Genomic DNA, 57,671 nt, shown 5'->3' with positions numbered 1-57,671 from the left:
ACGGGGCGGCGCTCGGTCCGCAAGGCCACCGGTGACCGGGAGCATCCGGCCAACCGCGGACGTCTATGCACGAAGGGCGCGACCACCGCGGACATGCTCGCGGCGCCCGGCCGGCTCACCACGGCCCTGCACCGGACGTCCCGGGGCAAAGAGCCCGCACCGCTCGGCGTGGACGCCGCGATCGAGCACACCGCCGCGCGGCTGCGCGCCGTCGTCGCGGAGCACGGGCCGGACGCGCTGGCGTTCTACGTGTCCGGGCAGATGACGCTGGAGGCCCAGTACCTCGCGAACAAGCTCGCGAAGGGCTTCGTCCGGACGCGGCACATCGAGTCGAACTCGCGGCTGTGCATGGCGAGCGCCGCGACGGGCTACAAGCTGTCGCTGGGCGCGGACGGCCCGCCCGGCTCCTACGACGACTTCGACGCCGCCGACCTGTTCCTGGTCACGGGCGCGAACATGGCCGACTGCCATCCGATCCTGTTCCTGCGCATGATGGAGCGGGTGAAGGCGGGCGCCAAGTTGGTCGTGGTCGATCCGCGCCGGACGGCGACGGCCGCCAAGGCCGACCTGCACCTGCCGCTGCGTCCCGGCACCGATCTCGCGCTGCTGAACGGCCTGCTGCACCTGCTGCACGCCGAGGGCGCGCTCGACGAGGCGTTCGTCGCCGCGCACACCGAGGGCTGGGACGAACTGCCCGCCTTCCTGGCCGATTACCCGCCCGCGAGGGTCGCCGAGATCACCGGCGTCCCCGAGGACGACCTGCGCACGGCGGCCCGGTGGATCGCCGCGTCCGGGAACTGGATGAGCTGCTGGACGATGGGCCTCAACCAGAGCACCCACGGCACCTGGAACACCAACGCGCTCGTCAACCTGCACCTGGCGACGGGCGCGATCGGCCGCCGCGGCAGCGGCCCGTTCTCGCTGACCGGCCAGCCGAACGCGATGGGCGGCCGGGAGATGGGCTACATGGGCCCGGGCCTGCCGGGCCAGCGGTCGGCGCTGGTCCCGGCGGACCGGGCCTTCACCGAGGACCTGTGGGGGCTGCCGCCCGGGACGCTGCGCGCCGAGCACAGCCGGGGCACGGTCGACATGTTCGAGCGGATGGCGGCCGGGGAGATCAGGGCGTGCTGGATCATCTGCACGAACCCGGTCGCGTCGGTGGGGAACCGGCGCACGGTCATCGACGGCCTGCAAGCCGCCGATCTCGTCATCACCCAGGACGTCTACGCCGAGACCGAGACGAACGCGTACGCCGACGTCGTGCTGCCCGCCGCGATGTGGGCGGAGGCCGACGGCGTCATGATCAACTCCGAGCGGAACCTGACCCTGGCCCGCCAGGCCGCGGACCCGCCCGGGGAGGCGCTGCCCGACTGGGAGATCATCGCCCGCGTCGCGCGGGCGATGGGCTTCGGCGACGCGTTCGCCTACACCTCCGCCGAGGAGATCTTCGAGGAGATCAAGCGGGCGTGGAATCCCGTGACCGGCTATGACCTGCGCGGCGTCAGCTACGCGCGGCTGCGCGAGACGCCCGTCCAGTGGCCCGCCGCGCCCGGTTCGCCCGACCGCAACCCGATCCGGTACCGGAGCGCCGACGGCCTGCGGTTCCCGACGCCGAGCGGACGCGCGGCGTTCTTCGCCCGCCCGCACCTGCCGCCCGCCGAGATGCCCGACGACGCGCACCCGTTCGTCCTGAACACCGGCCGCGTCCAGCACCAGTGGCACACGCTGACCAAGACCGGACGGGTCGCCCGGCTGAACCGGCTGGCGCCCGGCCCGTTCCTGGAGATCCACCCGGACGACGCGCGCGGCCTCGGCGTCGTGACCGGCGACCGCGTGGAGATCGTGTCGCGGCGCGGCCGGGCGGTGCTCCCGGCCGTCGTGACCGACCGGGTCCGGCCGGGCTGCTGCTTCGCGCCGTTCCACTGGAGCGACCTGGCCGGGGACGACCTCAGCGTCAACGAGGTGACCAGCGACGCCGTGGACCCCCTTTCGGCGCAGCCGGAGCTGAAGGTGTGCGCGGTGGCGTTGCGCAAGGTCGCGAGCGCCCCCGCGCCGGTTCTGGAGCCCGAGCCGGAGACGCTGGACGGGCGGCCGATCTCGGTGCTGTGGGCGTCGCAGACCGGGACCGCCGAGGCGTTCGCCGAACGCGCCGCCGCGCGGCTGCGGGAGGCGGGGTGGGCGCCGGTCCTGCGGGCGATGGACGACGCGGGCCGGATTCCCGGCAGAACCGCCCTGTTCGTCACCAGCACGTTCGGTGACGGCGACCCGCCCGACAACGGCACCGCGTTCTGGGCGGGGCTGGCGGGGGCCGGGCAGGTCGAGCTGGACTACGCCGTCTGCGCGTTCGGTGATCCGGGATACGCCGACTTCTGCGGACACGGACGGCGGCTGGACGAGCGGCTGGCCGCGCTCGGCGGCGTCCGGATCGTCCAGCGCGCCGACTGCCCGCCCGGCGACCCCGCCCGTCCCGAACGCTGGCTGGACGCCGTCCTCGCCGCGCTCGGCACGCCGCTGGAGAGCGAGGCGGTCGCGGACGAACAGGTGCTCACGGCCGAGCTGGTCGGCAACCGCGTCCTCGGCCTGCCCGGCTCAGGCCGCGAGGTCCGCGAGTTCACGTTCGCGGCCGACGGCCTGGCCTACGAGGTCGGTGACGCGCTCGCCGTGTGGCCCGTCAACGACCCCGCGCTCGTCGCGGACTGGCTCGCGGCGACCGGCCGCGACGCGGCGGAGCCGGTGACCGTGGACGGCGACCGGCTTTCCCTCGGCGACGCGCTCGCGACCCGCCGCGACATCGGCCGCGTGACACCCGAGCTGCTCCGGTTCGTCCTGGACCGCACGGACGACCGGACGCTCAAACAGCTCTTGCGCCCCGGCAACACCGGCGAACTGGCCAAATGGACCTGGGGGCGGCAGGTGCCCGACGTCGCCCGGAGCTTCGTCCCGGCCCTCACCGCGCAGGAGTGGGTGGACGCGCTGCGCCCGCTCGCGCCGCGCCGGTACTCGATCTCGTCCAGCTCGCGCGCCGATCCGGGCCGGGTCCGGCTGACGGTCTCGGTCGTCCGCTACGCGGGGGAGGACGGCCGGGAGCGCGGCGGCGTCTGCTCGACGTTCCTGGCCGACCGGGCCGCCGGAGCGCCGGTGCGGATCGCGGTGCGGCCGTCGCCGCACTTCCGGCCGCCGCCCGACCCCGACGCGTCGATGATCATGATCGGGCCGGGGACCGGCGTCGCGCCGTTCCTCGGCTTCCTGGAGGAACGCGCGGCGGCCTCGGCGGGCGGGGACGCGTGGCTGTTCTTCGGCGCGCAGCGGTCCGCGACCGACCACTACTACCGGGACGAACTGGCCGCGTACCGGCGATCGGGGCTGCTGACCAGGCTCGACACGGCGTTCTCCCGCGACCAGCGCGCCAAGGTCTACGTGCAGGACCGGATGCGCGAGCACGGCGCGCACGTGTGGTCGTGGCTGCGGGGCGGCGCGCACGTGTACGTGTGCGGGGACGCGGCGCGGATGGCGGCGGACGTGGACCTCGCGCTGCGCGAGATCGTCGCGCAGCACGGCGGGGTGGACGCGGGTGCGGCCGAAGCGTATGTGAAGCGGATGGCTACCGAGAAAAGGTATGTCCGGGACGTCTACTGATATTAACCTTGCAATCGCCCGCGCTTCAGGGTTGCAGAATGTCGATGAAGACGCGTTAGTGGCGAACATAAGATAAAAGCTGGGTCAAGGTCTCACGGAACCGCGCGGGATGCGGGCCTTCGGCGTGTCGGAGTGCTTCCGGGCTCGCGGATACTTGAGGTACGGCAGGGGTCGCCGCTGCCGTAGCTCCAGGTTCCGTCGTGAGAAAGGGCTGAGGCCATGGCTCCCACGCTGAGTGTCGTCGTCCCGATCTACAACGTCGAGGAATACCTGGCGGAATGCCTGGAATCGCTCGCGGCGCAGACGCTGACCGATCTGGAAATCCTCCTCATCGACGACGGCAGCCCCGATCGCAGCGCCGTCATCGCCAAGGATTTCGTCGACCGCGATCCCCGGTTCCGCCTGATCCACCAGGAGAACCAGGGCCTCGGCCCGGCCCGCAACACTGGCGCGCGTCACGCCACCGGCACCTACCTCGCCTTCGCCGACAGCGACGACGTCGTCCCCCTGCCCGCCTACGAACACATGGTCCGCACCCTCGAAGGCAGCGGGTCCGACCTGGTCACCGGCGCCGTCGACCGGTTCGACGAGCACGGCGGCGCCCGCGCCCGCTTCTACGGCGACGCCTTCCGCGCCACCCGCACGCGCACCCACGTCACCCGCGATCCCGAACTCCTGCACGACCGCACCGCCTGGAACAAGGTGTTCCGCCGCGCCTTCTGGGAGGCGCACCGGTTCGCGTTCCCGCCCGGCGCCTACGAGGACATCCCCGTCATCATCCCGGCGCACGTCCGCGCCGCCCGCGTCGACGTCCTCGCCGACGTCGTCTACCGCTACCGGACGCGGGCCTCCGGCGCCGACCTGTCCATCACCCAGCGCCGCACCGAGGCCGGCAACTTCGCCGCCCGCATCGCGTCCGTCGTGCGGGTGTCGGAGTTCCTGCGCGAGCACGCCCCCGGCCTCAAGGACGCCTACGACCTCACCACCCTCGCCGCCGACCTGATGATCTTCATCAACGTCGTCGAGGACGGCGACGACCGGTACCGCGAGGAGCTGTGCCGCGAGGTCGGCGGCTACGTCCGGCGCGTCAACCCCGAACTGCTCACCCGGCTCACCTCCGTGCAGCGCCTCAAGTACCACCTGGCCTGCGAGGGCCGCGTCGCCGACCTCGTCACCGTCCGCGAGTACGAGCGCACCGGCCTGCCCGCGCTGCCCCCGGTAGCGCGCGGCGCCCTGCGCCGCCGCTGGTACGCCGGGCACCCCTTCCGCGACGACGCCGAGCGGCCCGTCCCCGCGTCCGTCTACGACATGACCGACGAGCTGCGGCTCCAGTCCCGCGTCGACTCCGTCACCTGGGACGGCGACGTGCTGCGGCTCGGCGGGCACGCCTACGTCCGCGGCCTTCCCATGGCCCTCGACGACGAGCTGGAGATCTCCCTCGTCCACAAGGTCTCGGGGCGCCGGCTGCACCCGGAGGTGCGCCGCGTCGAGGCGCCCCACGTCACGGCGGCGACGCGGCAGGCCGCCGTCTCCTACGACGGCTCCGGGTTCGAGGCCGCCGTCGACGTCGCGTCGCTCCTCGACGGTTCCGGGACCATGACCGACTGGCGCGTGCACGCCGCCGTCCGCGTCGGGCGCGGCTTCACCCGGGTCCGCGAGCACGGCACGATCGAGGGGCTCGGCGCGCACGCCCGCTGGGCGCCGTTCCACGACCTCCCCGACGGCTCACGCCTGCACGTCACCCGCACCGGCGCGGGCGTCACCGTCCAGGTGCGGCGGCCCGAGGCGTTCGTCGAGGAGATCGTGCACGACGGCCCGACCGTCGTGCTGTCCGGGTGGCTCGGCGGCGGGGCCGTGCGCGGCGGCACCGCGCGGCTGCACTGCCCCGAGCGGTCGGTGCGGCCCAGCATGCCGATCGTCTACGGCGCCGAGTCCGGCGGGCGTGTCCCCTTCGCCGTCCACATCGACCTGGACGACCTGCTGGCCACCGGCGACGACGCCCCCTCCCGGCTCCGGCACGACCTGTCGCTGGCGTCGTCCGGCGGGCGCGTCCGCGTCTCGGTGCCCGCCGGCTTCCGCGACCGCACGATCCTGCACGGTCCCCGTGCGCTCCTGCTCACCCGCACCCGCTACGGCAACCTCACCCTGCTCGACACCGCGCCCCGCGTCCTCATCACCGCCCTCCGCCGGGACGGCGACGACCTCGTCGTGACCGGCACGCCGCTCGGCACGGCCCGTCCCGCCCACCTGGCCCTGCACTGGCGTGAACACGCCGAGAGCCGTCCCCTCACGCCCACCTGGCGGGACGGCGCCTTCACGCTCCGCCTCCGCCCCGGCGCCATGCCGATCCCCGGCCGTCCCGGCGGGGAGTCCGGCACGCTGCCGCTCGGGGCCGGACGGTGGGACCTGGTCGCCGAGGACGCGGACGGCGGGGCGCTCGGCGTCGTCGTCGCGCGCGACTGCTTGTCCGACCTGCCGACCCCGCACGAAGACGCGGGGTTCCGCTACGAGCCGCGGCCCGCGCGGGGCGACGAGGGGCTCTGCATCGTCTCCAGGGTCGCGTTCGCCCTCGACGAGGCCGGGCCGTACGCGCGGCGCGTCCTCCACGAGTCCGACTACGCGGCCTACCGCCACCGTCCCGTCCGCGACCTGGTGCTGTTCGAGAGCTACTTCGGCTGGCAGTACTCGTGCAACCCCAAGGCGATCTACGAGGAGTTCCTGCGCCGCGACACCGGCTGCGAACTCGTGTGGGTCACCTCCGAACGTCCCTACGCGCCGCCCGACGGCTGCCGCACGGTGCGGCGGATGACCCGCGAGTACTACGAGCTGACCGCCGCCGCCCGGTTCATCGTCAACAACGCCGCCCAGCCGCACACCTACCGTCCCCGGCCCGGCCAGCTCTACGTGCAGACCTGGCACGGCACCCCGATCAAGTCGGTCGGCTTCGACATGCTGTGGTCCTCGATGCCCCGCCGCGACCAGCGCCGCCGCGTCCTCGCCGAGGACGTCGCCCGCTGGGACCTGCTCATCAGCCCCAACCCGTTCACCACCGAGGTCATGCGCGCCTCGTTCCACTACGAAGGCGAAATTCTGGAGAGCGGCTATCCCCGCAACGACCGCGCTTTCCGCCCCGGCGCCGACGCGTTACGCGCCCAGGTCCGCCGCGCCCTCGGCATCCCCGACGGCAAGCGCGCCATCCTCTACGCCCCGACCTGGCGCGACAACCTGCGCACCTCCGGCCTGAGCACCGCCCGCAGCGACCTGCCCCTCGACCTCGAACAGGCGTCCCTGGCGCTGCGCGACGACGCCGTCCTCCTGCTCCGCCCGCACCACATGCTCCACGTGGACGTCCCGCCCGGCCTCGACGGCTTCGTCATCGACGTCGGCGCCCACCCCGACATCACCGAACTCTTCCTCGCCGCCGACGCCCTCGTCACCGACTACTCCTCGGCCATGTGCGACTTCGCGGGCCTCGGCAAACCCATCCTCCTCTTCACCCCCGACCTCGACGACTACCGCGACTCCATCCGCGGCTTCGCCCTCGACCTCCCCAAGAACCCGCCCGGCCCCCTCCTTCACACGTCCCACGACCTCATCGAAGCCCTGACGTCCCTGGACGACGTCGCCCGCGCCTCCGAACCCCTCCTCGCCACCTTCGCCACCCGTTTCGCCCCCCACGACGACGGCCACGCCGGCGCCCGCGTCGTGGACCACCTCCTCAACCTCTGACCCCTCTCGACGAACCACCCCACGGACCACCCCCACGGGCGTGGGGAGCACACCTTGCGCAGCACCTTGGCCTCGCAGCCCCACGGCCCACCCCCACGGACCACCCCCGCCACGAGCAACGCGGCCCACGAGCCTCCACTCCCCAGCCCGCCCCGTACCGCCACCGGCAACCGACCGGCGAGTCCGTCCCGCCTATCAACCCCCGGGCGGCTGCGAGTCCCCGTGTCCACGGCACTCGGCGCCGCTGCGACGTGGCGCACGTCTGTGAGCCCGCGTGGTGACGACCCCGGGCGCCTGGGACACCCGTGTCCACGGCGCAGGACGACGCGGCGTGAGCGCCGTGAACCCGTCTCTGGCGGCGACCTCAGGGCGCGGGGGGGCGCACGGCGTTGCCGGGCATCCGATGCGTCCGTCCCCGGTGAATATCGGTGGGTCAGGTCAGTTGAGCAGGTCCGTGTTCGTGCAGGTGGGCGCCTTGTCCGGCCCCTGGGTGCCTTCCGGCGCGGTCGGGAGTTCGGCATGGCGGACGGTGTAGCCGCGCCCCGAGACGTACGGGGCGAACGGCGCGGGTCCGCCGTCCATCTGGGTGCAGCGATGGTCCAGAACGCCCCAGGAGAAGCCGACGCGGTCGTGGCGGTCGCCGCGCGGGTCGTCGTAGACGGTGAAGGTCATGCGCGCGCCCTTGGGCCAGAGGTCCCCGGCACTGGTACCGGACACGACCGCCACGGGCCCGCCCGTCATCACGTAGTCGACGTTGACGGTTCCCCAGTTGTGCTTCCCTCCGGGCTCCGGATGGTCGAACCGGACCGTGCCTCGCGCGGCGCCGAACACGACCTTCCCACCGGCGACCTTGAACGGATGACCGTGCGCGTCGAAGACGAACCGCCGCAACGGATTCTGCGGATCGGCGCTGAACCGCACCCAAGCGTCCCCGGCGACGTGCCCCTCCTTGACCGGCGGCCGCCGGTCGGCAGCAGCGGACGCCCCACCCAGCGCAAGCACCCCGAAGGCCAACACCGAACCGACGAGCGCACCGCCCACGAACATGTTCTTCACAAGCCCTCCTCCATCTCGCTGAAGTGCCCAAATCCTCGCAACCGCCGAAACCCCCGACCTCCCCCACACGACCGAAAACGGCCCCACGCCCCCACCCGCACGGGGGAGAACGAGCCCTGCCGCGCGGCGGCGGGAGTCGGCGTCGCCCGGCTCTCAGCCGTCGAAGTCGCGGGCGGCAGGGCTCGTCGCGACCCAGGCTGCGCCGCGCTCGGTCCCACCTGCCGCCGATCGCCAGGCGGCGATCGCGCACCCGCGCCTGGACGTCGGGCGCCGGGCTGGGAGAACCGGGTCCGGTGGGGGTGGGGTTGCGCTTACGCTGGGCTCATGGTGACGGAGGCGGGGGTCCGGGGGCGGGCTCGGAAGTGGGCGGACGAGACGCGGCTCGGGATGGTGCGCCGGGCGCGCAAGATCGACCGGGTCCTCACCGCGACGTACCCCGACGCGCACTGCGAACTCGACTTCGCCGACGCGTTCCAGCTCCTGGTTGCGACCGTGCTGTCCGCGCAGACCACCGACGTCCGCGTCAACCTCACCACGCCCGCGCTGTTCGCCAAGTACCCGACGCCCGAGGCGATGGCGGCGGCTAACCCGGAGGACCTGGAGGAGATCCTGCGCCCCACCGGGTTCTTCCGCGCGAAGACCAAGTCGGTGATGGGCCTGTCGGCGGCCCTGGTGGAACGCTTCGACGGCGAGGTCCCGCCGCGTCTCGACGACCTCGTCACCCTCCCCGGCGTCGGCCGCAAGACCGCCAACGTCGTCCTCGGCAACGCGTTCGGCAAGCCCGGCATCACCGTCGACACCCACTTCGGGCGGCTCGTCCGCCGGTTCGGGTGGACCGACGAGACCGACCCCGACAAGGTCGAGCGCGCCATCGCCGAGATCTTCCCCCCGAAGGACTGGACGATGCTGTCCCAGCGCCTCATCTGGCACGGACGCCGCATCTGCCACGCCCGCCGTCCGGCATGCGGCGCCTGCCCCGTCGCCGACCTGTGCCCGTCGTACGGGGCGGGGCCGGTCGAGCGCGCGGCGGCGCTCAAGCTCGTCAAGGGCGGCCCCTACCCGACCGTCTGACCGCCGCGCCGGGAGAATGGGCGGGGAAGTTCCCCCGCCGAGCGGAGGTTGCAGAAGTCGTGACCGACCTTTCGTCCTGCCCCCCGTGGCTCGACCGGCTGCGCGCCGCCGCGCCCACGCTGGACGTCCCGCCGATGCTGCGCCCGCGTCCCGGCCGGGGCCGCGCCGCCGCCGTGCTGCTGCTGTTCGGCGAGGGCCCGGACGGTCCCGACGTGCTGCTCACCGAACGCGCCGCGACCCTCGCCAAGCACGCGGGCCAGCCCGCCTTCCCCGGCGGCCGCATCGACCCCGAGGACGACGGCCCGGTTCACGCGGCGCTGCGCGAGGCGTGGGAGGAGGCCGGTGTCGAACCCGGCGGCGTCGAGGTCCTCGCGACCATGCCCGAGCTGTACCTGGCGCGCAGCGAGCACCGGGTGACGCCCGTCGCCGCCTGGTGGCGCGACCCGTCCGAGATCGCCCCGGGGCATCCGGGCGAGGTCGCCACCGTCGCCCGCGTCCCCATCACCGATCTGACCGACCCCGCCAACCGCGTCACCGTCCGGCACCCCAACGGGCTCAAGCTCGGTCCCGCGTTCAAGGTCGGCGGGATGTTCGTCTGGGGCTTCACCGCGGGTCTGCTCACGCAGGTTCTGGACGCCGCCGGATGGGACCGTCCGTGGGACCACGATCACGTCGAGGAACTGCCCGGTCACATCCTCGACCTGGCCGCACGCCGCCCGTAGTCCCGCGCGGCGACCCCGCGCGACGCGATCTGGTCCGCCGAGGGGACGTGCGGACCACCGTGGGCGCTATACGGTGAAGCGGTGCTGGGCGACCACCTTCTCGACCTCATCCTGCTGATCCTCGTCGTGCTCTTCGCCGTCTCGGGGTACCGGCAGGGTTTCATCGTGAGCCTGCTGAGCTTCGGCGGCTTCGTCGGAGGCGGCGTCGTCGGCGTGCTGATCGCGCCACCGCTCGCCGAGAAGACCGTGGACGGCACCGCCCAGCAGGCGCTGCTCGCCATCGTCATCGCGTTCCTCGCGGCGACGCTCGGGCAGCTCATCGCCTCGTCGATCGGCGCGGTGCTGCGCAACCGCGTCACCGGCGTCAACGCGCGCGCCGTGGACGCGGCGGGCGGCGCCGTCGTCAGTTCGCTGTCGCTGCTGATCGTCGCGTGGTTCTTCGGGACGCTCGTCGCGAACTCGGAGTTCCGGCCCGTCCGCACGCAGGTCAAGTCGTCGGCGATCATCAACGGGGTCGACGACGTCATGCCGAACCAGGCGCAGACGTGGTTCACCTCGTTCCGAGGGTTCGTCGCCAGCAGCGAGTTCCCGCAGGTGTTCAACGGACTCGGCGGCGAGTCGGTCGCCGAGGTCCCGCCGCCCGACGACGCGATTCTCAACACGGCGGCGCTGCGGGCCGCGAAGCAGAGCATCGTCAAGGTCGTCAGCACCGCGCCGGAGTGCCAGCGGCGCATCGAGGGCACCGGGTTCGTCTTCGCGCCGAACCGGGTCATGACGAACGCGCACGTGGTCGCCGGGGCGCGCGGCTCGTCCACGGTCGCGACGCTCGACGGTGAACGCGAACGCGGACGGGTCGTCGTCTACGACCCCAAACGCGACATCGCTGTGCTGCACGTGCCGGGGCTCAAGGCGCCCGCACTGAAGTTCGCCGGTCCGGCCCGCGTCCGCGACGACGCGATCATCGCGGGCTTCCCGAAGAACCACCCGTTCACGGCCGGCGCCGCCCGCGTCCGCGCCCGGCAGACGGCCAAGGGCCCCGACATCTACCACACGGGCCAGGTCAGCCGGGAGATCTACGCGATCCGCGGCGTCGTCGAACCCGGCAACTCGGGCGGGCCGCTCCTCACCCCCGACGGCCGCGTCTACGGCGTCATCTTCGCCGCCGCCCTCGACACCGCCGCCACCGGCTACGCCCTCACCGCCGAAGAGGTCTCGTCCAACGCCCGCGAGGGCGCCCGCACCACGACCCCGGTCTCGACGGGCAACTGCTCGGACTGACGCCCAGCGCACGGCCTCGGGACGGCCGCACGCAGGGCGCGCGCCGCGCTGATGCCCGCAGGTGCGGTGCGCGGAGGTTCGCACGCGGCCGCGAGTGATCGCAGGCAGCGCGCGCGATGCGCGGAGGGTTGCACGCGGGAACGCTTCGCCGCGGGTGGTCGCAGGCGGGACGCGCGATGTCCGGAGGTTGCGCACGGGAACGCTTTGGCGCGGGTGGTCGCAGGCAGGACGCGCGATGTGCGGAGGGTCGCACGCGGGAACGCTTTGCCGCAGGTAGCCGCAGGCTGGACGCGCGATGTGCGGTGGGTCGCGCGTGGGAACGGTGCGCCGCGTGGATGAATCTTCTTGTCGGGCGTCAGGGTGTTCGGCGGGTCAGGCGCAGGGGCAGGGTCGTGTCGGGTGTCAGGGTCGTGTCGGGGCGGGCGCGGAGTTCGTCGGCGAAGGCGATGACGGCCGCGACGTCGAGGTCGTGGGGTGGATCGTCGCGGAAAGGCGCGAGTGCGGCGGACGCGCGTTCCAGCAGCGCACGCGCGCCCCGGGGATTCCCGCGCCGCACGTGCGTGATCCCCACGGCCACCTGCGCCAGGGACCGCCACAGTGCGCGCTCGGCGTCGGGCGCCGCCTTCCAGACGGCCTCCAGCACCTCGTGCGCGTGGAACGGCCGGTCGGCGTCGAGCAAGCGCTGCGCCTCGGCCAGCCCCTGCGCGGGCGTGACGTCCAGATCCTCCGGCATCGTCGGCACCCCGGCGCTGCCGTGCGCCAGCGGCCGCCCGTAGGCGTCGCGGGGCCGCGCGTTCCGCGCCCGGCCGTCCTCGTCCCGGTCTCGCACCGTCCCCACGCTACGCCCACCGGGGCCGGGTCAGAGGCCGGGGTCGCGGAGCCAGCCGAGCAGGTGGGCGTCGAACTGGTCCGGGCGCTCCTGGTGGGGGAAATGCCCTGCGTTCTCGATGAGCTTCCAGCGGTACGGCGCGGCGACGTAGCGGCCCGAGCCCTGCGCGGTCTCCGGGAGCGTGCACCGGTCGAGGGCGCCGTGGAGCTGGAGCGTGGGCACGTGGATCTGCCCGCGCATGCGGCGCGCGTACCGGATGCCGTCCGGGCGGGGCAGCGAGCGGATCAGCCAGCGGTGGTACTCCATCGCCGAGTGCGCCACGCCGGGGAGCCGCATGCCCTGCCGGGCCAGCCGCTCGGTGCGCTCGTCGGGGAAGCCGGGCCCGGACCACTCGTGCAGCAGCCGTCCGACGAGGGCGGCGTCGTCGGCGACGAGCCGTCGCTCGGGCACGACCGGCATCTGGAACCCGAACGTGTGCCGCACGGCCCACGCCTGGCCGCGCAGGTCACCGAGGACGGCCTGCCGCAGCCGCAGCGGATGCGGCGCGCCGACGACGGCGAGCCGGTGCACGACCTTCGGGTGCTGGACGGCCATCGTCCAGCCCAGCAGGCCGCCCCAGTCGTGCCCGACGACGACCGCGCCCGCCTCCCCGAGCGCGCGGACCAGCCCGGCGGCGTCGGCGGCGAGCGTGCCGAGGTCGTACCCGCGCGACGGCTTGTCGCTGCCGCCGTACCCCCGCAGATCGACGGCGACCGCCCGGTATCCGGCGGCGGCCAGCGACTCGATCTGGTGGTGCCACGACCACCAGAACTGCGGAAATCCGTGCAGCAGGAGGACGAGGGGGCCTTCACCGGCCTCCGCGACATGGAACCGGGTGCCGCCCGCGGTCACGGCCCGGTGCGTCCACGGCCCTTCGATCTCGACGACGGACGCGTCATGCCCTCCCACCGGTGCTACTCCGTCAGGGCGGGCTTGTCCGAGCCGCCCCCGCGCCGCAGCAGCGAGACGTCGTCGCGGAGCGTCTTGCGGGTGCGCTTCGCGCCGTCGATCTTCTTGATGCGCTGAATGCCGACCCAGACCATCCCACCGGCGAGGAGCGCGTAGAGGACGGCGACGATCAGGAACGCGGCCCAGTGCCAGATGCCGAGGGCGACCAGCCCGTACGCCAGCGCGATCGACAGCAGGATGACGATCAGGCCGCCGATGAGTCCGGCGACGGCGAACAGCGTGCCGCCGATGGCGGCCTTCTTCGCGTCGTTCTTCAGCTCGATCTTGGCCAGTTCCATCTCGGCCCTGATCAGGCCGGAGACGTTGCTGGACGCCAGCGCGACGAGGTCGCCGAGGGACTTGTCCTCGATGCGCTCGCCGGGCAGTGCCTCGGACATATCGCTCACTCCTTCTCACCGGCCCCGGCCTGGGGCCGCCCACAGCGTGGCAGCCGCACCGGCCCGGCGGCCACCCGGCACCCGTGCGGGCGTCACGGCATCCGTCCCCGCCCCGGCGGCCCTTCTCTCGGCCTGTCCGAGGTCACGACGGCCCAAACCGCCGATCACCGGGAATCGGATGATCCGGTCCCTACCTTCTCGCGCCCGGACGCCCTTCCGCCAACCGAATCGCACCCTGTGGACAACCGGAGCTTCAATCGTGCTCTGACCACGGGTGCCCGGGAAGAAGAACCTCCCGGGCACCCGCGACGCCTCAGTCCTCCGACTTGGCGCTCGGCAGCTTCGCCGAGATCAGGTCCATCACCGTGCTGTCCGCGAGCGTCGTCACGTCACCGACGCTCCGGTTCTCCGCGACGTCCCGCAGCAGCCGGCGCATGATCTTCCCCGACCGCGTCTTCGGCAGCTCCGGCACCACCATGATCTGCCGCGGCTTGGCGATCGGCCCGAGCGTCCGCGCGACGTGGTCGCGCAGCTCCGCCGCGAACTCCTCGCCCTCCACGTCGGCTCCGGCGCTGCCGCGCGGGATGACGAACGCGACGATCGCCTGCCCCGTCACCGGGTCGGTCGCGCCGACGACGGCCGCCTCGGCCACCTTCGGATGCGACACCAGCGCCGACTCGACCTCCGTCGTGGAGATGTTGTGCCCGGACACGAGCATGACGTCGTCCACGCGGCCGAGGAGCCACAGGTCGCCGTCCTCGTCGCGCTTGGCGCCGTCGCCCGCGAAGTACATGCCGTCGAACCGGGACCAGTACGTCTTGACGTACCGCTCGTCGTCGCCCCAGATCGTGCGGAGCATCGACGGCCACGGCTCGCGCAGCACGAGGAACCCGCCGCCGCCGTCGGGCACCGAGCGGCCCTCGTCGTCCACGACGTCGGCGACGATGCCGGGCAGCGGGCGCATCGCCGCGCCGGGCTTGCCCTCGGTCACGCCGGGGAGCGGGCTGATCATGACGGCGCCGGTCTCGGTCTGCCACCAGGTGTCGACGACGGGCGTCCGGTCGCCGCCGATGTGGTGCCGGTACCAGACGTACGCCTCGGGGTTGATCGGCTCGCCGACGGAGCCGAGCACGCGCAGCGACGTCAGGTCGTACTGGGCGGGGATGTCGTCGCCCCACTTCATGAACGTCCGGATCGCGGTCGGCGCCGTGTAGAAGAGCGTGACCTCGTACTTGGCGATGATCTCCCACCAGCGGCCCTGGTGCGGCGTGTCCGGAGTGCCCTCGTACATCACGCTCGTGGCGCCGTTGGCGAGCGGCCCGTACACGATGTAGGAGTGCCCGGTGACCCAGCCGATGTCGGCGGAGCACCAGTAGACGTCCTCGTCGCGCTTGAGGTCGAAGACGGCGTCGTGCGTGTAGGCGGTCTGCGTGAGGTAGCCGCCGCTGGTGTGCAGGATGCCCTTCGGCTTCCCCGTCGTCCCCGAGGTGTACAGGATGTACAGCGGGTGCTCGGCGTCGTGCGGCTCGGGCGCGTGCTCCCCGCTCTGCCGGTCCACCAGGTCGTGCCACCACACGTCGCGGTCGTGGACGGCGACGTCCTCCCCGGTGCGCCGCACGACCAGCACGTGCTCCACCGACGCCGCCGCGGCGGCGGCCTCGTCCACGGTCGGCTTCAGCGCGGACGGCTTGCCGCGCCGGTAGCCGCCGTCCGCCGTGATGACGACCTTGGCCCGCGCGTCGTCGAGCCGGGTCCGCAGGGCGTCGGCCGAGAAGCCGCCGAACACCACCGAGTGCGTCGCGCCGATCCGCGCGCACGCCAGCATCGAGATGGGCAGTTCGGGGATCATGGGGAGATAGACGGCGACCCGGTCGCCGTTGCGAACGCCCAGCTCCAGCAACGCGTTCGCGGCCTTGCTCACCTCGCGCTGGAGGTCGGCGTACGTCAGCGTCCGCGTGTCGCCGGGCTCGCCCTCCCAGTGGTAGGCGACCTTGTCGCCCCGCCCGGCCTCGACGTGCCGGTCGACGCAGTTGTACGCGACGTTGAGCTCACCGCCCACGTACCACTTGGCGAACGGGGGATCGCTCCAGTCCAGGACGTCGTCCCACGGCTTCGTCCACGACAGCCGCTCCGCCTGCCGCGCCCAGAACCCCAGCCGGTCGGCCGCGGCCTCGTCGTACGCCGCCGCCGTCACGTTCGCCGACGCGGCGAGCTCGGCCGGCGGGGGGAACCGCCGCTTCTCCCGGAGGAGGTTCGACAGTGTCTCTTGGCTCTCGCTCACGCACACTCCTTGCTGACGAAAGAGGACGGCGCCGGGACGACTCGGTCGGCGCGTAACGGCCGCTCGGACAAGGGGGCCCGGACGCCTCCTGACTTCGATGGGATGCTATGTGATTCCCGCCACAGCGGTTCGGTCGGACCCCTTCCCGCAGGTGCCACGACGGAACCGCTCCGGCCCGCCCGAGGACGGATCGGTCGGCCCGACCGCGTAAGGTCGGGGCCGTGACCGATGCCCTCGCCCCCGTCGGGGACCTGCCCGGAGTCGCCGACGCCGTCGCCGACGCGCGCAAGGCCGTGGACCGCCTGCTCGGCCACCGCATCCTGCGGCGCCGCAGCGCCGAGGTCTCCACCGAGTCCGCGCTGCGCGGCGCCCGCGCGTCCGCCGTCCTGGAGGGCGCGACGGTCACGCTGGACGAACTGCGCACCACCGAACACCCCGCCGACCCGGTTGTCCAGGGCTCGCTGCGCGTGTCCGCCGAACTGGGCGCGCTCGCCGACACGTGGCGGCAGGCGCCGCGCCAGGTCCTGGCCCGCCTGCACGTGCTCGCCGCCGCCGACGCCGTGGACGACGCCGCGCTCGGCCGTCCGCGCGACGACGACCCCGGCAAGCCCGTCACCGATCCGCTCGGCCTCGGCACGCCGCCGTCGCCGCAGGAGGTCGCGGCCCGTCTCGGCACGCTCAGCGACCTGCTCACCGCGCCGACCAAGGCCCCGGCGCTCGTCGTCGCGGCCGTCGTGCACGGCGAGCTGGCGACGCTGCGTCCGTTCGGCTGGGGCGACGGCATCGTCGCCCGCGCGGCGCAGCGGCTCACGCTGGTCGCCCGCGGCTTCGACCCCAAGTCCCTCACCGCACCCGAGACCGGCCACGCCGAACTCGCGGGGGAGTACGCCGCCGCGCTGCGCGGGTACGCGTCGGGCAGCGCGGAGGGCGTCGCGGCCTGGGTGGCGCACTGCGCCGCCGCGACGGCCGCCGCCGCCCGCGACTCGCAGGCCATCTGCGAGGCGTTCATGCGCGGCTGACCGTCGTACCCGCCCGCTACGGTTGCGTGCCGTGGCCGAACGACGCGATGGAACACCCGCCCCGACCGACACCACCGTGCGCGCGCCCGACTGGGACGCCGCCGACCTCTCCGGCGCCGCGCACGAACGCGTCCTGTTCACCGACGCCGACCTCACCGAGGCCACCGGCACCGACGCGGTGTTCAGCGAGTGCACGTTCCGGGGTGCACGGTTCAACGTCGCGTCCTTCACCGACTCGGCCTTTCTGAACTGCACGTTCGTGCGTTGCTCGTTCTTCGACGCCACGCTGACGGGCTGCAAGTTCGTCGGGTCGATGTTCGACGGCTGCTCGTTCGACCTGCTCAAGGTGCGCGGCGGCGACTGGTCGTTCACCGGCCTGCCCGGCGCCGACCTGCGCCGCGCGGAGTTCGCCGACGTCCGGCTGCGCGAGGCCGACCTGGCCGGGGCGCGGCTGGCGGGCGCCGTCCTGACCCGCTGCGATCTGTCCGGAACGTGGTGGCGCGAGGCCGACCTTCGCGGCTGCGACCTGCGCGGAAGCGAGATCTCCTCGCTCGATCCGACGGCGGTGTCGATGCGCGGCGCCGTCATCGACCCCGTGCAGGCGATCGTGCTGGCGGTGGCGATGGGACTGGAGGTGCGGGAGGAGCGAGCGGCGCCCCGGTAGGGACGCCGCCGGCGTGCACGTCGAACCCGGTTACCAAGCGTGTACCCGTGTTCGCCGGAGCGGGTCGAGCCCGTCTCGGCGCGCCTGCCGAGGCTGGTCGCACGTGGGTGCCTGGCCGCCGTGCCCGGACACTGGGTCCGTACCACCTGTCTACGCCCCGTCTTCGCAGATGGCAAGGCTCAGATAAGTAAAGGCGACTCCGCAAAGGACAAGTCGGAAACGCCGGACTGTAGCGACCGGGTGTCAGGCGGGTTCGGCCGGTTGTCGGGACGCTTCCCGAGTGCGTGACCACGGACGGTGATCGTTTGTTTTTGGCGTCGAGCATGCCAAAGATCAACGCTCTCTCGGTAGATTTGCCCCAAAGGTGCGAGATGTCCGGGCCGGTGGGGTACCGGAACAGCCGATCGAGAAGAAAAGTCACCGCCGAGCCCATATTGTGGCTCGACGGAAGTCGTAACCGTCGGGCAGCATATGTGGAATCTGCCTACACTGTAGGCGGTCACTTTGCGCGGCCCTGACGATCGCGTCGGCGGACGCGGTCGTTGATCGACGACCGTTGAGACTTTCTTGGAAACGGACCGGCTCTACCCCCCCGGAGTCGGACCGTACGGCGACCCCCGCTCTCCCCCCCGGCGGGGGTCGCCCTTTTCGGGGCCCGGGTGGGCGGCCCGGCGGCCGCCCACCCGGGTTATCCACAGGCTGCGGACTTGAGTTTCCTCCGTCGTCTCCGACCGTCAAGCTGGTCACTCCGAGCAACTGGAGGAACCATGACGGTAACCGCGCTCATCGCCAGCTCCGACGCGCGCCTGCGCGACGACCTGCTCCGCCTCGCCGCCGCGGCCGACGCCCCGGCCGAGATCGCCCGCCATCCCGACCACGTCCGCGCCCGCTGGCACCGCGCCGGGCTCGTTCTCGTCGGCGACGACCTCGCCGCCGACCTCGCGGGCGTTCCCCGGCGCGGCGGCGTCGCGCTCGTCACCCGCGCCGGCGACCCGGACGTCTATCGCCGCGCCCTCGCCATCGGCGCGCAGGATCTCGTCGTCCTCCCCGACGACGAGCCGTGGCTGCTCGACGCGCTGTCGTCCGCCGCCGAACCCGTCGACGGCGACGGCGTCACCGTGTGCGTCACCGGCGCGCGCGGCGGCGCGGGCACCAGCGTCCTCGCCGCGTCGCTCGCCCTCACCGCGGCCCGCGCCGGGCGGCGCACCCTGCTCGTCGACGCCGACCCGGCCGGCGGCGAGCTCGACGTCCTGCTCGGCCTGGAGGACGAGCCCGGCGCCCGCTGGCACGAGCTGGCCGCGCGGCGCGGACGGCTCAGCCCGTCCACGCTGCGCGAAGCGCTCCCGTCCGTCGGCGAGTTCGCCGTCCTCACCGGCGCGGCCGACACCGCCGTCTCCGGCGACGCCGCCGCCTCCGTCCTCGACGCGGCGGCCCGCGGCTTCGACCTCACGGTCGTCGACGTGCCCCGCGCGCCCGGCCCGGTCGGCACGCCCGCCCTGCGCGCGGCGAGCGTCACGTACGTCGTGCTCCCGGCCGAGGTCCGCCCCGCCCTCGCCGCCCGGCGCCATCTGCGCTCCCTGACGGACCTTTCCACCGACGTCCGCCTCATCGTGACCACGCCGTCGCCGGGCGGCCTCAGCCCGCAGGCCGTCGCCGACGGCCTGCCCGTCCCGCTCGCCGGAGCCCTGGAGCACGACAGCCGTCTGCGCACGTCCCTGGAGCACGGCGACCTCGTCCACTGCCTTCGCCGGGGCCCTCTCATGACCCTCTGCGAGTCCCTCCTCTCCACGCTCACGCCGACCACGGCGCTCCGGGAGGCGGCGTGACCACCCACCCGCAGGCGGGGCGGAACGTGACGCGCCGCAGCGCGTTCGAGCGGAGGCGACCGTGAGGAGGCTGTCCGACGCCGTCCGCGAACGGCTCGCCGACACGGGCGACCCGCCGACCGCCGGGCGGGTCGCGGCGGCGGTGCGGGCGGAGCAGCGGCTGTTCGGCACCAGCGAGGTGCTCGACGTCGCCGAAACGCTGAGCGCCGAGTTCGCCGGCGCCGGGCCGCTCGAACCGCTGCTGCGCTCGCCGGGCGTCACCGACGTGCTCGTCAACGGCCCCGACGACGTCTGGACCGACGGCGCCGACGGCCTTGCCCGCGCCCCCGTCCGCTTCCCCGACGAGGCGAGCGTCCGCAGACTCGCGCAGCGCCTCACCGCCGCGGCCGGGCGCCGGCTGGACGACGCCGCCCCCTACGCCGACGCGCGGTTGCCCGGTGGCGCCCGCCTGCACGCGGTCCTGCCGCCGGTCTCACCGGGAGGCACCTGCCTGTCGCTGCGGCTTCCGCGCCGCCGCGCGTTCACGCTCGACGAACTCGTCGCCGTACGGACCGTGCCGCCGGAGGGGGCGACGCTGCTGCGCGCCCTCATCGACACCCGCGCCGCCTTCCTGATCAGCGGAGGGACGGGCACGGGCAAGACGACGTTGTTGAGCAGCCTGCTCTCGCTCGTCGGCTCATCGGAACGGCTCCTCTTGGTCGAGGATTCCGCAGAATTACGCCCCGATCATCCGCATGTGGTCCGGCTGGAGGCCCGCCCGCCGAACATCGAGGGCGCGGGCGAGGTCACCCTGCGCGACCTGGTCCGGCAGGCGTTGCGCATGCGTCCCGACCGGATCGTCGTGGGAGAGGTCAGAAGCCGCGAGGTGGTCGACCTGCTCGCCGCCCTGAACACCGGCCACGAAGGAGGCTGCGGCACCCTCCACGCCAACGCCGCCGCCGACGTCCCCGCCCGCCTGGAGGCCCTGGCCTGCGCGGCGGGACTCTCCCGCGAAGCGGTGCACAGCCAGCTCGCGGCGGCCCTGGACGTCGTCGTCCACCTCACCCGCGACCCCACCGACGGCCACCGCCGCGTCGCGGAGATCCGCTCCCTGCACCGCCGCCCGGACGGCCTGGTCACCGCCGTCCCGGCCGTCGCCTTCCCAGCCACCGGTCCTCCGATCTACCACGAGGGCGCCGAAGCCCTCCTCCACCGCTTGGCCGGACGACCTCACGATCGAGCCCGCCCATGAACGCCCGCATCCGCACTGCTCCCACGTCACACCGCTCACGTTCAGGACGCGGCGTTATTTGGCTTACCAGGGCGTGCTGCGGCGTCGCCCGTCTCGGCGACGTCAATCGACGTCATCGCGAGCACCGGCATCTCCCATGTCCGCTCTCCGCGAGCCGCCGAGACGTGGTCGCCATCCCACGTCCGACGACAGAGAGGGTCCGGCAGCGATCCCGGCACGTCGTCTCCGTAAGGAGCGTCGCGCCGACGACGGAACCGCCTGGCCCGGCCGGATCGGCAACGAGACGGCGGCGGCACGGTCGTCGGCCTTGCAGCCCGCCCCCACCGACGAGGGGGCGGAACGGGCGCTTCGCCGCCGATCTCGACGGTCGCCGTATCGAAGGGGAGCCGTCATGACCACGTTGACGATTCTCGGCGCGGCGCTCGCCGCCTGGCTGATCACCGGTCCGTCGGTCGCGGCCCGGCGGCTCGCCCCGGACAGGTCCCGACCGGACGCGGTCGAGCGCTGTATCGCTCACGTGCGCGGACGGGTGCTCGTCTTCCGGGAACGGCGCGGGCTCGCGGCACGGTGGCGGACGGCGGCCATCGAGCTGTGCGACGGGATGGGCGCGGAACTCGTCGCCGGACGCACCCCGGAGGAGGCGTTCGAGCTGGCGGCCGCGTCCGGTCATCCTCAGCTGGCGGCTCGTCTACGAGATGCCGAAGTCCATCCCGACCCGATCGAACGCCTGGAGCGCCTCGCCGGAACACCCGGCGCCGAAGGACTCCGTCTCATCGCAGCGTGCTGGCGCATCGGCAGCGAGAAGGGCGGCACGCTCGGCACCGTCCTGGACGGACTCGCCGCCGCACTACGCGACGAGGAAGCACAACGCGCGGAGGTAGCGACCCAGCTCGCGGGCCCTCGCGCGACGGCTCGCCTCCTGGCGGGCCTCCCCCTGCTCGGCTTGGCGATGGCCGCCGCGATGGGCGCGAACCCCCTGTCCTTCCTCTTCGGCACACCCCCCGGCCTCCTCTGCCTCACCATCGGCCTGACCCTGAACGCCACCGGCCTCTGGTGGACAAACCGCCTAGCCCACAACGCCACCACCCCTCGTTGACAAGCAACAAACAACGACCACCCAAAAACGAACCCCACCCAACCCGCCACCCCACCAAACGCCACCCCCAAACCCACAGGCCCCCACCACCAAGCCACCACAACCAAGCCCCAACCACCGCACCACCAAGCACCACCACGCCGCCCGCACCGTCACGCCGCCCGCACCGTCACGCCACGCGCCGCCACACCGCCACGCGCCGCCACACCGCCACGCGCCGCCACACCGTGACCCCCCACGGCACGACGGCGACGGCACGACGGCGCCACGGCGCCACGGCGCCACGGCGCCACGGCGCCACGGTGCGACGGCGCGACGGCGCGACGCGGCCACGGCACCACGCGGCCACGGCACCACGCGGCCACGGCATCACGGCATCACGGCATCACGCCGCCACGGCACCACGTGCGACGGCACCACGGCGGGACGGCACCACGGCACCACGGCGGGACGGCGCCCAGCATCTCGGCGTCACCCGCCCAGCGGCCGGGAGGACATCTGCGCCGCCTGTGGCGAGCGGAGACGGAATGCGGGAATCAGAGAAGGGAAGCAGCGGAGATGTTGATGAGCCTGGTGGCGACCTCGTGCTTCGGGGTGTGCGCGGCGTTGCTCTGGTGGGTGCCGAGTCCGGCAGAGCTGAGGGTCGCGGCGGGGCGTCCGTCACGAGTACGCGCGGCGGCGCGTGGCCGGGACGTCCGGGTGCGGCGGGGCGTCGCGGTCCTCGCGGGGTTGAGTTCGGCGTTCGTCCTCGGCGGGCTGACGGGCGCGATCGTGGGCGTCGCCGCGGCGGCGGCGTTGATGACGGCGCTCGCGCGTCTGGGCGGGCAGGACGATCGGCGCCGCCGGTCGCGCGTGGTCGCCGACCTGCCGATCGCCGTCGACCTCCTGGCCGCCTGCCTGCGCGCGGGAACGCCTTGGCACGACGCGCTCTCGGCGGTGGCGACCGCCGTGGGCGGGCCGCTGGCCGACGACCTGGAGATGGTCGTGACCCAGCTCCGCCTCGGTGCCGACCCTGCCGACGCCTGGCGGACGCTCGCCGACCGCCCCGAGTCTGCGACGCTGGCGCGCACGGCCCTGCGCGTCACCACGTCCGGCGCCACCCTCGCCCCGGCTCTCGCCCGCCTCGCCGCCGACCGCCGCCGCCAGGCCCGCGCGGACGCCATGACCCGCGCCCGAACCGCCGGAATCCACGCCCTGGCACCGCTCGGGCTCTGCTTCCTGCCCGCCTTCGTCCTGCTGGGCATCGTCCCGGCGATCGCGGGCATCGCCTCGACCCTCCTCATCCCGTGGTGACCGCATCCCCACGCACGACCCCGTTGTGTTCCCTGCCAGCCCACGTGCGGCCGGACACCGCAGCACTGCGGGCCGTTCCCGATGGTCGGCTGACGTCCACCGCGAACGGCCGCCGACAGCAAGTCAGGGAGCGGGACACGGGGCGCTTGCGAAGCCGCGCGCAGACGACCGAAGCCCGTTCTGCCACGGTCCGGCACGGACGCTCAGAGGGAGCGAGGAGCCCGAGAAGCTAGCAGGGGAAGGGAGAAACGGACCCGATGCCGCCTGGCTCCGGCCTTCGGGTTATCCACAGGCGCAGATTCGGTTTTCCTCGTCTTCCGTGCGAGTCCAGGCTGGTGAACACACCCGCAAGGGGCGGGAACGACAGAGGGGGAGATCCGATGATGGAGATCGTGCGGAGCCGACGGCGCGCCGCGAACGACCGTGGCATGTCCACCGCCGAGTACGCGATCGGAACGGTCGCGGCGGCGGCACTGGCGGGCGTGCTCTACAAGCTCGTCACCGGGACGGAGGTGCGCACCGCCCTCCTGGGCATCGTGCGAAGAGCACTCCAGCTCGCGGGATGAACCGGCGCCGGGACCGGGGCATGGTCACGGCGGAGACGGCACTCGCGCTGCCCTCGCTGGTTCTCGTGACCGTGGTGCTGCTCTGGGCCGTCGCGGCGGCCTCGACGCATCTCGCCTGCACCGACGCGGCCCGCAGCGGAGCCCGCGCCGCCGCACGGGGAGAAGCCGTCTCGTCGGTCCGCGAGCACGTGGCCCGCGCCGTGCCCGGCGCCTCCGTCGAGGTGAGCAGGGACGGCGAGCAGGTCCACGTCGAGGTCTCGACCTCGATCCAGGCACCCCTGCCCGCCTTCCCCACCCTGACAGCCACCGCCCACGCCACCGCCGCCACAGAACCAGGCGTAACACCAGTCCCACCAACCGACCCATAACCGCACCGATCCCGAAACACCCGCCCGAATCGGCCGGGGTTCTCGTCGAGGCCCACGAGAACCCCGACCACCCACCAACGACGCCTACGACCCGAGCCAGAAGCGGCGACCCGCGTCCACCATCGAAGCAACAGAGCACGGATCGAAAGAGGAAGACAGCCATGAACGCGGCGAGAAAGCGTGAAGTCGGCGGACGAGGCGTGGCGGTAGCGCGGGGCGGCGAGACGAACGACAACAGAACTAACGACGGCAAGGCCAACGACGGTGGAATGAGGTGGTCGACGTGACGTGATGTAGGCGGCGCGGGGAGGCGACATGGCGGCGCGCGTGGCGGCGCGGAGTGGAGAGGCCGCGTGGAGAGGCCGCGTGGAGAGGCCGCGTGGAGAGGCCGCGTGGAGAGGCCGCGTGGAGAGGCCGCGTGGAGAGGCCGCGTGGAGAGGCCGCGTGGAGAGGCCGCGTGGAGAGGCCGCGTGGAGAGGCCGCGTGGAGAGGCCGCGTGGCGTGGCGGGTGTGGCGCGACGTGGTGTGGCGAGGAAAACGACGGAAGTGGCATGGACGGTCGGGTGAGGTGAGGCAGCTTGTGGGCGCGGTGGGCGCGGTGGGCGCGGTGGGCGTGCGGGGGCGACGGTGGGCGAGATGCGGCGGGGTGGGGTGTGGCCGGGAGGGGTGCGGTGGGGCGTGGTGGGGCTAAGCGGGGTGCGGCTAGGCAGGCGACGGGGGGTGAGATGCGGTGGGGTGAGCGGTGGTGGCGTGAGCGGTGGTGGCGTGAGGAGCGTGGGTCGGGGACTGTGTGGGTGCTTGCGTTCGTGGGAGTGATTTGGACGGCGGGGCTTGCGGCCGTGGTCCTCGGGGGGCTGCGCGTCGCGCGTATGAGGGTCGAGGCTGCGGCCGACCTCGCGGCGCTCGCGGCTGCGGGCCGGGCGGCCGAAGGGCAGGTCGCCTGTCGGCGGGCACGCGATGTCGTCGCGGCGTCGCGGGTCTGGCTGGCGGACTGCCGGATCAGGGACGGCACCGCCGAGGTCACGGTCACGGCACGCGTGCATCTTCCCCTCGGCCTGGGTGAGACCCGCGTCTGGGCCAAGTCACGCGCGGGCCCGTCCACCCCGATCCTCGACCCGGGCCCTGGCGACTGACGCGCGGGCGGCTCGAACGGGACGCGTGTCTGAGCAAGGGCATGCGTCGGTCCTGGGTGCGGGCCTTCGACCGGACCTGATGAGGAACGCGCATAGGCAGTCCTGAGTGGGACTCGTATCTGGGAGAGAGTCCGCGCGGGTTGGGCTTGCCATGTTGGTCTACGCCCGCGCACCCACGCCCGCGCACCCACGCCCGCGCACCCACGCCCGCGCGCCCCAGCCGATCAAAATGAGACGAGGTGATCGGCTGTGGCGCCCGCATCCGCACTCACGCGCCACAGCTCATGCCCGCGCCTCAACCCATGCCCGCGCTCGCGCCCTATGTCCGCGCTCGCGCCCTATGTCCGCGCTCACGCCCGTCCCCGTGCCCTGCTGGCAGCCCGCGCCCATGCCCGCGTTGGCGCCCATTCCCGCACCCACGCGCTCCTGCCCGCGCCCCAGCCCATGCCCGCGCCTTATGCCCACGCTCACGCCGTCCACCGCGCCCTGCTTGCGGCCGCGCCCATGCCCGCGCTCACACCCCGCCCGGCCCGTCCCGCCGCGCGCGCCCATGCCCCATGCCCGCGCTCACACCCCGCCCGGCCCGTCCCGCCGCGCGCGCCCATGCCCCATGCCCGCGCCCATGCCCGTGCTCGCGTCCCGCGCGCAGATCCCGCCCGGCCCGTCCCCGCCGCGCGCGCCCATGCCCGTGCTCGCGTCCGCGCTCATGCTCACGCCCGCGCTCACGTTCCGCGCCCGCGCTCTGATCGCGCCCTGCGGCCGCGCTTCACGTCTGGCTCTATGCCTCATGTCCCGCGCTTGTGCTCGTGGTTGGTGGGCGGTGAGTGCTGGTTTTCTGGGGCTGGGGCGTTGATGGGGTCTTTCGGTGGGGTTGGTGTTGGGGAAGTGGGCGGGCTGGTTTGGGGGTGGTGGAGGGCGGTGGGGGTGGGGTGGGGTGGGTGGGCGGTAGGCGGGGCGGGGGCGGAGTTGGGTGGGCGTTTTTGTCATGATCGGATGGTGTTGGGGGGCTGGTGGTGCGTTACGCTGCGGTAAGCCTAAAGTTATTCGTGCGCGGTGGTGTTGACCGCGCCCCGCCCCCCGCCCCCGGTTCCTGCCGGTTGGAGACGTCTGGGGCTGTCGGCGTATCCGTCCGGTGAAGGGATTGAGGCCGTGACCATGATTCGCAGGATCAGTGCCGTCATGCTCGCCGCACCCCTTGCGATGGGCCTTCCGGTCTTCATGGCGGCACCGGCGTCGGCGGACGAATCCAAGATCTCGTCGCCTGCGAACGGCACGGTTCTCACGAAGGGGGACCGGGTCGCGGTCCGGGCCTACACGTCGGAGCTGCTGACGCCGGTCCGGCTCTTCGCGAAGCTCCCCGACGGCACGGACAAGCACCTTGCCGACAGAGGCGTGCGAGGCGACATCGAAGCCACGCTCGAAATCCCGCGTAACGGCAGGTACACGCTCTCGCTGAAGACGTCGCTGCTCGGCCGCACGCTGGCGACGAGCACCTTCAACGCGCGCGTGCCTCCGTCGCCGCCGCTCGGGGTCACGGCCGTGCACTCGGGGTCCTCGTTGAAGGTGAGCTGGAAGCGCGGAGGCGAGGCCGACCTCACCGGGTACACGGTGGGTGCGGCCGGGTCGGGGTCCAAGAGCGGGTCGGTGGGGACGCTCTGTTCCGGTTCCGACTGCACGATGACGTTGCCGAGCAAGGCGCGCAGCGGTTCGGTGCAGGTGAACGTGCGGGCGCAGCGGTCCAACGGGGCCGGAGGGTCGGTGGCGTCGCTGACGTCGACCGCGCATGTGCCGGTCGGCGGCGGCTCCGGAGGCGGGGGCGGCGGGACGCCCGGGGGCTCGGTTCCCGGCGGGACGTTGCCGCCGTCGCTGGCCGGTGGGATGCCGCCCACGGGAACGACGCCGCTCTCGCCGCTCAACAACCAGTCGCCCCTGACGCTGCCGTCGGTGCAGCCGGACGGCGCCACGCCCCCGTACCCGGCGCCGCAGGTGGCCGCCGGGCCGTACGCGCCGCAGGCGCAGAGCCTTCCGATGAGCGATGAGTTGCAGTGGGCGAGGAGCATCGGCATCGCGCTCGTCCTGCTGGTCGTGGCCGCGCATCTGGGCCGGTGGACGCGGCATCTCCGGGTCACGCAGGCCGGCGTGAGCAGCATGGGGATGGCGGCGCGGACCGCCCGTGGCGGCACCGGCCGGGACCGGGTGTCGCACCTGCGGGACAGCATCGCGGAGGCGGAGGCCGTGGCCAAGAGCGGCGGCCTCCCGCCGGAGCTGGCCAAGCAGGTGAAGAAGTCCGCCAAGGAGATGAAGAAGGCGGAGAAGGCCGCCGCCAAGGCCGAGAAGTCCGGCGCGGGCACGGGTGCGCGCGGGCAGACCGAGGTGCTCGCCGTGCACACGGGGGACACGGTCGTCCTGCCGTCGGGCGCGGCGAAGCTCGGCGGGCGTGCGGAGCAGGACGCCAGGGAGAAGCCCGACGCCGACTCGTCCGCGACGCGTTCCCTGTCCGGTCCGGACGGCGCCGCGCTGGCCGCCGCCAAGACGAGGACGAAGCGCCGCCCGGCCAAACTCGGCAAGCCCGGCGGCGGCGTCAACGTGCGCATCGCCAAGCCCGCGGACATGCCCACCGCCGCCCAGCCGAAGTCCAAGCGGCGCCGCCGCGAGCCGTAGATTTCGACGGCGGGCGCGCTCAGTCCGAGCGGGCACCGGCCCGTGCCATTACCCGTTAGAGGCATGTGCCGGTCGCTTGAGCTGGACCCTGCTGCACCTGAGCCGGACCCTGTAGTGGACGCCTGTGCCTTGCGGGCGCCACGACCCCACGGCGTCGCTCCGGGCACGTCGTCGAGCCGCTGGGCGTGCCGCTGCCGGAGGTGGACGGCGCGCGGCGCGCTTCGTCGTCCGCGCTCTCGGCCCGCTTGGAGGTGCGTGCTGTGCGGGGCTGATGGGTGGATTGTGGTGGGGGTGGGGGTTGGGTTTAGGCTCCGGGTCGGCAGAGGTTCTTCCGGGTTGTCTGGAAACACGGAGGGGAAGCTCCGCATGGTGTTTCTCGGGCTGGTGCTTGTGGTGGTCGCTGTCGCCGTGGGTGTGTCGATCGTGCTCGACAACGGTGACACCGCGGGGATCACGGCCTTCGGTGAGGCGGTGCCCGGTGTCGAGAACGAGTGGCAGGTCTTTCTCGCCGGTGCTGTGGTCACGGTCGTCTTCGTGGCGGGGGTGATGGTCGCCGCGTTCGGGATTCGGCGGTCGTTGGACCTGCGGCGGGAACTGCGGGATCTGCGGGATGAGCACGAAGAGTCGATCACCACGCTGGAACTGGAGAAGCGTCGGCTTCAGCGGGAGCTCGCGCAGGCCCGGCAGGACGCCGGAGCCGTGCCCGCCCAGCGGTCCGCGCGGCCGCAGAGCTGAAGCACGCGTTGTTGGCGTTGAGCTGAAATCCACGCTGTCGGCGTTGTTCCTGGCCAGCGCATCATTCCGCCTCTGAGTCGAAGGGCCGCGTCGCCGCGCCCTATCCGGCCGGGCTTGCGCGCCGCTCGGTCGCTCCGCGTGCGCTCGCTCCCTGTGCTCGCTCCGCCCATGCGTCTAGCCCCGCTTGTTCGCTCCGCGTGTGCTCGCCCCCTGTGCTCGCTCCGCCTATGCGTCTAGCCCCGCTCGTTCGCGTGCGTGTCGGAGTCGCGTTGGGCATCGCTCCGCTTGTTCGCGTGCGCGTCGAGTGGCCTGTTCGCGTTGCGTTGCGCGTGCGCATTGCTCCGCCTGTGCGCTTCGGCCCGCCCACCCGCCGTGCGCGTTGAGTCGCCTGTGCACATTGCTCCGCCTGTTCGCGTGCGCGTCGGGGCGCCTGTGCGCATCGCTCCGCCTTCGCGTTGCGTCGCGTGCCGCGTATTCGGATCGCTTCTAGCGCGAGAGTGCGGGCGAAGGGCGACGGATGGGTGGTCAGGGGGCGTTGTTGAGGAGGGTGGTCAGGAGGGTGAGGGCGGCGTGTTTGTCGAGGGGGTCGTTGCCGTTGCCGCATTTGGGGGACTGGATGCAGGACGGGCAGCCGGAGCGGCATTCGCAGGACGCGATGGCGTCGCGGGTGGCCTGGAGCCAGGGGGCGGCGCCGGCGTAGCCGCGTTCGGCGAAGCCCGCGCCGCCCTCGTGGCCGTCGTAGACGAAGACGGTGAGCAGGCCGGTGTCGGGGTGCAGGGCGGTGGAGACGCCGCCGATGTCCCACCGGTCGCAGGTCGCGAAGAGGGGGAGCAGGCCGATGGACGCGTGTTCGGCGGCGTGCGCGGCGCCCGCGAGGTCGACGTCGCCGCAGGACTCGACCTGGTCGGCGGAGAGCGTCCACCAGACGGCCTTGGTGCGCAGCGTGCGGGGCGGCAGGTCCAGGGGCTTCTCGCCGAGTGACTCGCCGCTCGGATACCGCCGCATCTGGTACGCGACGACCTGCCGGGTGACCTCGACGGTGCCGTAGCAGAGCGTCGCGTCGCCCCACGCCGTCGACCGCAGCCGCTCGATGATCCGGATGTCGGTGACGTCCCGCGCGGTGGTCGAGTAGTCGGGTTCGGCGGCCTGCACGAGCGCGACCGAATCGTCCAGGTCGAGCGTCTGGACGATGAACGAGTCGCCCTGGTGCAGGTAGACGGCGCCCTCGTGCACGGTGGTGTGCGCGGACGCCTCGTCCACGGTGCCGAGCAGCCGCCCGGTGCCGCTCTCGACGACCTGGACGGGCGCGCCGCCCGCGCCGCGGATGTCGGCGAGGTCGGTGGCGCGGTCGCGGCGCGTCCAGTACCAGCCGGTCGGCCGGTGCCGGAGCAGGCCGCGCCGGACGAGGTCGGGCAGCAGGTCGGCGGTGCGGGGGCCGAAGAGGTCGGCGTCGGCGTCGGTGAGCGGCAGTTCGGACGCCGCCGCGCACAGGTGCGGTTCCAGGACGTAGGGGTTGTCCGGGTCGAGGACGGTCGTCTCGACCGGCGAACCGAAGATCGCCTCGGGGTGGTGGACGAGGAAGGTGTCGAGGGGGTCGTCGCGGGCGATGAGGACGGCGAGCGCGGCCTGTCCGGAGCGTCCGGCGCGGCCCGCCTGCTGCCACAGGGACGCGCGCGTGCCGGGCCAGCCGCAGATGAGGACGGCGTCGAGCCCGGAGACGTCGACGCCGAGTTCGAGGGCGTTGGTGCTGGCGAGCCCGACGAGGTCCCGCGCGCGCAGGGACTCTTCGAGGGCGCGCCGCTCTTCGGGGAGGTATCCGGCGCGGTAGGCGGCGACCTGCCCGGCGAGGTCGGGCGCGACGTCCGCGAGCGCCCGTTTCGCGCTGAGGGCGACGGATTCGGCGCCGCGCCGGGAGCGGACGAACGCGAGCGTCTGCACGTCCTCGACGACCAGGTCGGCGAGCAGGTCGGCGGCCTCGGCGGTCGCGGTGCGGCGGACGGGGGCGCCGCGCTCGCCGCGCAGCTCGGTCAGCGGCGGTTCCCAGAGCGCGAACGTGGCGGGGCCGCGCGGGGAGGCGTCGGCGTCGACGGCGACGACGGGCACGCCGGTGAGCCGGGCGGCGGTGGCGGCGGGGTCGGACGTGGTGGCGGACGCCAGGACGAACGTCGGCGTCGTCCCGTAGCGGGCGCAGACGCGGCGGAGCCGGCGCAGGATCTGCGCGACGTGGGAGCCGAACACGCCCCGGTAGCCGTGCGCCTCGTCGATGACTACGTAGCGGAGGCGGCGCAGGAAGCCGCCCCAGCGGGCGTGGCCGGGCAGGATCGACCGGTGCAGCATGTCGGGATTGGTCAGGACGTAGTTCGCGTGCTGCCGTACCCAGGTGCGTTCGTCGCGGGGGGTGTCGCCGTCGTAGGCGGCGGCGCGGACGCGGGTGAGCCGCAGTGCGCGGACGGCGCGGACCTGGTCGGCGGCGAGGGCCTTGGTGGGCGACAGGTAGAGGACGGTGCCCTCGTCGCGGGGTTCGTCGGCGTAGATCGCGGCGATCGACGGCAGCAGGTAGGCGAGCGACTTGCCGGACGCGGTGCCGGTGGCGAGGATCACCGACCGGCCCGCGTGCGCGTGCTCGGCGGCGTCGGCCTGGTGCTGCCAGGGCGCGTCGATGCCGGCCGCCGCCAGACGGCGCACGAGGAGCTCCGGAGCCCACGCGGGCCAGGCCGCGCGGCGGCCCGGACGTGCGGGAACGTCCTGCACGTGGGTGATGCGGTCGCGGCGGCCGGGGTCGGCAAGGAGCCGGTCAAGGGGAGTGGAAGATCTTTGGGCGGCCATCAGGTTTTCAGTCTGCCAGCATGGGCAAAACCCTGGGAACGCCCTGGCTCCGGTGGCCTCGTTCCCCCTGCCATGCCCCGTAGATCGCCAGGTCAGACGGGACGGCACGAACTTTCGCCCGACTGGACGGTAACGTGCTTCTACGGAGCCGGAGCGTGGTTGAATTCCGACGGAGTTCCGTCCGCCCCGGGCCGCCGCAGCGCAGTCCTGGGCGCGCGGGAACAGATGGCTTGTACGGCGCTGGAGGATCTGTGGACCTGAAGGTGAACGACTACACCACCGACGACGGTGTCACCGTCATCACGGTGGAGGGCGAGATCGACGTCTACACGGCGCCGAAGCTTCGCGAGAAGCTGATCGACCTGGTGAACAAGGGCAAGTTCCACCTCCTGGTGGACATGGAGAAGGTCGAGTTCCTCGACTCGACCGGCCTCGGCGTGCTGGTCGGCGGGCTGAAGCGCGTCCGCGCGCACGACGGTTCGCTGGAACTCGTCTGCACGCAGGAGCGCATCCTCAAGATCTTCCGGATCACGGGGCTGACCAAGGTCTTCGGCATTCACACCTCGATCGCCGAAGCCGAGGAGAAGCGCAAGAGCGCCGGCTAGGCGCCCGCAGCGATGGCGATCGTTGAACTCGAATTCAGTGCGCTGCCGGTGCACGTCCGCACGGCCCGTCTGATCGTCACGGCGGTGGCCCGCCGCGGTGGCGTGGACGAGACCCTGCTGGACGAGGTCCGGCTGGCGGTCGGCGAGGCATGCTCGCGAGCCGTGGAGGCGCACCGCACGACCTGCCCGGACGAGCCCGTCCGGCTGGAGTTGAAGGCCGCCGACGGACGTTTCGAGGTGACGGTGCACGATGCCGTCCCCGGTGATGACGCCGCCGTCACCGGGCCGGGCACGGCGGCGGATCTCGCCGTCGCCAACACTCCGGACGAGCTGAACACGCCAGAGGATCTCGACTTCGCCCTGGCGGACGGCACGGTCGATCTCGGCCTCGCCGTCATCGCGGGCCTGGCCGACGATGTGGACGTCTCCGCGACGCCGAAGGGCGTCCAGATCCGCATGAGCTGGCCGGCCGACACGGTCGCGGCCTCCTAGACCGCGCCCCTCCCGCAGCCACCCGAAGGCCCCGCCCCGGCGGGGCCTTCGCCCGTTCCCAGCCACCGGAGGAACTTGGCGGGGCCCTCGACTCCCTTCTCCCGCTGTTCAGAAACCGGGTGGGGCTCGGTCACGGCCCTTTGAGACGGCCACGACGACGCATGGTCACGACGGGTCCTCCCCGTTGGACATGAGGATGCGGACGTCGGTACGCCATGCGTGGTCCGAGAGCGCTTCGGTCAGCCGCCGCGCGATGTAGTGCAGCGAGTCGCACAGGGAAGCGCTCTGCGGCCCGCCGAGCGCGATCATGAGGTCCGGCAGGGAATCCCACTTGCGGATCTCCGCGTCGTAGTCCTTGGGGTAGGCGACCCACCCGCACCCGTCCGCCGCGTCGTCCACCTGGAAACGGTAGCCGGGCCACATCGCGTCGAGCACCTCCACGATCGGCGTGTACGGGTGCTCGTCCGAACGCAGCGGTTCCGGCTCGCCCGGCCCGCCATCCTCTCGCCCGGCGTCGTCCGGCTCGCTCTCGCGCCGGAACGGAATGATCCTCATCCCTCACCCGCCCCGTCGCGGAACAGTCGCAAGACCTCCGCACGGTCGAACCGCAGATGCCCGGCCGGAGTGCGCCCCGGCGACAGGAACCCCCGCCGCGTCCACCGCACCACCGTGTACGGGGTCACGCCGAACAGCCGCGCGACCTCACTCGTCTTCATGAACTCGCGATAACCGCTCACGTCGCCTTTCCTCTCTTGAAGTGATCGACCACCAGGCAGAACGGGACGGCTCACACCGCTCCCGTCATGTCGGCCGCGTCCAACACGACCCACACCGATTTCTCCGACACCCCCGAAGACCAGCCCAGATCAACGGCCACCGCCGCCAGCATCGCCAGACCCCGCCCGCTCTCGGCCAGCACGTCGTCCAGACGCCCCAGCACCGGCAACACCCCCGCCGCCCCGTCACAGACCTCGACCACCAGCCCCGCCGCCGCCGGGTAAACCCGGACAGCCGCCAGCCCCCCGCCGTGCCGCACCGCGTTACCCGCAAGCTCGCTCACCGCCCACGCCGCCCGCTCAGCCACCAACGAACCGCACCAGGCACCGACCCACCGACCCACCGCCCGCCGCAGAAACCGCAGATCACCCACCGGCTCCAGCAACCGAAGCGGCTCCACCCAGCCCAGCGGTTCGGGCGCCACCCCGAACGTCACCACCACCGGTCACCCCCCACCGGACGACCCGGAGCCAGCCCACCGGGGTACAGGTCCTCCAAGACGACGGAGGCCGCGCGCTCCACCGCGCCGACCGAGGCCAGCGCTGCCCCGTCCGACCACGTATAGACGGCGTTCCCCGCGCGGTGGAGGCACAGGACGGCGACCGTGCGCACCGGGGCGGTCAACCGCCGCACGAACAACTTCGGCCAGGCGTCACGACCCGTCATCCACGTCGTGACGTTCGGTACACCACCGAACTGACCCGCCAGATTCGCGAGGTGCCCCGCCGCATCACGCGCCGACAGACCAGCCGAACCGTGTTCACGTTCCCCGCCCGTCTCACGCGGCACGTCCATTGCCTGCGCCCGCCGCCTCCCGCTCTTCCTGTGAAGCCCCATGCGCTCACCCGACTCTCAGTCGCGACCTTCCCGGTTCACTCACCACGTGTACTTAGCTCCTGGCAGACTGCGACTGTCATGTACACCTGGTGTCTCACCAGCCCCACCGTGAAGCGCCGACGACTGGCGACGGAACTCCGGAGGCTGAGGGAGGCCGCAGGGCTGACCTTGGACGAGGTAGCGGAGCAGGCCGAGTGGTCGAACGCCAAGGTCAGCCGCATCGAGAACGCACGCGTCAGCGTGATGCCCAGGGACGCGAAGGTGCTCGCGAGGATCTACGGTGCGAGCCAGGAGGCCACAGACCTTCTCGCTGCGCTCGCGCGCGAGTCGCGGCAGAAGGGGTGGTGGCACAGCCACAACGATGCGATCCCCGACTGGTTCGAGGTCTACGTGGGACTGGAGTCTGACGCGTCGGCGCTCTTCCTCTACGAAGCGGAGTTCATCCCGGGACTCTTCCAGACCAAGCGCTACATCCACGCCGCGTACGAAACGTCGCTCGTCATGGAGGAAGCGGAGGTAGAGAAGCGCGTAGCTCTACGCATCGCGAGGCAAGACCGGCTGACCGGAGCAGACGCGCCGCACGTGTGGGCGATCATCAACGAAGCGGCTCTACGTAGGGTTGTCGGCGGCCCAGAAGTCATGGCGGAGCAGTTGAAGCACCTTGCCGACGTCGGCAAGCAGCCGAACGTCACGATCCAGGTCCTACCGTTCTCTGTCGGCGCGCATCCGGCCATGGTTGGCGCCTTCCACGTGCTCGGGTTCGCGGAGAACGATCCCAAGATCGCGTACATCGAGTACCACACGGGCACGCTGTACCTAGAGAAAGCACGCGAGGTTGAGCGCTATACGATGATGTTCGACCACTTGCGCGCCGCATCGCTGCCGCCCGGCGAGTCCATAGCACTCATCGCGCGAGTGGCGGACGAACTCACCGGGTCGGCAGCTTCATAGACCGAAGGAGGTGCCCGAAGCCATGACGACCAGCCTCATTGACGAGTACGCAGCTACATGGCGCAAGAGCACCCGCAGTAGCAACAACGGCGGTGCGTGCGTCGAGGTCGCGTCACTCTCGCGCGGCGTCGGGGTACGCGACTCCAAGAACCCCAGGGCGGGAAACCTTGCACTCGACCGTGGGCAGTTCGGGCAACTACTGGTGAACGTCAAGGCGGGCACGCTCGACCTCCCGTAGGTCGCGCGCAAGGTCCTGTCCCTTCGCCGGTGCCCAACCCAGGCGCGCGGCCGTGTGAGGATTTTTCCTACTAGATCAAGCACGGCGGTTGCGGCCCGCCTGGGCCGAGTCGGCGCTACGCGCCTCCCGGCACGGCCGCGCCCGCCGTGGGGCGCGCGGGCAGTCATCAAGGGTGGCCGGCTCCCGCCGCCTCCGGACCGCCCGGAGACCCTCACGCTCCCCCCGGGGACCCCCTTCAATTATTCTCCCGCGGTCGAGGCGGCTTCCGCGGGTGTGTCCACCGCCTGTGGATAACTGTTTCGGGCCCGGGCGGTGGGATCGTGATCGTCGGTCGCGGTGGGCGGGTAGGGCGTTCTGTGTGCCGGAGCGGATTCGGGAGGCGTTCGCCCAGATCGAGGGGCGGGCGGCGCCCTTCTACGGGGTGACGGCGGCGTTCGCCACGGCGTCGCCGCTCGTCGTCGGGGCGGTCGCGGGGCACACGCGAGCGGCGGCGACGTTGTCGCTCGGGGCCTATCTGGTGGCGCTGCGGGCGCCGGAGGGGCCGTACGGGCGGCGGGCGCGGAACCTGCTGGGCGCGACGCTCGTCGTCGCGTTCGGCGCCACCGTCGGCGGGCTGCTGGCGGGGCAGACGTGGCTGGCCGTGCTCGTCGTGCCGCCCATCGTGGCGCTCGGGATCACCTACCGGTGGATCGGTCCCACCGCCGCCATGGCCGTCGTGCTCACCGCCGTGCGGCCCGGCGGTGAGGACGTCCTGTTGAACGGGACGCTCGAACTCCTCGGCGGCCTCTACGCGTCCGCGCTGCTGCTGGCGCCGTGGCCCGCGCGGCGGCTCCGGCCGCTGCGCACCGCGCTCGCCGACGCCGCCGACGCGGTCGCCACCGCGCTCGACGCCGTCGCGCAGGACATCGGCCACCCTGACGCCCGGCCGCTGGACGCCGTGGACGTCGATCCGCCCCGCCTCGCCCACGTCGCCCACCGCCCCGACTGGGACGACAGCCGCCGCGCCGCCCGCGAGGCCGTCACGGCGGCCCGCACGACGCTGGCGTCCTACGGGCTCGCGCACGACGGGTCCACCCGCCCCGAACGGCTGCTGGACGCGCTGGGCCGCGTCAACCACGAGATCGTCGCGCTGCGCAGCCTCATCGAGGCCGCCGACCGGCACCCGCCCGAGCGGGAATGGGAGCTGGAGGCGCGCGTGGCGGTGCTGGCGCTGGCGGCGCGGCTGCGGCTCATCGCGGGCGCGGTCGCGTCGGCGGGGACGTTCCCGCTCGGCGCCGAGGAGTCCGGCGCGGTGCGGCGCCTGGTCCGCCGCACGGAGGTGATCCGCCGCGCGAGCCTCGCAGGCGACGAGGACCTGGTCGCGGCGGCGCTCGTCGCGCAGGTCCGGCGCTCCCTCGACCGGATCACGAACAACGTCGCGATAGCCCGGGACGTGACGTCGAGCGGTGTCCGCGTCGGCGTCGCGGCGCCACAGCTCTCCGCGCCGTCCGGCGACCTGTTCCGGCGGTTCGCGAAAGCCGTCCGGACGCGCTCGCCCGGCTTCCGCCAGTCCACCCGGGTCGGCCTGGCCGTCGCCGTCGCGATGGCGCTGACCGCCGCGCTGAAGCTCGCGCACGGGCACTGGATGACGATCACCGTCATGCAGGGCACCCGGCACACCTACGGCGAGACGGTCACCGGGCTGATGCAGCGGGTCGGCGGGACCGTCGCCGGGTCGGCCGTCGCCGCCGTGCTGCTCGCGCTCGTGCCCGGCAAGCTCGCCGCGTCGCTGGTGCTGTTCGTCTTCGCGACGCTGGCGTTCACGCTCAAACCGGTGAACTTCACGTTCTGGGCGCTGTTCGGCACGCCGCTGGCGATGATGCTGCTCGACTTCTCCACGCCGTCCACGTGGACGGCCGCCGCCGAGCGGATCGCGCTCACGCTCGCCGGGGCGGCGCTGGTCTTCCTGGCCGTGCGGGTGCTGTGGCCGCCGGGGTTCACCGAGCGCATCCCGCACCAGCTCGGGCGGGTGCTGCGAACGCAGGCGGCGCTGGTCCGGGAGGCGGCGGGCGTCGTGCAGCACGGGCACGAGCGCATCGACCGCGACGTCCTGAACGCCGCCGAGGAGGCCGTCGAGGACCTGGCCGACACCCGGCGCCGGCTCGCCGAGGACCGCGTCCCCGACGAGGCCACGATCGCGCGGCTGCGCGACGTCGTCCGCGTCGGGCACCGCATCCGCGACCACCTCATCGCGGTCGGCCGCATGTCGCGGGAGGAGAGCGTGGACGCCGGGCCGGTGCCGGACATCCTGGACCTGCTCGCCGACCAGCTCGACGAGGCCGCCGCCGTCCTGGGCGACGCCGAGGCCGGCCACGAGGGCGGCCCGCCCGGCGAGCGCCTGGACGACGAGTTCTCCGCCCTGGACGACCACCTGTCCGGCCTGGCCCGGCGCCGCCGCGCCGAGGTCGAGGGCGGCGTCGCACCGGACGCGTTCACGCCGCTGCGCCACGCCCTGCTCCAGGTGTCCGGCACCCGGTACGCGCTGCGCTCGCTGCGCCAGGACACCGACGAACTGATCGCCGCCGCGCTGAAACGCTAGGGCGTGTGCAGGGTGCGGAGCGTGCCGGTGCGCAGGTCGGTCCAGGGGTCGTCGACGTCGATGACGGCGAGGGTGCTCGTGGGGAACGACGCGGGGGCGCCGCCGGTGAGGTCGAAGACGAGCTGGTGCACCGTGGGATTGTGGCCGATGACGAGCAGGGTGCCGCCGGAGCCCTCCTCGCGGACGATCCGGAGCAGCGCCGCCGCGTCGCTCTGGTAGATGCCGTCGTCGAACGTGACGGCGGTGCCGAGGTTCAGCGCGGCGGCCGTCTCGCGGGTGCGGACGGCGGCCGAGCACAGCACCGCGTCGGGGACGAGGCCCTGCGCGCGCAGCCAGTCGCCGGTGGCGGCGGCGTCGCGGCGGCCGCGTTCGGTGAGCGGACGGTCGGCGTCGGCGAGCCCGGCGCCGTCGGCGGCCTTGGCGTGCCGCAGCACCAGCAGCGTGCTCACGGCGCGACGAGGGCCGCGAGGCCCCACAGCACGAGCATCACCCCGAGCATCGCCCCCAGCACGATCGCGAACCCCTTGGGCCCCGCCACGGTCGGCTTCTCGCCACTCACTTCCGGACCCTCCCGGCACTTCGGTTTCGACGGCCCGTCCAGCGTACGTCCCCCGGTCCGCACCCGCGCCCCGACCCCGCGCGGGGCCGGGACGCGAGCACTCAGGACGCGGGCGGGGTCTCCTTCGGGGCCGGGGCGGGCCGCTCCTCGTCCGCCGGACGGGACGGCGCCGGGACGGCCGCCGCCGGAGCGGGTTCGCGGACGGGACCGTCCGCCGCCGCCGTGTCGTCCGCGAACGGATCGGCGCGCCGCTTGGACAGCACGACCGCCGCGACGACGATGACGACGGCGCCCGCCGTCACCCCGACCCGGAGCGGGACGTTCCCGGCGTAGGTGACGACCGCGTCCGCGATGAGCAGCGCGACGAGGTTCATCACCTTGATCAGCGGGTTGATGGCGGGCCCGGCGGTGTCCTTGAACGGGTCGCCGACGGTGTCACCGATGACGGTGGCCTCGTGCGCGGGACTGCCCTTGCCGCCCAGCTCGCCCTCCTCGACGAGCTTCTTGGCGTTGTCCCAGGCGCCGCCGGAGTTGGCGAGGAACACCGCCATGAGGACGCCGGTGGCGATGGCGCCGCCGAGGAACGCGCCGAGCGGCGCGTAGCCGAACGCGAACCCGACCGCGATGGGGGTCAGGATGGCGAGCAGCCCGGGGGTGGCGAGTTCGCGCTGCGCGTCGCGGGTGCAGATGTCCACGACGCGGTCGTAGTCGGGCTTCTGGGAGTAGTCCATGATGCCGGGCTTGTCGCGGAACTGGGCGCGGACCTCGACGACGACGCGTCCCGCCGCCCGGCCCACGGCCGCGACCGCCAGGCCCGAGAACAGGAACACCACCGCCGCGCCGATGATCAACCCGAGCAGCACGTCCGGGCTGTCGATCGACAGGCTGAACGTCGCGAACGGGCCGAGCGCGTCCTTCGCGCTGTCGGACGCGTCCCCGAGCGCGGACACCACCGTCGTCCGGAACGAACCGAACAGCGCCGTCGCCGCCAGGACCGCCGTCGCGATGGCGATGCCCTTGGTGATCGCCTTGGTGGTGTTGCCGACCGCGTCCAGGCGCTCCAGGACGGCGGCGCCCTCGCCCGTCACGTCGCCGGACATCTCCGCGATGCCCTGCGCGTTGTCCGCGACGGGCCCGAACGTGTCCATCGAGACGATCACGCCGACCGTCGTCAGCAGCCCCGTCCCGGCCATCGCGACCGCGAACAGCGCGACCGTCGTGTTGCCGAAGCCGAGCAGGAACGCGCCGTAGACGGCGCCGCCGATCACCAGCGCGGTGTAGACGGCCGACTCCAGGCCGAGCGAGATGCCCGACAGGATGACCGTCGCCGGGCCGGTCCGGGCGCTGCCCGTGACCTCCCGCACCGGCTTGCGCGTCGTCTCGGTGAAGTAGCCGGTCAGGAGCTGGATGGCGCTGGCGAGCACGATGCCGATGAGGACGGCGCCGAGCGCGACCCAGCGCGGATCGGCGTCCAGGGCGAGGATGCCCTGGTCGGTCACGCCGGTGAGGCCGTCGAACGACGAGGGCAGGTAGACGAACGCGGCGACCGCGACGAGCACCGCCGAGATGAGCGCGGAGAGGAAGAACCCCCGGTTGATCGCGGACATGCCGGACCTGTCCTTGGCGCGGGGCGCCACCGCGAAGATCCCGATCACCGCCGTGATCACACCGATCATCGGCACGACCAGCGGGAACACCAGGCCCTCGGTGCCGAACGCCGCGCTGCCCAGGATGAGCGCCGCGACGAGCATCACCGCGTACGACTCGAACAGGTCGGCGGCCATGCCCGCGCAGTCACCGACGTTGTCGCCCACGTTGTCCGCGATCGTCGCCGGGTTGCGCGGATCGTCCTCGGGAATGCCCTGCTCGACCTTGCCGACCAGGTCGGCGCCGACGTCGGCCGCCTTGGTGAAGATGCCGCCGCCGACCCGCATGAACATCGCCAGCAGCGCCGCCCCGAACCCGAAGCCCTCCAGGACCTTCGGCGCGTCCCCCTGGTACGCGAGCACGACGACCGCCGCGCCGAACAGGCCGAGCCCGACGGTGAACATCCCGGCGACGCCGCCGGTGCGGAACGCGATCCGCATCGCCTTGCGCTCGCCGTCCTCCTCCCGCGCCGCCGACGCGACCCGCACGTTCCCCCGTACGGCGAGCCACATCCCGACGAAGCCGGTGACGGACGAGAACAGCGCCCCGATGACGAAGAACACCGAACGCCCGATCCGTTCGGACGTCGAGTCGGCCGGGAGCAGCAGCAGGACGAGCGGGATCAGCACGACGAAGACCGCGACCGTGCGGAACTGGCGTTTGAGATAGGCGAGGGCGCCCTCCTGGACGGCCCTCGCGATGGATTGCATCTTGTCGGTGCCCTGGCCCGCGGCCAGCACCTCCCGAACCAGTCCTGCTGCGACCGCCAGGGCCAGTAATGCGACCACGGCGACGATGACGACCAAGGTGAGATCGCCACCGCCGAGATCCACATCCGTACCGGCCGGGCTAGCCAGGGGGAGCCCAGACATCCGTCCTCCTCGACAGGGGGTGGCCTTTCTCACGCCCACCGGGCGATCTTTAACGATTACCCCGCCGGTGATGTTTTGGAACACCGAGAACGGCAACACCATCGTGTTCGGCCGTGGCGTCGCAAGGCCGCTTTGCGGCCGTGGTGGCGGCTTCCACCTGGGAGGACGTCCATTGTTGCACGGAATTCGCCGTCTCGACCAAGCGAATTCACCACGGGTCAGGACGGGCGAATATCAGGATAACCGGCGGGCCCGATAGGGCCCAGTAACGCGGCTTTCACCGGCCCGACCACGGGCTTTCACGCCCGGCGGCGGAGAACGATCAGACGACGCCGTCGGCCGCGTCGGCGGCCTCGACCTCGTCGCGGGAGATCCCGAGGAGGAAGAGGATGGTGTCCAGGTAGGGGACGTTGACGGCGGTGTCGGCGGCCTGCCGGACGACCGGCTTGGCGTTGTAGGCGATGCCGAGCCCGGCGGCCTGGAGCATGTCGAGGTCGTTGGCGCCGTCGCCCACCGCGACCGTCTGGCTGATCGGCACCCCGGCCTGCGCGGCGAAGTGCGCGAGCGCCGTCGCCTTGCCCGCGCGGTCGATGACGGGGCCGGTGACGCGGCCCGTCAGCTTGCCGTTCTCGATCTCCAGCGTGTTGGCGGCCGAGTAGTCGATGCCGAGGTCGGCGACGAGACCGTCGGTGACCTGCGTGAACCCGCCGGAGACGATGGCGAACTTGTAGTCGAGGCGCTTGAGCGTGCGCACCATCGTGCGGGCCCCGGCGGCGAGCCGGACGCGGTCGCGGACGGCGTCGATCGCGCCCGCGTCGAGCCCGGCCAGCAGCGCGACGCGCTCGCGCAGCGAGCCCTCGAAGTCGAGTTCGCCGCGCATGGCGGCCTCGGTGACCTTGGCGACCTCGTCGAGGCACCCGGCGTGCTCGGCGAGCAGTTCGATGACCTCGCCCTGGATGAGGGTGGAGTCGACGTCCATGACGATGAGGCGCTTGGCGCGGCGGTGCAGCCCGCCGGGCTGGACGGCGACGTCGACCTGCTGCTCGGCGGCCTCCTGGGCGAGGTCGGCGCGCAGCCGCGCCGCGTCGGCGCCGGACACGTGCATCTCGATGCAGGTGACGGGGTGCTGCGCGAGCCGCTCGATGCGGTCGATGTTGGCGCCCGCGGCGGCGACGCGTCCGGCGATCCCGGCCATGGCGGCGGGCTTGAGCGGCGCGCCGAGGACGGTGACGTGCAGACGCCCGCTGCGGCGCGGCAGGCCGCCGTCGCGGCCGGTGGACAGCTCGATCTCCATGTCGAGGTCGGTCGCGACGCGCTCGGCGGCGGCCCAGACGCGCCCGACGTCGTCGCCTCCGGCGTAGGAGACGAGCACGCCGAGGATGAGCCTGCCCCGGATCACGACCTGCTCGACGTCCTCGACGGTGAGCGGGAACTCGGCGAGGGTGGCGAAGAGACGTGACGTCACGCCGGGGCGGTCACGGCCGGTCAGTGTGATGAGCAGCGTCCGCTGCGTCGACCTGTCCATAGCTGTCGTCCACGGTACCGGGGCGGGACGGGTGCGCGCCGCGCGCGTCCACGATGCGGACGGGCGCGTCGATGCGCCGCGCGGCGAGCACGCCGAGCAGGGCGACGGCGCCGTAGAAGGCGCCCGCGACGGCGAGCCCGGTGCCGAGGCGGTCGGGCCCGAACGCGGCCAGTACGGCGCCGCCGGTACCGATGACGAGCGCGGCGCCGAGCGTGTCGGAGATCTGGAGCGCGGCGCTGTTGACGCCCTGCCGGTCGGCGGGCGAGCGGTCCAGCGTCAGCACCGACAGCGCGGAGATGGCCAGGCCCATGCCGCCGCCGGCGAACATCCAGGCGGGCAGGGCCAGCCAGCCGTGGACCTGCTCGGCCACGGTCACGCCGATGACGCCGACCGCGACGAGCACGGCGCCGAGCAGCGCGAAGAACGTGCCGGGCCGCTCGGACCGGCCCTGGAGCTGCGCCGCCGCCGACCACGCGACGGCCCCGGCGGACAGCGCGACCCCGGCCTGGGTGGGGCTGAACCCGTGCAGCCCGGTGAGGGCGAGCGGGATGAACACGTCGGCGCCGAGGAACGCGCCGCTGAGCAGGCCCCGCGCGAGGACGACGCTGGGCAGCCCGGGCCGCATCGTCAGAGTGCCGGGCGGCAGCAGCCGGGGCAGCCCGAAGCCGAGCCCGGCCAGCCCGGCGGCGCCGAGCGGCAGCGCCGTCCAGCCGGGGTTCTCCAGGGCGTAGAGGAGCAGCGCGGCACCGGCGGTGACGGCCACGGCGGGCACGGCGCGGGCCGGAGCGGCGGCGGCGGGGGCGGGGACGAGTCGGCGCAGCGCGGGGACGAGCATCGCCGCCGCCGGGACGACCAGCGGGATGAGGCCGAGGAACACCCACCGCCAGCCCGCGTGCGCGGCGACGAAACCCGCGACGGCGGGGCCGAGCAGCGACGGCAGCACCCACGCGGCGGCCAGGGCGCCGAACACGCGGGGCCGCAGCGTGTCGGGATAGACCCGGGCGATCAGGACGTACATCGCGACCATCGCGGAACCGGTGCCGAGCCCCTGTAGTGCCCGTCCCGCGATGAACACCGCCATCTCCGGCGCGGACCCGCCGACGGCGAGACCCGCGACGAACACCGCGATACCGGTCAGCAGCGGAAGGCCCGGACCGATGCGGTCCGCGAGGCCGCCGGTCAGGACGGTCGCGAGCAGCATGGTGATCAGCGACGCGCTGAACCCCCACGCGTACAGGGACTGGCCGTCCAGGGCGGGGGCGATGACGGGCATGACGGTGCTGACGGCCATCGACTCGAACGCCAGCAGCAGCGTGACGAGGACGATGCCGAGCGTGGGCAGCCGCAGGTCGCCGCGCAGCAGGCGGGCGGGGGAGCGCGGATCGTGGACCATGACCGGAACGCTAACGATCACCGGCGGCGCGCCGGATCAGCCACGCGGGGCCGCAGACCTGGTCCGATGGTCCTACGACCTGCGACGGGCGCGCGACGGCCCACGCGCGAGTACGGTCGTCGCAGGGACGGCAGGCGAGGGGGACATGGGCACCAGTGACGCGGCCCGGGCGGAACCACCGGGCGCCGACGCGACGCTGCACGCGGTCAGCTCCGCCGTGCTCGCCGTCACGAGCCACCGGTCGGTGCACGAGGTGCTCCAGGTGATCGTGGGGGCGGCGGCGCGGCTCGTCGACGCCCGCTACGGCGCGCTCGGCGTGCCCGACGACGAGGGCTCGTTCACCGAGTTCGTCGTCGCGGGCGTCACCGACGAGGAGTGGGAGGCGATCGGCCCGCTGCCCCGCCAGCACGGGATGCTCGCCGCGATGCTGCGCGACGGCACGCCGCAGCGGCTCGCTGACATCCGGCGCGCGGGCGAGTTCGAGGGGTGGCCGTCGGCGCATCCGGTGCTGCGCGACTTCCTCGGCGTCCCGATCCGGCACGGCGCGCGCATCCTGGGATTCCTGTTCCTGGCGAACAAGCGGGCGCCCGGCGGGTTCACCGAGGCCGACGAGGAGCTGGCCGTGCTGTTCGCGGGGCACGCCGCCCTCGCGATGACCAACGCCCGGCTGTACGAGCACAACCGCGAGCTGACCGTCGTCGCCGAACGCAACCGGCTCGCCCGCGAGCTGCACGACGCCGTCGCGCAGAAGCTGTTCTCGCTGCGGCTGACGGCGCGCGCGGCGGCGGCGCTGGCCGCGTCCGACCCGGCCCGCAGCGCCGCCGAGCTCGACCGGGTGGAGCGGCTGGCGGCCGAGGCGCTGGCCGAGCTGCGCGCGGTGATCTTCGAGCTGCGTCCGGCCGACCTGGCCGACGGGCTCGTCCCGTCGCTGCGCAAGCACGCCGAGGTGCTCGACCGGGCGTACGACGCGTCCGTCCGGTTCACCGGCGACCGCGCGGTCACGCTGCCGGACGAGCACGAGCGCGTGGTGTTCCGCGTCGTGCAGGAGGCGCTGTACAACGCGCTGCGGCACGGGGCGCCGAAGGAGGTCACGGTGCGGTTGAAGGTGCGGGGGGCCCGGCTCGTCGTGGAGGTCGTCGACGACGGCAGGGGGTTCGATCCCGGTGAGAACGGTAGGAACGGCGGCGGGCTCGGGCTGGCGTCGATGGCCGAGCGCGCGGCGTCGGTCGGCGCCGTGCTGACGATCGACGCCGTGCCCGCGAAGGGGACGACCGTCCGGCTGGAGGTGGCGCTGTGACCGGCACCGGCCGCGCCGTTCGGGCGGGGGCGTTGTGATCCGCGTCCTGATCGCCGATGATCACCCTGTGGTCCGGCAGGGGCTGCGGACGTTCCTCGGCATCCAGGAGGACATCGAGGTGGTGGGCGAGGCCGAGGACGGCGTGTCGGCGGTGACGCTGGCCGAATCCCTGCGGCCCGATATCGTGCTGCTGGACCTCAAGATGCCGGGCGCCGACGGGCTCGCCGCGCTGACGGAGCTGCGGGCGCGCGAGGTCCCGGCACGGGTGCTCGTCCTGACGAGCGTCACCGAGCGCGGCCGGGTGCTCCCGGCCGTCCGCGCGGGTGCCGCCGGATACCTGTACAAGGACGTCGACCCCAAGGCGCTCGTGCAGGCGATCCGGGCGGTCCATGATGGGCATGTGCTCTTCGCGCCCGACGCCGCGGAGGCGGTGCTCGCCGGGGAACCGGCGGGCGACGATCGCGGCCTGGCCGCGTTGACCGAACGGGAACGGGAGGTGCTCGTGCACATCGCGCAGGGCCGCTCCAACCGCGAGATCGCCCGTGCGCTCGTGGTCTCGGAGAAGACGGTCAAGACCCACGTCAGTAATCTGCTCATGAAACTGGGAGTTCAGGATCGGACGCAGGCGGCGTTGTACGCCGCCCGCCACGGGCTCGCCGGCGACTGATACACCAACTCTCCTGACAGGATCGTCATCGAAATCGGTATGAACGTAGCAATCAGATACGCAGCAGGCAGCGACATCGGCTGTAGCCGGGAGAACAACGAGGACTCCGGCTACGCCGGCGTCCGGTTGATCGCGGTCGCCGACGGTATGGGCGGCTATGCGGGCGGTGAGGTGGCCAGCTCGACGGTCATCGGTTCGCTGCGTTCGCTGGACGCGCCCGGTGCCGAGGGTGACGATCTCGTGGCGATCCTGGGCCGGGCGGTCGCGGAGGCCAACGAGAAACTGCGCGCGGTCCGCGAGGAACGCCCCGATCTCAGCCGCATGGGCACGACGCTGACGGCGATGCTGTGGTCGGGCCAGTCCGTCGCCATCGCCCACATCGGTGACTCGCGCGGCTATCTGCTCCGCGACGGCGAGCTGTTCCAGATCACGCAGGACCACACCATGGACCAGCTCCTCAAGGCCGAGGCCGAGCAGCAGGGCGGCACCGCCGACCCGGCCGAGAGCAGCCGGTTGTCGCACGTCCTGTACCGGGTGCTGGACGGCCGCGACGACCGCGAGCCCGACCTGCGGCTGCGCGAGGCCCGGCTGGGCGACCGCTATCTGCTGTGCTCGGACGGCCTGAGCGGCCCCGTCGACGCCCAGACGATCTACGAGGTGCTGTCGGCCGAGCCCGACCCGTCCCAGGCCGTCGCCCGCCTGATCCAGATCGCCCGCGACAACGGCGGCCCGGACAACATCACCGGCGTCGTCGCGGACGTCGTCGAGGCCCCCCATCTGGACGACCAGGGCGGCCCCCAGATCGTCGGAGCCGCCGGAAACGCGTGACAGCGCCGGTGTGAGTGGCCCAGCCGACAGGTGTCACCCGGGAAAGGGGTGCGCATGTGCGGGTGGGTTGTCCTAGTGTGGCCTACACGGTGGGTTCGGCACTCTTTTCCGGTAACGGTCTGATCGCGGCTGGACGTCGAGGGTTGACCCGACCTGGGGTGAAACCTGTATACGGGACCATCGGACCCGTGACGTCGAGGCGGGAGATGTGTTGGGGGGAGCGCCCGGGACGGCCCGTGTGCCGTCCCCCGGACGGATCGCCGCCGTCCTCGACGCCGCGCGGCAAGGACCCTCGGGGGTACTGCTCCGCGGCGCGGTGATGGCCGGTGCGGCCGTCGTCGTGGCATGGGTCCACGGTGTCAGCGACCCCGGTGTGCTCTGTCCCTTGCGGGCGGTCACCGGGATTCCCTGCCCCCTGTGCGGGGGCACCACCGTCTTCGTCGAGATGGGTTCGGGCCGTCCGGTCCGGGCGCTGCTCGCGAATCCGGTGGTCCTGGTCGGCGCGGTGCTGTTCGCGCTCGCGCCGCTCGGGTGGGGGAACCGTTGGTGGGCACTCCCGCCGAAGGCCCGCGGCTGGGTCCTCGGCACCGTCCTCGTGGGGTCGGAATTGTGGCAGCTTGCCAGGTTCGGGCTGATGCGAGTTTGAGCCCCTCCGGGCATCACAGAACCACAGGGTCACATCACAAAGGAGCAAGTGTGGGCAACCCCTACGACCCGTACGGGCAGCAGCCCGGCTACGGGCAGCAGCCGGGCTACGGGCAGCAGCAGCCCGGCTATGGCCAGCAGCCCCCGCAGCAGCCGGGGTACGGCCAGCAGCCCGGGTACGGGCAGCAGCAGCCGGGGTACGGCCAGCAGCAGCCTGGCTATGGCCAGCAGCAGGGCTACGGGCAGCAGCAGGGCTACGGCCAGCAGCCCGGGTACGGGCAGCAGCAGCCCGGCCACCAGGAGGTGCACCACCACCACTACAACTCCGGCGGCCAGCTCGCCGAGTGGGGTTCGCGCGCCGGTGGCTACATCATCGACGGCCTCATCGTCGGCGCCCCGACGGGCATCCTGTACTTCCTCGCCGTCCTGATCACCGGCGCTGGCAACGGCTCCGGCGGCGCGAGCGCGATCGGCCTGCTGCTGATGCTCGTCGCCATCGCGGTCGGGTTCGGCCTCGGCCTGTGGCTCATCCACCAGGAGGGCACCACCGGCCAGACCATCGGCAAGCGGCAGATGAACATCCGCCTCGTCAGCGCCCAGACCGGCCAGCCGATCGGCTTCGGCATGGCGTTCCTGCGCAAGATCGCGCACGTCGCGGACAACTTCGCCTGCTACATCGGGTGGCTGTGGCCCCTGTGGGACGAGCGCAAGCAGACCTTCGCCGACAAGATCTGCAACACGATCGTCGTGCGTTCTTAGACGGAACGGCACAGCGGGGCGTCCGGCCGGGCCGGGCGCCCCGTTTCCTCTCTCACGGCACGGGATCGAAGACGCTGTCGCATGCGGCGACCAGGGCGCGGCGGACGGCGGCGTCCAGCAGGCGCAGGGCGCCGTCGCGGCGCTGGATCTGCTCGGCGGTCAGGCCGCCCTCCATCCGGCGGGCCAGGTCGACGACGAGCGAGAGCCGCCCCGCCAGGGCCGCGACGCGGTGGGCGCGGGCCGGATAGCCGGGCGCGAGCGGATGGTCGGCGGGACCGGCGTCGCGCAGGTCGGTGAGCGCGTCGGCGATCTCCGGCGGCACGCCCCGCGCGCCCTCGACGGTCAGCAGCGCCTCGGTGGCGTCCCGCATCGTCAGCGTGAGCTGCCGTTCGGCGTCGGCGAGGGACGGCACGTCGGGCTCGGTTCCGGCGGCGTCGCACGGCTCCCAGCGGACACCGACGTAGGACGAGCCGCGCAGGTCGTCGGCCGGGACGAGCCCGAGCGGACGGTCGCGCAGCGCGGCGACGACGGCGGCGCCGGCGTCCAGGGCGCGGGCGTTGAACGCGGGCGGCCCGGTCAGCCCGAGCGGGTCGCCGGGGCGCGGCAGCGCGAGCCGGAACCCGTGCAGCCCCGCGACGCGCAGGTCGCCGAGGCCGCGCCGCAGCGGCACCTCGGCGGGCGCGGTGCCGAGCATCTGCGGCCCGGCGACGCGTTCGACGGCGTCGGCGGCCTCGTCCAGCCCGACATGGCCGGTGAGCCAGGCGTTGCCCCACGCGACCAGGGCGATCGACGCTTCGTTGCTCATGTGCTCTCCGAACAATCCCCTATGGGCATGCGAACCACCATAAGCGTTCGGATCGCATGGCCCACTCGATAGCGTGAGCCATGGGTCAGGGCCGTGCCGCCTCGGAGGGCATGATCCTCCGGACCGGAGGGAGGATGATCATGCCCTCCGAGGCGGCACTTACAAGGCCCTGACCCCGCCGCGACGAAGTCGCGGCAAAGCAAACATGGCGGGCGAGATTGGGGCGAAGGCGCACGATGGCCGACGAGGTACTGGAACTGCGCGGTGTCGGGGTCAAGCGGGGCGGGGCCGACCTGCTGCGGGACGTGTCCTGGCGGGTGGACGAGGGCGACCGCTGGGTGGTCGTCGGCCCGAACGGCGCCGGGAAGACGACGTTGCTCCAGGTCGCGGCCACGCTGCTGCATCCGACGTCGGGCACCGTGGACGTCCTCGGCGAGCGGGTCGGCCGCACCGACGTGTTCGAGCTGCGGCCCCGGATCGGGCTGGCGAGCGCGGCCGTCGCCGACCGCGTCCCGGCGGGTGAGAAGGTCATCGACCTGGTGCTGACGGCGTCGTACGCGATCCTCGGCCGCTGGCAGGAGGAGTACGACTCGACGGACCTGTCCCGCGCGATCGGGCTGCTGGAGATGCTCGGCGCGTCGGACCTGATGAACCGGACGTTCTCCACCCTTTCCGAAGGGGAGCGCAAGCGCGTCCAGATCGCCCGCGCCCTGATGCCCGACCCCGAACTGCTGCTGCTGGACGAACCCGCCGCCGGGCTCGACCTCGGCGGCCGCGAGGACCTGGTCCGCCGCCTCGGCGCCCTCGCCGACGACCCGGCCGCCCCCACGACCGCGATGGTGACCCACCACCTGGAGGAGGTCCCGCCGGGCGTCACGCACGCGCTGCTGCTCCGCCAGGGCGCCGTCGTCGCCCAGGGCAAGGTCGACGAGGTCTTCACCCCCGAGCACCTGTCCGCGTGCTTCGGCCTGCCGCTGACGGTCGAACGCCGCGACGGCCGCTGGACCGCGCGCGTCTGACCCCGCCGGACGGCGCGCTCCGGCCGCTCCCTACCATCGGGGTTCCGGTTAGCGGGCGGGGAGGGTTTCGGGCGTGGACGTGCTGGAGGCCGCGGCGATCCTGGGGGCGGGGGTCGCCGCCGGGGGCATCAACACGATCGTGGGCTCCGGCTCGCTGATCACGTTCCCGACGCTCGTCGCGCTGGGGTTCCCGCCGGTCGTCGCGAACGTCTCCAACAACATCGGGCTGGTGCCCGGGTCGGCCAGCGGCGCGTACGGGTACCGGCGGGAGCTGGCGGGGCAGCGCGGGCGGCTGGTCAAGCTCGGCAGCGCCTCGCTGGCGGGCGCGCTGATCGGCGCGACGCTGCTGCTGGCGCTGCCCGCCGAGGCGTTCCAGGTGATCGTCCCGGTGCTGATCGTCATCGCGCTGGTGCTCGTCGTGGCGCAGCCCCGGTTGCAGAAGTGGATGCTCGCGCACCGCACGGCCGACCGTCCGGACGGCGGTCTCGGGCTGTGGCTCGGCGTGCTGGGCGCGGGCATGTACGGCGGCTACTTCGGCGCCGCGCAGGGCATCATCCTCATCGCGCTGCTCGGCATCACGCTGTCGGACGACCTCCAGCGCGTCAACGCGGCCAAGAACGTCCTCGCGGCCGTCGTCAACGGGTCGGCGGCGCTGCTGTTCATCGGCACGTGGCTGCTCGCGGGCATCTCGATCAGCTGGCTCGCCGTGCTGCTCATCGCGGTCGGCGCCACGATCGGCGGCCTGCTCGGCGCCCGTCTGGGCCGCCGCATCCCGGCCCCGCTGCTGCGCGGCGTCATCGTCGTCGTCGGCCTCGCCGCGCTCGTGCAGTTCCTGTCCTGACCAGGCCGTCCGGGGTTGGCGGGAGTGGGCGCGGGGTATATCTCGAATGTATGTTCGAGCCATCCCGGGAGGCTCCGTGAAGGGCGACAGGGTCGAGATCGTGATCGACGCGGGCGGCGAGGGCTCCCGCGTCTACGAGGTGACGGCGACGCGGGCGGGCCGCCGCGTCGAGACCGACACGCGGCGCGGCGTCATCGAGGTCAGCGAGGTGACGCGCACGGGCACGCCGGTGCGCACGGCCCGCTTCATGGCGAGCCGCGTCCTGGCCCTCGTCGAATATCCGATCGCCGACGAGCCGCGTCCCGACGAGCAGGACGGCGCCCGCTGACTCAGCCCGCCGGGCGCACCTGCACCATGGCGTTCTCCAGCACGCGCGTCTCGAACGACGGCTGCGGCGCCGTGGCGGGCCCGTGCGCCACCGACCCGTCCCGGACGCGGAACGTGCTGCCGTGCCACGGGCAGACGACGCACGCCTCGTCGTCCTCGTAGGTGATGCGGCCCTGGTGCAGCGGCCCGGCCAGGTGGCTGCACCGGTCGGTGAGCACGTCGACGTCCTCGCCGGTGCGCAGCACGAACAGCGACAGGTAGCCGAGGCGGCGGGTGACGGGACGTCCGTCGGGCAGCTCGTCCAGCGGGCACAGGTCGTGCCAGCCGAGCGAGACGAGGTGGTCGACGGGGTCGGCGTGGTTGGTCCCGGCCGCCTGCCGGAACGCCAGGTGCCCGCCGAGGTAGGTGCCGCCGACGAGCGTCGTCAGCCCGGCGTAGCCGAGCAGCCTGCCGCCGGCCTCGTTGCCGCGCCGCCGCGCGACGAGCGACGCCGCGTACAGCACGTTGGCGGCGCCGATCGCGGTGGCGTGGACGAGCCCGACGCGCTGCTGCTCGCGGTGCAGGCTGGACCAGTCGGCCCAGCCGGTGACGGCCGTCGGCAGCGATCCGACGAGCCCGGCGGTGAGCAGGGTGCGGGTCGCGCGGCGGTCGCCGGGCAGCAGGTCGAGCAGCGCGACGGACAGGAACGCGCCGATGGGCAGGTCGGTCAGCGGCGGGTGCGCGGGGTGCCCGAACGGGACGCCGTTCAGCGTGTCGCGCAGCGGCCCGGCGGGCAGCGCCTTCTGCACGCTCTTCTGCACGGCGCCGACGGCCCGGTCGAGGACCGTGGCACGCTCCAGCCCCTCGGCGAGTTCGCCGGGGCCGGGCCGCCGCGCGGGCAGCGGTCCGCGCCGGAAGAGGTTCGCCCGTCGGTTCATGACCCTCCTTCACCGGAACGCGCCGCGCGCCGCTTTCGCCGGGAAAGGGCAGCTCAGCACGGTCCGCCTTGATCATCCACGGTCGTCCGCTGACGGGGTGATACTTACCTGCCGGTCAGCGGCACCAAACCCCGCCGCCCCCTCACCCTGCCCGCTCCACGCGCACCGGAACCCCGTTGAGCACCGCGTTGCCGGACAGCGGATCGAGGTCGAGATCGTCGGTGACGTGGTCGACGTTCACGCTCACCACCCCCGGCATGATCGCGGCGGTCGGCTCGGCGGGCGCCTCGACCGTCCCGGTCCGCCCGGTGACGCGGACGGCCTCGCCCGCCGCGACGCCGAGCCGGTCGGCGTCGCCCGGATGGAGCTGGACCGTGCGCGTGCCGGAGCCGCCGACCAGTTCGGGCACGTTGTGCAGCCACGAGCTGTTCGACCGCAGACGCCGCCCGATCAGGGTGAACTCGGGGCGTTCGGCGTCGAGCGCGGCGCGCAGCCGGTGCGTGTCGGCGGCGAACGCGGGCGGGCACAGCTCGATCCGCCCGGACGCCGTGCACAGCACCTCGTCCAGCCGGGGTTCGAGCGGGCCGAGGTCGAGGCCGTGCGGGTGGTGGTCGCGCAGGCGCGGCAGCGTGAGGCCGTCCGGGTCGGTGCCGAAGCCGTCGCCGTAGGGGCCGAGGCGCAGCATCAGGTCGAGGCGCTGCTCGGTGAGCGGGGCCGGGCCGCCGTCGGCGAGGAGTTTGCGCAGTTCGTCGGGGTCGCGGCCCTCGACGGGCGAGCCGGGCGCCGCGACCGCCTTGCGCAGCGTGTCCATGATGACCATCTCGTCGAGGTCGTCGGCGGTGCCGGGCAGGCCGGACGCCAGCACGGCGAGCCGCCCGATGATCGCCGCCTCGGACGGCCGGTCCGGCGGCGTCGCGGGCGGCGAGTACCGCACGTGGTTGCGGACCGTGAACCCCGGCAGCGCCAGGTCGTAGTGCGGCGTCCGCGACGGGCGCGGCGGCGGCAGCACCACGTCCGCGTGCCGCGTCGTCTCGTTCAGGTACGGGTCGACGCTGACCATGAAGTCGAGCCCGGCCAGCGCCGCGTCCAGCCGCGCCGCGTTCGGCGCCGACGACGCCGGGTTCCCGCCGATCGTGATCAGCGCCCGCACCTGGCCCTCGCCGGGCGTCTCGATCTCGTCGGCGAGCGTCGCCAGCGGCAGTTCCCCCATCACCTCCGGCAGGTTCCGGACGCGGCTGTGCCAGCGGCCCGGCGCGAACGGGCGCCGCCGCCGGTAGGCGGGAGCGTGCGCGGCGCGCGGGAACAGTACGCCGCCCGGCCGGTCGAGGTTGCCGGTGAGGATGTTGAGGACGTCCACGAGCCAGCTCGCGAGGGTTCCGTACGCCTGCGCCGTCGTGCCCATCCGCCCGTAGACGGCGGCGCTCGGCGCGGCGGCCAGATCGCGGGCGAGCGCGCGGGTGCGGGCCGCCGGGACGCCGGTGACGTCCGCGACGCGCTCGGGCGTGAGGTCGCGGACGAACGCGCGGACGTCGTCCAGCCCGCACAACCGCTCGGCCTCGTCGGCGGTGAGGGCGACGAGATCCTCGGCGAACAGCACCTGGACGAGCGCGGCGAGCAGGAACGCGTCGCTGCCGGGCCGCAGGAACACGTGCTCGCCCGCCAGCTCGGCCGTGCGGGTGCGGCGCGGGTCGACGACGACGACCGTCCCGCCGCGCTCCCGGATCGCATTCAACCGGCCCGGGAAGTCGGGCGCCGAGCACAGACCGCCGTTCGACACGGCCGGGTTCGCGCCGAACATCAGCAGATGGTGGGTCCGGTCGAGGTCGGGGACCGGGACGGCGGTGGGATCCCCGAACATCTGGCCCGCGCTGACGTGCTTGGGCATCTGGTCGACGGTCGAGGCGCTGTAGACGTTGCGGGTGCCGAGCGCCTTGATGAGCGGATAGCCGTACAGCGGACCGGCGACGCCGTGCGCGACCGGGCCGCCGAGGTAGACGGCGACGGCGTCGGCGCCGTGCCGGTCCATGATGCCGCGCAGCTCGCGGCCGACGACGGCGAACGCGTCGTCCCAGCTCGTGGCGGCGTGCCCGGCGCCGTCGCGGCGCAGCGGCCCGTCGAGGCGGTCGGGGTCGGCGTCGAGTCTGCCGAACGACGCGCCCTCGGGGCAGAGGAAGCCCCGGCTGAGGGGGTCGTCCTCGTCGCCGCGCACGTGCGTGACGACCCCGTCCTCCAGGGTCAGCGTCAGCCCGCACCGGGCCTCGCACAGGGGACACGCACGGAAGGCGGTACGGCTCGCCATCGTTGCTCCAAGTTCCGGGGTGGCCTTCTATCATGCCCCCGGGCACCCGGGCCTACCGTCCGGAAACGCCCCGGCCGGCGACTCCGGCCGGTTCCGGCCGGACGGCGCGCATCAGCAGGTGGCCGCGCCGGAACCGCTCGCCGTCGCCGGGCTCGCGCAGCATCCGGCCGACCTCCGCGAACCCGGCGTTCCGGGCCGTTTCGGCGAGGTCGTCGACGGGCCACCGGTACGCGGTCGCGACGCGGTGGTCGAACGTCGTCAGCGGGCCGTCCTCCGCCTCGAAGAAGGCGAGCAGCAGGTGGCCGCCGTCCGCGAGGACGCGACGGAACTCCGCCAGGTACCCGGGCATGTCCGCCGGGGACGCATGGATCACCGAGTACCAGGACACGACGCCGCGAAGCGCGCCGTCGGCCACGTCCAGCGCGTCCATGGACCCGACGTCGAACCGCACCCCCGGATACGCCGCCCGCGCGATGCCGATCATCCCGGCGGCGAGATCGACCCCGAACGCGTCCAGCCCGAGCCCCCGCAGATGCGCGACGACCGGCCCCGGCCCGCACCCGGCCTCGCACACGAGCCCGCCGCGCCCCACCGCCTCGGCGAACGCGCCCAGCACGGCCCGGTCGAGCGGCGTCCGCTCCAGATCGTCCCGCGGCAACCCGGCGTAGAGCGCGGCGACGGCGTCATAGGCGTCCGCCGTCGCCCGCGCGGAGATCTCGTTCATGGGAGAGGACTCTAGGCCGGTCGTGGTTTCACGTGGATCAGTGTGGCGGTGGGGAGCAGGTGGTAAGGCGTGGCATGCTTGCCCCCGTCGTTCGAGGGAGGTTCCATGCACCGTCCGTTGCGGGCTCGTCGCACGGTGACCGCGCTGGCGGTCGTGGGGTCGCTGCTGGCGGCGGCGGCGTGCAGCGGCGGGGAGGGCGAACCGGTCGCGAAGGGGGAGACGCCTCCGGCGACGCCGGGGGAGCCGACGAAGACGGCCGCGCCCGCCAAGGAGCCGATCCTGCTGGCGTTCGGCGGCGACACGCACTTCGAGGGGCACCTGCGGTCCCGGCTGGGGAACCCGTCCACGGCGCTCGGGCCGATCGCCAAGGTGCTCAAGGCCGCCGACCTGTCCATGGTCAACCTGGAGACGGCCATCACGACGGGCGGCACCCCCGCGCCCGGCAAGCAGTTCGCGTTCCGCGCGCCCGCCACCGCGTTCACCGCGCTCAAGGCCGCCGGGGTGGACGTCACGTCGATGGCGAACAACCACGGCATGGACTTCATGGACGGCGGCCTGCGCGACTCGCTGCGCGCGATCAAGCGGACGGGGTTCCCGACCGTCGGCATCGGCAAGGACGCCGACGAGGCGTACGGCGCGCACCGCGTCACCGTGAAGGGCAACCGGCTGGCGATCGTCGGCGCGACGCAGGTCCTCGACGACCACCTCATCCCGGCCTGGACGGCGACCGACTCCAAGGGCGGTCTCGCGTCCGCCAAGGAGGAGGCCCGGATGGTGCAGGCCGTGCGGGACGCCCGCAAGGGCTCCGACATCGTCATCGTCCACCTGCACTGGGGCGAGGAGCTGAACCCGTGCCCGCTGCCCCGGCAGCAGACGCTGGCGAAGAAGCTCATCGCGGCGGGCGCGGACGTCCTGGTCGGCGGCCACGCGCACATCCCGCTCGGCGGCGGCTACCTGGACGGCAAGTACGTCCACTACGGCATGGGCAACTTCGTGTTCTCCAGCGCGAACGGGCAGACGGCCAAGTCGGGCGTGCTGCTGCTGAAGATGGAGGGCCGCAAGGTGACGGCGGCGAAGTGGAAGCCGGCGCTGATCCAGGGCGGGGTGCCGGTGCTGATGCGCGGCACCGCCGCGACCGCCGAGGAGAAGCGCTGGCAGGGCCTGCGCCGCTGCACCGGCCTGTCCGCCCGCCCCTGACGGCTCATGATCGGGCCGGACGCCGCGTGACGGCGTCGAGCGCGGCGGCGAGGCGCGCGCGGGACGGCAGGGCGCCGGGGTCGATCAGGGCGGAGAGCACGAAACCGGTCAGCGTGGCGTAGGCGAGGGCGCCGAGACCCTGGACGTCGGCCTCGTCCACCTCGTCGGCGGGGACGCCGAGCGCGATCGCGGCCAGTTCGCGCCGCGCGAGCGACAGCGCCTCCTCCATCCGGCTCCGGACCTCCTCGCTGAACTGGGCCTGCACGTACGCCTGGACGCCCGCGACGAGCAGCGGCCGGTCGCCGGGGATGGCGCGGAACACCTCGTCGAGCATCGCGAGGAACCGTTCGGCGGCGGTGTCGCCGCCCGCGCGCCGGGCGGCGGTCTCGACGCGGTCGCCCCATTCGCCCGTCGCCTCCAGGACGGCGGCGGTCATCAGGTTGTCCTTGGACCCGAAGTGGTAGCCGATCGACGCCAGGTGGGCGCCGGACGCGGCGGCGATGTCGCGCGCCGTCGTGTGGGCGTAGCCCTTCTCGGACAGACAGAGCTTGGCGCCGCGCAGCAGGTCGTCCCGTTGTCCCATGGCGCCGATCCTACCTCCTTGGACGTACGTACGTTTGACGTGAGATTTGTACGTACGTACGATCAGCCGCATGAAACGTCTCCGCACCCACGCCGCGCTGGCCGTGCTGCTCCTGCCCGCCCTGCTGACCTCGATGGACCTGTCGATCCTCTTCGTCGCCTCCCCGACGATCGCCGCCGAGCTGCGGCCGTCCGCGACCGCCTGGTTGTGGATCATGGACGTGTACGGCTTCGTCATGGCCGGGCTGCTCATCACGATGGGCGCGCTCGGTGACCGCTTCGGCCGCCGCCGGATGCTGCTCGGCGGCGCCGCCCTCTTCGGCACCGCGTCCGCGCTGCTCGCCCTCGCGGACTCCCCGGCCTGGCTCATCGCCGGACGGGCCCTGCTCGGCGTCGGCGGCGCGACGCTCGCGCCGTCCACCCTGTCCCTGCTGCGCAGCCTCTACCCGGGGGAGCGCGAGCGCCGCGCGGCCGTCGCCGCGTGGACGGTCGCGTTCACCGGCGGCGCCGTCGCCGGTCCGATCGTCGGCGGCCTGCTGCTGGAGCACTTCTGGTGGGGCTCGGTGTTCCTCATCAACGTCCCGGTGATGCTCGTCCTGCTGGTCGCGGCACCGCTGCTGGTGCCCGAGTCGCGCGCGGCGGAGCCGACGCCGTTCGACCTGCCGGGCGCGGTGCTGTCACTGGCGGCGCTGTTCGGGCTCGTCTACGCGATCAAGCAGGTCGCGGAGGAGCCGCGCGAGGCCGCCGTCGCGGGCGCGGTGGGCGCCGCGGCGGCGGTCGCGTTCGCGGTGCGGCAGCGCCGGGCCGCGCACCCGCTGCTCGACCTCGGCCTGCTCCGCCGCCCGTTGTTCGCGTCGGCCGTCCTGGCGAACACGGTGATGACGC

General features: G+C 73.1%; 50 protein-coding genes (2 of these 50 cut by a window edge). 31 read left to right on the top strand and 19 right to left on the bottom strand.

What is annotated here, in order from left to right; translation table 11 throughout:
• Together C229_RS0105640 and C229_RS0105635 are read left to right on the top strand one after the other, a co-directional pair.
• Window positions 1–3,636, top strand: the 3' portion of a protein-coding gene (locus C229_RS0105640; RefSeq protein WP_018654107.1) for a bifunctional nitrate reductase/sulfite reductase flavoprotein subunit alpha. Its footprint begins 78 nt before the window's first position; 3,636 of the gene's 3,714 nt are visible here — the last part of the coding sequence; its start codon lies off the left edge, out of view; its stop codon occupies window positions 3,634–3,636.
• A gap of 219 nt (window positions 3,637–3,855) precedes the next feature.
• Window positions 3,856–7,365, top strand: coding sequence for a bifunctional glycosyltransferase/CDP-glycerol:glycerophosphate glycerophosphotransferase (locus C229_RS0105635; protein WP_018654106.1), 3,510 nt, complete (start codon window positions 3,856–3,858; stop codon window positions 7,363–7,365).
• Window positions 7,366–7,803: 438 nt separating this feature from the next.
• Here the strand turns inward: C229_RS0105635 and C229_RS0105630 are convergent, their stop codons facing one another.
• Window positions 7,804–8,412, bottom strand: a complete 609-nt coding sequence (locus tag C229_RS0105630; RefSeq protein WP_155884714.1) for a hypothetical protein — start codon at window positions 8,410–8,412, stop codon at window positions 7,804–7,806.
• Between the two features lie 396 nt (window positions 8,413–8,808).
• Between C229_RS0105630 and nth the strand changes: the two genes are divergently transcribed.
• The 3 genes from nth (at window position 8,809) to C229_RS0105615 (ending at window position 11,492) form a co-directional block, all read left to right on the top strand.
• Entirely contained in the window at window positions 8,809–9,492 is a 684-nt protein-coding gene (gene nth, locus C229_RS34635; RefSeq protein WP_018654104.1) for an endonuclease III, read from the top strand.
• 59 nt (window positions 9,493–9,551) lie between these two features.
• On the top strand, window positions 9,552–10,214 hold the full coding sequence (locus tag C229_RS0105620) for an NUDIX hydrolase (protein WP_018654103.1): 663 nt from the start codon (window positions 9,552–9,554) through the stop codon (window positions 10,212–10,214).
• 81 nt (window positions 10,215–10,295) lie between these two features.
• Window positions 10,296–11,492 carry a MarP family serine protease gene (locus C229_RS0105615; RefSeq protein ID WP_018654102.1) on the top strand — a complete coding sequence of 399 codons (1,197 nt, stop codon included), beginning with the start codon at window positions 10,296–10,298 and terminating at the stop codon, window positions 11,490–11,492.
• Between the two features lie 355 nt (window positions 11,493–11,847).
• On the opposite strand, the gene C229_RS29545 is transcribed toward C229_RS0105615, so the two are convergent.
• The 4 genes from C229_RS29545 to acs form a co-directional block, all read right to left on the bottom strand.
• Window positions 11,848–12,321, bottom strand: a complete 474-nt coding sequence (locus C229_RS29545) for a DUF309 domain-containing protein (RefSeq protein ID WP_018654101.1) — start codon at window positions 12,319–12,321, stop codon at window positions 11,848–11,850.
• A 30-nt stretch (window positions 12,322–12,351) separates the two neighbouring features.
• Window positions 12,352–13,269 carry an alpha/beta fold hydrolase gene (locus tag C229_RS0105605; RefSeq protein ID WP_018654100.1) on the bottom strand — a complete coding sequence of 306 codons (918 nt, stop codon included), beginning with the start codon at window positions 13,267–13,269 and terminating at the stop codon, window positions 12,352–12,354.
• Between the two features lie 5 nt (window positions 13,270–13,274).
• Window positions 13,275–13,706 (bottom strand): phage holin family protein, encoded by a 432-nt coding sequence (locus C229_RS0105600; protein ID WP_018654099.1) that lies wholly within the window; start codon window positions 13,704–13,706, stop codon window positions 13,275–13,277.
• Between the two features lie 313 nt (window positions 13,707–14,019).
• Window positions 14,020–15,987: an acetate--CoA ligase gene (gene acs / locus C229_RS0105595; RefSeq protein ID WP_018654098.1), complete on the bottom strand. Its 1,968-nt coding sequence runs from the start codon at window positions 15,985–15,987 to the stop codon at window positions 14,020–14,022.
• Between the two features lie 221 nt (window positions 15,988–16,208).
• Here acs and C229_RS0105590 point away from each other — a divergent pair, with 221 nt between their 5' ends.
• The 9 genes from C229_RS0105590 (at window position 16,209) to C229_RS29540 (ending at window position 25,183) form a co-directional block, all read left to right on the top strand.
• On the top strand, window positions 16,209–17,006 hold the full coding sequence (locus C229_RS0105590) for a Fic family protein (protein ID WP_018654097.1): 798 nt from the start codon (window positions 16,209–16,211) through the stop codon (window positions 17,004–17,006).
• Window positions 17,007–17,037: 31 nt separating this feature from the next.
• Complete coding sequence (locus C229_RS0105585) at window positions 17,038–17,670, top strand: pentapeptide repeat-containing protein (RefSeq protein ID WP_026313473.1); 633 nt, start codon at window positions 17,038–17,040, stop codon at window positions 17,668–17,670.
• A 767-nt stretch (window positions 17,671–18,437) separates the two neighbouring features.
• A complete protein-coding gene (gene ssd / locus C229_RS0105580; RefSeq protein ID WP_018654095.1) occupies window positions 18,438–19,496 on the top strand; it encodes a septum site-determining protein Ssd in 1,059 nt (352 codons plus the stop codon).
• A 61-nt stretch (window positions 19,497–19,557) separates the two neighbouring features.
• Window positions 19,558–20,727 (top strand): TadA family conjugal transfer-associated ATPase, encoded by a 1,170-nt coding sequence (locus C229_RS0105575; RefSeq protein ID WP_018654094.1) that lies wholly within the window; start codon window positions 19,558–19,560, stop codon window positions 20,725–20,727.
• 391 nt (window positions 20,728–21,118) lie between these two features.
• Window positions 21,119–21,823 carry a type II secretion system F family protein gene (locus C229_RS0105570; RefSeq protein WP_018654093.1) on the top strand — a complete coding sequence of 235 codons (705 nt, stop codon included), beginning with the start codon at window positions 21,119–21,121 and terminating at the stop codon, window positions 21,821–21,823.
• A 564-nt stretch (window positions 21,824–22,387) separates the two neighbouring features.
• Window positions 22,388–23,116 (top strand): type II secretion system F family protein, encoded by a 729-nt coding sequence (locus C229_RS0105565; RefSeq protein ID WP_081639737.1) that lies wholly within the window; start codon window positions 22,388–22,390, stop codon window positions 23,114–23,116.
• A 380-nt stretch (window positions 23,117–23,496) separates the two neighbouring features.
• Entirely contained in the window at window positions 23,497–23,682 is a 186-nt protein-coding gene (locus C229_RS0105560; protein ID WP_018654091.1) for a DUF4244 domain-containing protein, read from the top strand.
• On the top strand, window positions 23,679–24,050 hold the full coding sequence (locus tag C229_RS0105555; RefSeq protein WP_051108867.1) for a TadE family type IV pilus minor pilin: 372 nt from the start codon (window positions 23,679–23,681) through the stop codon (window positions 24,048–24,050). Before C229_RS0105560 ends, C229_RS0105555 begins: the two co-directional genes overlap by 4 nt.
• Window positions 24,051–24,775: 725 nt before the next feature.
• Window positions 24,776–25,183: an Rv3654c family TadE-like protein gene (locus tag C229_RS29540; protein WP_081639736.1), complete on the top strand. Its 408-nt coding sequence runs from the start codon at window positions 24,776–24,778 to the stop codon at window positions 25,181–25,183.
• A 567-nt stretch (window positions 25,184–25,750) separates the two neighbouring features.
• Here C229_RS29540 and C229_RS34050 read toward each other — a convergent pair.
• Window positions 25,751–25,897 carry a hypothetical protein gene (locus C229_RS34050; RefSeq protein ID WP_018654088.1) on the bottom strand — a complete coding sequence of 49 codons (147 nt, stop codon included), beginning with the start codon at window positions 25,895–25,897 and terminating at the stop codon, window positions 25,751–25,753.
• A gap of 435 nt (window positions 25,898–26,332) precedes the next feature.
• On the opposite strand from C229_RS34050, the gene C229_RS0105540 reads away from it, so the two are divergent.
• A complete protein-coding gene (locus tag C229_RS0105540; RefSeq protein ID WP_155884607.1) occupies window positions 26,333–27,844 on the top strand; it encodes a hypothetical protein in 1,512 nt (503 codons plus the stop codon).
• A 366-nt stretch (window positions 27,845–28,210) separates the two neighbouring features.
• Window positions 28,211–28,579 (top strand): hypothetical protein, encoded by a 369-nt coding sequence (locus C229_RS0105535; protein ID WP_018654086.1) that lies wholly within the window; start codon window positions 28,211–28,213, stop codon window positions 28,577–28,579.
• Between the two features lie 525 nt (window positions 28,580–29,104).
• On the opposite strand, the gene C229_RS0105530 is transcribed toward C229_RS0105535, so the two are convergent.
• Window positions 29,105–31,405 carry a DEAD/DEAH box helicase gene (locus C229_RS0105530; protein ID WP_081639735.1) on the bottom strand — a complete coding sequence of 767 codons (2,301 nt, stop codon included), beginning with the start codon at window positions 31,403–31,405 and terminating at the stop codon, window positions 29,105–29,107.
• A 251-nt stretch (window positions 31,406–31,656) separates the two neighbouring features.
• Between C229_RS0105530 and C229_RS0105525 the strand changes: the two genes are divergently transcribed.
• Together C229_RS0105525 and C229_RS0105520 are read left to right on the top strand one after the other, a co-directional pair.
• Entirely contained in the window at window positions 31,657–32,010 is a 354-nt protein-coding gene (locus C229_RS0105525; RefSeq protein ID WP_018654084.1) for an STAS domain-containing protein, read from the top strand.
• A 12-nt stretch (window positions 32,011–32,022) separates the two neighbouring features.
• The gene (locus tag C229_RS0105520; RefSeq protein ID WP_018654083.1) at window positions 32,023–32,502 is read left to right on the top strand and encodes an ATP-binding protein; all 480 of its coding nucleotides are present in this window, start codon (window positions 32,023–32,025) and stop codon (window positions 32,500–32,502) included.
• A 165-nt stretch (window positions 32,503–32,667) separates the two neighbouring features.
• On the opposite strand, the gene C229_RS0105515 is transcribed toward C229_RS0105520, so the two are convergent.
• The 3 genes from C229_RS0105515 to C229_RS29535 form a co-directional block, all read right to left on the bottom strand.
• Entirely contained in the window at window positions 32,668–33,057 is a 390-nt protein-coding gene (locus C229_RS0105515) for a hypothetical protein (protein ID WP_018654082.1), read from the bottom strand.
• Window positions 33,054–33,218 carry a MerR family transcriptional regulator gene (locus C229_RS0105510; RefSeq protein ID WP_081639799.1) on the bottom strand — a complete coding sequence of 55 codons (165 nt, stop codon included), beginning with the start codon at window positions 33,216–33,218 and terminating at the stop codon, window positions 33,054–33,056. The genes C229_RS0105515 and C229_RS0105510 overlap by 4 nt, the downstream gene beginning before the upstream one ends.
• 71 nt (window positions 33,219–33,289) lie before the next feature.
• Window positions 33,290–33,721, bottom strand: coding sequence for an ATP-binding protein (locus C229_RS29535; RefSeq protein ID WP_018654080.1), 432 nt, complete (start codon window positions 33,719–33,721; stop codon window positions 33,290–33,292).
• A 473-nt stretch (window positions 33,722–34,194) separates the two neighbouring features.
• On the opposite strand from C229_RS29535, the gene C229_RS0105495 reads away from it, so the two are divergent.
• The 3 genes from C229_RS0105495 (at window position 34,195) to C229_RS0105485 (ending at window position 37,883) form a co-directional block, all read left to right on the top strand.
• Window positions 34,195–35,067 carry a helix-turn-helix domain-containing protein gene (locus C229_RS0105495; protein WP_018654078.1) on the top strand — a complete coding sequence of 291 codons (873 nt, stop codon included), beginning with the start codon at window positions 34,195–34,197 and terminating at the stop codon, window positions 35,065–35,067.
• 22 nt (window positions 35,068–35,089) lie between these two features.
• Window positions 35,090–35,305, top strand: coding sequence for a DUF397 domain-containing protein (locus C229_RS0105490; RefSeq protein ID WP_018654077.1), 216 nt, complete (start codon window positions 35,090–35,092; stop codon window positions 35,303–35,305).
• A 358-nt stretch (window positions 35,306–35,663) separates the two neighbouring features.
• Window positions 35,664–37,883: an FUSC family protein gene (locus C229_RS0105485; RefSeq protein ID WP_026313470.1), complete on the top strand. Its 2,220-nt coding sequence runs from the start codon at window positions 35,664–35,666 to the stop codon at window positions 37,881–37,883.
• On the opposite strand, the gene C229_RS0105480 is transcribed toward C229_RS0105485, so the two are convergent.
• The 4 genes from C229_RS0105480 to C229_RS29520 form a co-directional block, all read right to left on the bottom strand.
• Window positions 37,880–38,332, bottom strand: coding sequence for a SixA phosphatase family protein (locus C229_RS0105480; protein WP_018654076.1), 453 nt, complete (start codon window positions 38,330–38,332; stop codon window positions 37,880–37,882). The genes C229_RS0105485 and C229_RS0105480 overlap by 4 nt on opposite strands.
• Window positions 38,333–38,543: 211 nt before the next feature.
• Complete coding sequence (locus C229_RS29525) at window positions 38,544–40,961, bottom strand: sodium-translocating pyrophosphatase (protein WP_081639734.1); 2,418 nt, start codon at window positions 40,959–40,961, stop codon at window positions 38,544–38,546.
• A 322-nt stretch (window positions 40,962–41,283) separates the two neighbouring features.
• The gene (serB, locus tag C229_RS0105465; RefSeq protein ID WP_026313614.1) at window positions 41,284–42,486 is read right to left on the bottom strand and encodes a phosphoserine phosphatase SerB; all 1,203 of its coding nucleotides are present in this window, start codon (window positions 42,484–42,486) and stop codon (window positions 41,284–41,286) included.
• Window positions 42,437–43,879: an MFS transporter gene (locus C229_RS29520; protein WP_018654072.1), complete on the bottom strand. Its 1,443-nt coding sequence runs from the start codon at window positions 43,877–43,879 to the stop codon at window positions 42,437–42,439. The genes serB and C229_RS29520 overlap by 50 nt, the downstream gene beginning before the upstream one ends.
• 145 nt (window positions 43,880–44,024) lie before the next feature.
• On the opposite strand from C229_RS29520, the gene C229_RS0105455 reads away from it, so the two are divergent.
• The 5 genes from C229_RS0105455 to C229_RS0105435 all read left to right on the top strand — a co-directional run bounded on the left by C229_RS0105455 (window position 44,025) and on the right by C229_RS0105435 (window position 48,075).
• Window positions 44,025–45,176, top strand: coding sequence for a GAF domain-containing sensor histidine kinase (locus tag C229_RS0105455; RefSeq protein WP_018654071.1), 1,152 nt, complete (start codon window positions 44,025–44,027; stop codon window positions 45,174–45,176).
• Between the two features lie 34 nt (window positions 45,177–45,210).
• Window positions 45,211–45,843: a response regulator gene (locus C229_RS0105450; protein ID WP_026313468.1), complete on the top strand. Its 633-nt coding sequence runs from the start codon at window positions 45,211–45,213 to the stop codon at window positions 45,841–45,843.
• Between the two features lie 39 nt (window positions 45,844–45,882).
• Window positions 45,883–46,671 (top strand): PP2C family protein-serine/threonine phosphatase, encoded by a 789-nt coding sequence (locus tag C229_RS0105445; RefSeq protein ID WP_026313467.1) that lies wholly within the window; start codon window positions 45,883–45,885, stop codon window positions 46,669–46,671.
• 238 nt (window positions 46,672–46,909) lie between these two features.
• Entirely contained in the window at window positions 46,910–47,317 is a 408-nt protein-coding gene (locus C229_RS34045; RefSeq protein ID WP_240487083.1) for a DUF2752 domain-containing protein, read from the top strand.
• 50 nt (window positions 47,318–47,367) lie between these two features.
• Window positions 47,368–48,075, top strand: a complete 708-nt coding sequence (locus tag C229_RS0105435) for an RDD family protein (protein WP_026313465.1) — start codon at window positions 47,368–47,370, stop codon at window positions 48,073–48,075.
• A gap of 52 nt (window positions 48,076–48,127) precedes the next feature.
• Here C229_RS0105435 and C229_RS0105430 read toward each other — a convergent pair whose 3' ends face one another.
• The gene (locus C229_RS0105430; RefSeq protein ID WP_018654065.1) at window positions 48,128–48,880 is read right to left on the bottom strand and encodes a hypothetical protein; all 753 of its coding nucleotides are present in this window, start codon (window positions 48,878–48,880) and stop codon (window positions 48,128–48,130) included.
• Between the two features lie 236 nt (window positions 48,881–49,116).
• On the opposite strand from C229_RS0105430, the gene C229_RS0105425 reads away from it, so the two are divergent.
• The 3 genes from C229_RS0105425 to C229_RS0105415 all read left to right on the top strand — a co-directional run bounded on the left by C229_RS0105425 (window position 49,117) and on the right by C229_RS0105415 (window position 51,068).
• Window positions 49,117–49,899: an ABC transporter ATP-binding protein gene (locus C229_RS0105425; protein ID WP_018654064.1), complete on the top strand. Its 783-nt coding sequence runs from the start codon at window positions 49,117–49,119 to the stop codon at window positions 49,897–49,899.
• Between the two features lie 73 nt (window positions 49,900–49,972).
• Entirely contained in the window at window positions 49,973–50,740 is a 768-nt protein-coding gene (locus C229_RS0105420; RefSeq protein ID WP_018654063.1) for a sulfite exporter TauE/SafE family protein, read from the top strand.
• A 76-nt stretch (window positions 50,741–50,816) separates the two neighbouring features.
• Window positions 50,817–51,068: a hypothetical protein gene (locus C229_RS0105415; RefSeq protein ID WP_018654062.1), complete on the top strand. Its 252-nt coding sequence runs from the start codon at window positions 50,817–50,819 to the stop codon at window positions 51,066–51,068.
• A 1-nt stretch (window position 51,069) separates the two neighbouring features.
• On the opposite strand, the gene C229_RS0105410 is transcribed toward C229_RS0105415, so the two are convergent.
• From C229_RS0105410 to C229_RS29510, 3 genes are all read right to left on the bottom strand, one after another.
• Window positions 51,070–51,984 (bottom strand): Rieske (2Fe-2S) protein, encoded by a 915-nt coding sequence (locus C229_RS0105410; protein ID WP_018654061.1) that lies wholly within the window; start codon window positions 51,982–51,984, stop codon window positions 51,070–51,072.
• A 142-nt stretch (window positions 51,985–52,126) separates the two neighbouring features.
• The gene (locus C229_RS0105405) at window positions 52,127–54,283 is read right to left on the bottom strand and encodes a molybdopterin-dependent oxidoreductase (RefSeq protein WP_018654060.1); all 2,157 of its coding nucleotides are present in this window, start codon (window positions 54,281–54,283) and stop codon (window positions 52,127–52,129) included.
• A gap of 52 nt (window positions 54,284–54,335) precedes the next feature.
• Window positions 54,336–55,007, bottom strand: a complete 672-nt coding sequence (locus C229_RS29510) for a class I SAM-dependent methyltransferase (protein ID WP_018654059.1) — start codon at window positions 55,005–55,007, stop codon at window positions 54,336–54,338.
• A gap of 105 nt (window positions 55,008–55,112) precedes the next feature.
• On the opposite strand from C229_RS29510, the gene C229_RS0105395 reads away from it, so the two are divergent.
• A complete protein-coding gene (locus tag C229_RS0105395) occupies window positions 55,113–56,204 on the top strand; it encodes a CapA family protein (RefSeq protein WP_033423927.1) in 1,092 nt (363 codons plus the stop codon).
• Between the two features lie 4 nt (window positions 56,205–56,208).
• On the opposite strand, the gene C229_RS29505 is transcribed toward C229_RS0105395, so the two are convergent.
• Window positions 56,209–56,787 (bottom strand): TetR/AcrR family transcriptional regulator, encoded by a 579-nt coding sequence (locus C229_RS29505; protein WP_018654057.1) that lies wholly within the window; start codon window positions 56,785–56,787, stop codon window positions 56,209–56,211.
• A gap of 70 nt (window positions 56,788–56,857) precedes the next feature.
• On the opposite strand from C229_RS29505, the gene C229_RS0105385 reads away from it, so the two are divergent.
• Window positions 56,858–57,671 carry the 5' portion of an MFS transporter gene (locus C229_RS0105385; RefSeq protein WP_018654056.1) on the top strand. It continues 617 nt past the right edge of the window, so 814 of the gene's 1,431 nt are visible here — the first part of the coding sequence; the start codon lies at window positions 56,858–56,860; its stop codon lies beyond the right edge, outside the window.

Source organism: Actinomadura flavalba DSM 45200, from assembly GCF_000374305.1.
GTDB lineage: Bacteria > Actinomycetota > Actinomycetes > Streptosporangiales > Streptosporangiaceae > Spirillospora > Spirillospora flavalba.
This window is presented reverse-complemented; position numbering and strand designations above follow the sequence as displayed.

Coding starts and splice junctions, on each gene's coding strand:
- C229_RS0105635 (WP_018654106.1), top strand. CDS start 3,856: ATGGCTCCCACGCTGAGTGTCGTCGTCCCGATCTACAACGTCGAGGAA.
- C229_RS0105630 (WP_155884714.1), bottom strand. CDS start 8,412: ATGTTCGTGGGCGGTGCGCTCGTCGGTTCGGTGTTGGCCTTCGGGGTG.
- nth (WP_018654104.1), top strand. CDS start 8,809: ATGGTGCGCCGGGCGCGCAAGATCGACCGGGTCCTCACCGCGACGTAC.
- C229_RS0105600 (WP_018654099.1), bottom strand. CDS start 13,706: ATGTCCGAGGCACTGCCCGGCGAGCGCATCGAGGACAAGTCCCTCGGC.
- ssd (WP_018654095.1), top strand. CDS start 18,438: ATGACGGTAACCGCGCTCATCGCCAGCTCCGACGCGCGCCTGCGCGAC.
- C229_RS0105570 (WP_018654093.1), top strand. CDS start 21,119: ATGACCACGTTGACGATTCTCGGCGCGGCGCTCGCCGCCTGGCTGATC.
- C229_RS0105565 (WP_081639737.1), top strand. CDS start 22,388: ATGAGCCTGGTGGCGACCTCGTGCTTCGGGGTGTGCGCGGCGTTGCTC.
- C229_RS0105560 (WP_018654091.1), top strand. CDS start 23,497: ATGATGGAGATCGTGCGGAGCCGACGGCGCGCCGCGAACGACCGTGGC.
- C229_RS0105555 (WP_051108867.1), top strand. CDS start 23,679: ATGAACCGGCGCCGGGACCGGGGCATGGTCACGGCGGAGACGGCACTC.
- C229_RS29540 (WP_081639736.1), top strand. CDS start 24,776: ATGCGGTGGGGTGAGCGGTGGTGGCGTGAGCGGTGGTGGCGTGAGGAG.
- C229_RS0105535 (WP_018654086.1), top strand. CDS start 28,211: ATGGTGTTTCTCGGGCTGGTGCTTGTGGTGGTCGCTGTCGCCGTGGGT.
- C229_RS0105530 (WP_081639735.1), bottom strand. CDS start 31,405: ATGGCCGCCCAAAGATCTTCCACTCCCCTTGACCGGCTCCTTGCCGAC.
- C229_RS0105520 (WP_018654083.1), top strand. CDS start 32,023: ATGGCGATCGTTGAACTCGAATTCAGTGCGCTGCCGGTGCACGTCCGC.
- C229_RS0105515 (WP_018654082.1), bottom strand. CDS start 33,057: ATGAGGATCATTCCGTTCCGGCGCGAGAGCGAGCCGGACGACGCCGGG.
- C229_RS0105510 (WP_081639799.1), bottom strand. CDS start 33,218: ATGAAGACGAGTGAGGTCGCGCGGCTGTTCGGCGTGACCCCGTACACG.
- C229_RS0105495 (WP_018654078.1), top strand. CDS start 34,195: ATGTACACCTGGTGTCTCACCAGCCCCACCGTGAAGCGCCGACGACTG.
- C229_RS0105490 (WP_018654077.1), top strand. CDS start 35,090: ATGACGACCAGCCTCATTGACGAGTACGCAGCTACATGGCGCAAGAGC.
- C229_RS29525 (WP_081639734.1), bottom strand. CDS start 40,961: ATGTCTGGGCTCCCCCTGGCTAGCCCGGCCGGTACGGATGTGGATCTC.
- serB (WP_026313614.1), bottom strand. CDS start 42,486: ATGGACAGGTCGACGCAGCGGACGCTGCTCATCACACTGACCGGCCGT.
- C229_RS29520 (WP_018654072.1), bottom strand. CDS start 43,879: ATGGTCCACGATCCGCGCTCCCCCGCCCGCCTGCTGCGCGGCGACCTG.
- C229_RS0105455 (WP_018654071.1), top strand. CDS start 44,025: ATGGGCACCAGTGACGCGGCCCGGGCGGAACCACCGGGCGCCGACGCG.
- C229_RS0105445 (WP_026313467.1), top strand. CDS start 45,883: ATGAACGTAGCAATCAGATACGCAGCAGGCAGCGACATCGGCTGTAGC.
- C229_RS0105430 (WP_018654065.1), bottom strand. CDS start 48,880: ATGAGCAACGAAGCGTCGATCGCCCTGGTCGCGTGGGGCAACGCCTGG.
- C229_RS0105425 (WP_018654064.1), top strand. CDS start 49,117: ATGGCCGACGAGGTACTGGAACTGCGCGGTGTCGGGGTCAAGCGGGGC.
- C229_RS0105410 (WP_018654061.1), bottom strand. CDS start 51,984: ATGAACCGACGGGCGAACCTCTTCCGGCGCGGACCGCTGCCCGCGCGG.
- C229_RS0105405 (WP_018654060.1), bottom strand. CDS start 54,283: ATGGCGAGCCGTACCGCCTTCCGTGCGTGTCCCCTGTGCGAGGCCCGG.
- C229_RS29510 (WP_018654059.1), bottom strand. CDS start 55,007: ATGAACGAGATCTCCGCGCGGGCGACGGCGGACGCCTATGACGCCGTC.
- C229_RS0105395 (WP_033423927.1), top strand. CDS start 55,113: ATGCACCGTCCGTTGCGGGCTCGTCGCACGGTGACCGCGCTGGCGGTC.
- C229_RS29505 (WP_018654057.1), bottom strand. CDS start 56,787: ATGGGACAACGGGACGACCTGCTGCGCGGCGCCAAGCTCTGTCTGTCC.